This window comes from Paenibacillus sp. BC26, from assembly GCF_900116125.1.
In the GTDB taxonomy this organism is placed as follows: Bacteria; Bacillota; Bacilli; order Paenibacillales; family Paenibacillaceae; genus Paenibacillus_Z; species Paenibacillus_Z lignilyticus.
The window spans coordinates 461,371-519,041 of record NZ_FPAD01000005.1; the positions used below are offsets into that span (position 1 = coordinate 461,371).

The window sequence follows — 57,671 nt, forward strand, 5'->3', positions numbered from 1 at the left end:
GACATTACCGGTAAGCTTGCGGCGCTTGGCGCCGATATTCACCGTGTAGATCCGGTCGCGGCTGAGCCTGTGTATACGAAAGTACTCGAAGGCGTAGCTGCCGTTCTCGAGGAACCGGTTGTTGTGGCGGCCATGTCCGCGGAGCCGGTGAAGCGCGAGAAAGAAGCGCCGCGCTTGAAGGTTCAACCTACCTGGGCATAAGATACATTCCTAACACATAATCGTATAAGCTGCCTCGAACGTTCACTTGCGGACGTTCGAGGCGGCTTTTTTATTTTTGGGCAGAATTGCCCGTACTATCTCCCCTCCCCCTCGAAGGAAGCTGAGCGTGCTGAAATCGAACTCTCAACCTCGAAACCACGCCGAAAAGAAGCTGAGCGTTCCAAAAATAGACACTCAGCAAACAAACTAACCTAATACCCCGCGCGAAGGAAGCTGAGCGATCTGAAATTGAACTCTCAACCTCGAAACCACGCCGAAAAGAAACTGAGCGTTCCAAAAATGGACGCTCAGCAAACAAACTAACCCAATTCCCCTCGCGAATGAAGCTGAGCGTTCTGCAATCGAACTCTCAACCTCGAAACCACGCCGAAAAGAAGCTGAGCGTTCCAAAAATGGACGCTCAGCAAACAAACTAACCTAATACCCGCGCGAATGAAGCTGAGCGTGCGGAAATCGAACTCTCAACACACACCAAAACCACGCCGATCGCCTCACGAAATGCTGTAACGAATCGTACAGGTCTTATTTGCCCCAAAATAGCTTCAAAAAAATTCTAACGAATCGTAGAAGCCTTATTTGACGATTAATGGGCAATTCGGACCCGATTTCACCCAAATAAGGCCCGTACGATTCGTTAGAATTCCGGAGGCGAGAAATTCGACCGAATAAGACCTCTACGATTCGTTAGAGCTGAAACGGCAAGCCATTCCGCCCCATCGGCAGCCACTATTCTAGCACGTACGCGTGCGCGGACCCCCAATTCCTCTTCTTCGAAATGAAACAAAACGCTTCGCGGTTCGGAATCGTCAAACCAAAGCTCATCCCCACCCCCATCCGCATCCCCATTCGCACGCGCACCCTCACCCTCACCCGCACCCGCACCCGCACGCGCACCCGCACCCGCACGCGCACCCGCACCCGCACCCGCACCCGCACCCGCACCCGCACCCGAATCCCTCACCCCCGCAACAATCTCTTCTTCCTTTTCGGTACTATCCTACTTTTCCGGTTCATAGACTGTAGCAAATGTGAATTAAGAGAAATGAGATTAGCAGAACAGGAAGGAGCAGCAGATGGAACGTGTGAGATGGCGGACAGGCAGTCCGAGGAGCAGGTGGTTAAGAGGCTGGATGTTGTGGTTTACGTGGGGATTGCTGCTTGTCTTGCTGGTGAGAGGGGCTGTCTATCTCCTGGATGATAGGAATGCCGCTGCCAAGGGCGGCGAGCATAGCCTAACCGCAGAGCAGCAGCAACTGCTTGATGATGTGACGTACGAGCAGCCTGTAGAGGAGAGCGCGGAACCGACCGAGGCGGACAAGCAGCAGGTGAAGGAACAGCCGTCAGTGGAAGCTTCAACAGGGAACAAGAGCGGCAGTAAAGGGCTGAAGTCCCTTAGCGCCTATGACCGTATGTGGGTTAACGTCTACCTCACCAAGGAGAAACGGATTGAGAAAATGCCAATCGAGCTTTATGTGCGCGGCGTACTGGCCGGTGAGATGCCGATTGATTTTGAATTAGAGGCTTTGAAGGCGCAGGCAATAGCAGCCCGAACGTATATCTACAAACGGATGAAAGCGAACGACCACAGCGGGCTAAGCGGTGAAGCAGAGCGGGCTGATGTGGATGATACCGTCATGAACCAAGTATACGTGCCTCTGAATTCGCTTCTCTCGCGCTGGAGCGGAACAACTAAGGAGAAGAACCTCGGGAAGCTGAATGAGGCTGTAGAGCAAACGAAGGGGCAAATCGTGACGTATGAGGGCGAGCCGATCCAAGCGGCCTTCTTCTCCACGAGCAATGGTTATACAGAGAACGCTTCGGATTATTGGGATCTGGACCTGCCGTACTTGCGCAGCGTCGCCAGCCCGTGGGACAAGGCCATCTCTCCCAGCTATAAAGAAACGGTTACGATGACGTTGAACGATTTTAGCAAGAAGCTCGGCATTAAGAAAAGCGCGGTCCGGCAGATGCGGATTCTGGATACGACAGCGGGCAAACGCATTAAGACGGTTATGATCGGCAGGGAGATGTTAAGCGGCAGAGAGATTCGAGAGAAGCTCGGACTAGCCTCATCGCAATTCAATTGGACCATCCTCGATGATGAGATTCAAATCACGACTTTCGGCTATGGCCATGGGGTCGGAATGAGTCAATGGGGCGCGAACGGCATGGCGCAAAGCGGGGGAAAAGCGGCAGAGATTCTCGCACACTATTATTCGGGAACGCAGCTCACGACGGCGAAAGGCTTGGTAGACTAGCACAGCAGTCGCCCCTAGCTTCTCTAACAATCTCAAAAAATGTTAAACCCTCACGTATAAACTGCTAGGTTGTGGCAACAATGGCTAGTGAGGTGATCGAACAATGAGTGATAACAAATCAAAGTTCAATGAAGAAGCTCCCAAAAATGTAGTGGGAGGCACTGCCGTCAAACCATCTGCATGGAGAAAGCTGCTTGCGAAGAAGTGGGCAGCACCGTCAGCATTCCTAGCCGCGGCAGCAATTATCGTAACCTTAATGTGGCTCTATGGGGGAGCTGGGGAAACTAGTAACAAGCCAGCCAGCACCGACGTAGAAGTCTCGCAAGGTACGACGGATGGAATGACAGCGGACCAATTGCCGGCAGATGATGAAGCCGTTAATTCATCGGAGTCGGAACTGATGCAATGGCCTGTTGACCGCAGCCAGCTGGATGTTGTAGCGCCGTTCTATGATGCGAAAGCTTCCGGTGAAGAGCGTCAAGCCGCTTTGATTCAATCGGGCAACACGTTCGTAACGAACATGGGGATTGACTTCGCGAAGAACGACACGGCATTTGATGTAACGGCAGCACTGAGCGGCCGCGTCATCGTATCCGAGAAACACCCGCTTAACGGCAACATCGTCGAGATCAAGCATGCTGACGGAATCGTTACCGTCTACCACAGCTTGAGCGACGTGCAAGTCAAAGTGGGCGATGAAGTGAAACAAGGCACGGTCATTGCGAAAGCAGGCAGAAGCGAACTTGAGAAAGATCTTGGCGTCCACATGCACTTTGAAGTGCGCAAGGACGGCAAAGCGGTTAACCCAAATACGCTTATCACATCTGATTCCGCAAGCGCAACTGAGAACTAGAAGCCAGCGGAGTGCTTTATGAAGGCAGGATACCCTGCCTTCTTTTTTTATGTTCTTTTACGTCCTTTATAGCCCTTCAAAGCGGAAAAGCAGGCGTTTCTGAAAATAATTGCTGTTCTTTGGCTTGTCACGCTTGGACACAAAGAATATATACCCGTACCCCTCATATAATGTACCAAACTATCTCGAGTAGGGAGGCGGGAGCGTGCACGATTACATCAAAGAACGGACCATAAAAATCGGCCGTTGCATCGTCGAGACGAAGCACACGGTGCGGACGATCGCTAAAGAATTTGGCGTCTCCAAAAGCACAGTGCACAAGGATTTGACCGAGCGTTTACCGGAAATAAATCCCGATTTGGCAGACCAGGTCAAGCACATTCTGGAATACCACAAATCGATCCGGCACCTGAGGGGAGGAGAAGCAACCAAAATCAAGTACAAGAAGAGCTCAGGACGCAAGCGCGAGGTTCTTGCCGCAGCGAAATCGTAAGCGATTTTTTCTACAAAAATAGAGGAATTTCGTACATTTCAGCGAATACTATACAAGATGATCATTGCACCCGACTACTAAAGACGATTGTTTTGTATGGAGCATTCGTCATTCGCCGTGGAGGAATTAAGACCTTATGTTTAGCAAGGATATTGGGATTGATTTAGGAACAGCTAACGTGTCCATTCATGTAAGAGGGAGGGGCGTTGTACTTGATGAGCCTTCTGTCGTCGCGATTGAGAGCGAGACGAAGCGCGTGCTTGCGGTAGGTGAAGAAGCGCATCGGATGGTAGGACGGACCCCCGGTAACATAATCGCCATCAGACCGCTTAGAGACGGTGTTATCGCTGATTTTGAAATAACGGAAATCATGTTGAAGGCATTTATCGATCGCGTGGGCGGCCGTTCTTGGTACAGCCGCCCCCGTATCTTAATATGCGCTCCGACGAACATTACGTCGGTAGAGCAGAAGGCGATCCGCGAGGCTGCAGAGCGCAGCGGCGCTAAGGATGTTTTTCTCGAAGAGGAGCCTAAGGCAGCTGCGATTGGCGCAGGCATGGATATCTACCAGCCGAGCGGTAACATGGTTGTTGATATTGGCGGCGGCACAACGGACGTAGCCGTGCTTTCCATGGGCGACGTTGTGACCGCTTCTTCGATTAAAGTCGCAGGGGACAAGTTCGACGAAGCGATCATGAAGTACATCAAGAACAAGTACAAGCTCTTGATCGGCGAACGGACAAGCGAAGATATTAAGATCAAGATCGGTTCCGTCTACGACAATGGGTTCAGACAAGAGATCGACATTCGCGGGCGCGATATGGTTACAGGCTTGCCGCTGACCGTGACGATTTACTCGGAAGAAGTGCGCGAAGCGCTCTGGGAGCCGGTATCGTCTATTGTTTCTGCAGCTAAGTCTGTACTTGAACGGACTCCGCCGGAATTGTCGGCCGATATTATTGACCGCGGCGTTATCTTAACTGGTGGCGGCGCGCTGCTGGGCGGCCTTGATGCGCTGCTTGCGGAAGAGCTTAAAGTACCGGTTCTGATTGCCGAAGATCCCATGCACTGCGTTGTTAAAGGAACAGGCCTGCTGCTTGATCATTTAGACCGTGCACCGCGCAGAGATCACGGAAGACGCTAAGCGATAAACGGATGAATGGCTGCATGCGGGATGTTCGGGTAGGACGCCTTTAGGGGGGCGTGCCAAGGGACAAGCTTTTGTACAGATTAGTTCAAAAGTCATGCAATCGTTCTATTCATCGTAAGGATTGGATAACCGATATAAATCATAGATAACCGCAGATTGGTTTGCGTTTGAAGCCGAGGCTTCAAATGCAGCATTCTGCGCTTCCGATCCAGTACGTTGAGCGCTCAGGAGGTAGCTTCATGCTAAGAGGTCTGTATACAGCTGCATCAGGCATGATTTCGCAGCAGCACCGGCATGATACGGTAACGAATAATATTTCAAACTTAAATACTCCGGGTTATAAAGAGAAAAGTGCGGTGACGCACTCCTTTCCGGATATGCTGCTGCGCCTTTCCGGCGTTCAAGACGGCGGAGGCCGCGTAGTAGGCAAGCTGAACACCGGGGTGTTCGCGGAAGAAAGCTTGCAGATCAACCTGCAGGGCGATCTGATGCAGACGAACCAGTTCAGCGATTTTGCCATTGTATCGGACATTGAAGTGCCCGGCATGACGTTTGACGGTTCAGGCAAGGCGATGTCGGCGGACGGCAACTACGTGTTCCAACCGCAAGCCTTCTTCACCGTTCAGAATACGAATGGCGAAACGCGTTACACGCGTGACGGTCAGTTTAAGCTTGATGACGAAGGTTTCCTGACATTGCCGGATGGCTCCCGCGTACTTGGCGCTAATGAGCAGCCATTTCAGCTGCCCGCCGGGATGACGTTTAACAACCTGACGCTAACGAGCGACAATCAACTGGTCGATGTGGAAACCGGCGTAAGTGCCGGTCAACTGCTCATCTCCGTTGTGGATAACCCGAACAATCTTGTTCGCGAAGGCGACGGCAAGTTCAAGCTTGGCGACGAGAATGTAGGGGTTCGGACGATGGCCGCAGGCGATCGGATCGAGCTGAAACAAGGTTACGTAGAGCGTTCTAACGTGGACTCCGCGCAGTCGATGGTGGACTTGATGTCGGCGGCACGTGCTTATGAAGCGAATCAGAAGGTTATTCAATTTTATGATAAAAGCTTAGATAAAGCGGTCAACGAGATTGGCCGCGTATAACCGCTCGCAAGCAAGGCTTAACGAGGCACGGCAGAGGAGGCTACTGAATTGAACGGTTCGATGATTAATGCGATGGTGTCCATGAATGGGCTGCAGCAGAAGCTGGACTTGCTCGCCGACAATATTGCCAATGTGAATACTGTCGGCTATAAGCGCAAGACCGGCACATTCGAAGATTTGCTGACTACGCTGAAGAAGCAGCCCGAGGTGTTTGATCAGCCGGGACGTTTGACTCCGCTTGGTTTCAACCAAGGCTGGGGTTCGCGCCTGACGATGATTCAACCGGACTTCTCGCAAGGACCCATTCAACAAACGGACCAGCCCCTTGACGTGGCAATCGAAGGCAATGCTTTGTTCGAGGTTACGGTTAATGCCGAAGGCGATCTTGGTTATACTCGCGGTGGCTCGTTCCAGACCACGTTTACGCGGGACGGCGTCAATATCCTGACAACCAAAGAAGGATATCCGATCTCGTCCGTTGACGGCAATCCGATTGAAATCCCCGCAGAGATGAAGGAAGTCAGAATCGATCCGAACGGAAGCATCATTGGTACGCTGCCATCCGGCGAGATTGTTCAGATGGGACAGCTGAAGCTGGTTCAGGTGGACAAGCCTTCCCTCTTGTCGCAAGTTGCGGACAACTTATTCGCCATTGCGGATGGATTTCAGGTAGAAGATGTCATGCATGACGTGAACGCGAGCGCCGAAACTAAGATCGCGATCAAACAAGGTTTTCTGGAGCAATCTAATGTCGTCTTGTCCGACGAGATGACGGAATTGATTAGCGTGCAAAGAGCTTATCAGCTCAGCTCAAGGGCTTTATCCTCCAGCGATACGATGCTGGGCCTTGCAAACAATTTGCGCGCCTAGGAAATGAGTGAATGCGTATGGATGCAAAGAAAGAAACAGCGGCGGGTTTAGAAGGCGTTACTCAAATGGAACGTTCCGGTCTGATGAACCCTGCGCCTGCGGGCGAGAGGCAGCGTCAGAACGGGACGATGCAGTCTGAGCGTGACCCGGAAACCGCTAAAGGCAAAACATCAGCGCGCAAGAAACGCCATCCGGCTCTTCGGGCTTTACTATGGACGCTTCGCAAGAGCATCGTTCCCATTCTGTGCATCGCAGCCATACTCGGCGGCATGTACATGGGCTATACGATCATCGGCAAGCGGCCGGGAGACGACGTGTTCGATATTGCCACTTGGAAGCACATGTATGATCTGGTGTTTGCTGATTAATGGGAAGCCTGCTCTTTGGAGCGGGCTTTTTGGTTTCCGTTTGTATTGCAAGCCGCATAAATAAGCACCTCCCCGAATATCATCGGACTACCGTAGTAGTTGACGATGGGATTCGAAGGAGGTGCTTTTGTTTTACGTTTTATTTTACGATGACACGGATGCTGATGGATTTGCCGTCAAAGGTCGCTCGGACCATCGTGCTTCCTTTGGCGACAGCTGTAATGACGCCGGCTTCCACAGTGGCCACTTTATTGTTGCCAACCGTCCATACGGCACTCTTCGTTACATCCGTGATCCGGCCAACATCATACTCAGCCGTAACTTTAACCGTTTCTTTGCCTTCGGCCGCAAGCGTAAGGGACTTGGCCGACGAGGTCAGCTTCTTCACTTTAGCGACGACCGTAATGGCTACCTCGATCGATTTGCCTTGGTAAGTGCCTGTCAGCTTACCTGTACCCTCCGTCAATGCTTTCACCGTGCTTCCTTTAATAGAAGCAAGTGTTTCGGGATTCATGGTCCAGTTCATCTTGGAGCTCAAGGAAACCGATTTGCCGCTCTTATAAATACCTGTTACTTTAAGGCTCTTGGTGCGGGAGATATTCAGCGAAAGGCTGCTTGCATCCACGAACAGCTTCGTAATTTCCTCTTCAATCGTGACGCGAATCGTAGTTGATTTGCCAAGATACGAAGCCGTAAGGGTAACGCTCGAGGCTTGCAGACCTCTCATATTCGGCGCCTTCACGAGCAAGTTGGCTGAGGAGCTCTTCCACGTAACCAGGCTCGTCACATCTTCTTCTTCGCCGTTTTCATACATGAGCGTAATCACCGGCAGCTTCACTTCTTTGCCTAGGACAACGGAAGCGTTGGATTGATCGGGTGTCAGCATAAGCGGCTTCTCGTGCACGACCACAGTAACGGTGACCGTCTTGGATTGAATCGTACCTGTAAGTACGGCTGTACCGACCTTCTTCGCTGTCCACTTGCCATCCACTTTGTCCATAATGTCTTTATCGCTGCTCGTCCAAGCAACAAGGTTGGTGACGTCGATCGTTTCTTCGGCAATCGACTCGGCTGAAACTTTAGGCAGTGTAACGCTATCGTTTAGGAACGCGTCAACGGTCTCGGAAGCTGCTTTGAGACTGCTCACCGTCGGATAAACCGTGACCGATACTTGCTGGGAAAGACCCAAGTAAGTCGCTTTAATAACGGTTGTACCAATGCCCTTAGGGGTAACAACGCCGTCTTTAACCGTTGCTACGAAGAAGTTGGAGGACGTCCATGTCGCTTTGCTTGTTACGACCTCAGGTGTTCCCGTACCCTTCATAACGGTTACATTGAACGTTACCGGACTATCCTGCATGCTCAAATGCTGATCTTCCTTCGGGTTCAAACGCATAGCTTCATATGCTGGACGCACTACGACATTGATGCTGTTCGACACGCCCAGATGTGTAGCCGTAATCGTTGTAGATCCGCTTCCTACAGGCGTAACGATACCTTTGGATACAGTGGCAACGGCCGTATTGCCGGAAGTCCATTGTGCCGTATCCGTAACGGTTGCGGAATCTTCATCTTCCGTGGTGACTACGGCTGTTAGGGATTTGTTGCCGTCGCCAACATAGAATTCAAGCAGGTCATCCGGTGAAATCGTGAGTTTATCATAAGGAGAGGTTACGATTAGCTTAACCGTATCGCTTCTTCCTTTATATTTGGCTGTGATGGTGGTTTCGCCGGCATTAAGCAGCTTGATGTCGCCATCGTCTACTGTAGCCACATTGGGGTTTGAACTTGTCCACGTTGCGGAGTCGGTCACATCCTCATTCGCGCTACCGCTCTTAATCGCCGTCAGGGTATAGGAGACTGCATCGCCCAGATGGACATCTTCCGTGGCGCCGACATTAGTCCCGCCTTCCGCAATTGTTACGCTGTCGTAGCGATAATTAACGGTTATCGGCAGGGTGACTTTATAGCCTTTGTATGTTGCGCTGACCGTTGCAGTGCCCTTCGCCAAACCCGTAACAACGCCGGCGGACACTTTCAGAATTGCGGTATTGGAGGAGCTCCAAGTCGCATCCGTCGTAACGCTTTTTACAGAAGTTGCACCTTGTATAGTGGCATTCACTTCAAGTGAAATCGAGTCGTCATCGATATAAAGCACGGCGGGTGACGGAGCGTTCTCGAAGGCAAGTCCCGTTACGACTTCATCGGCGTAAGCGAGTCCTGCAAAGGAAGAGAAGCTCAGGACAATGGCAAGCATCATTGTAAGCCAGGCGCGTTGCCACAGGGGTGCTGCGTGTTTGTTCGTGCGCATGATTGTCTAAAACCTCCAAAGACTATAAATTTCCTATCCATTATAGTTAACGGCTTTGGAGGAGGGAAATTGAAGGTGTCAGATAGGTATTACCAAATTTAGTTCGCAGGTCATGGCCGAATTCGTTCAAAGAATCGGCAAGAATGAAGGATTGGAGCCGATCTCTGCATAGTTCGGACAGTTTTATTTTTTCCAGCGTAGAGGTATAATGGGTTAGAATCTTTGAAGCATCTTTTCCGCCATAAAGGTAAGGGGGCGTAAACGTTTGAATCTTCCTAATTTGCTCACGATGCTTCGTTTTGCTTTAATCCCCGTTTACGTGGCCGTATTTGCATCGGACTCTTCGAATCATATGAAATGGGCTTTTCTGATTGTCGTCATCGCGGGGCTTACCGATATTTTGGACGGCTATCTGGCGCGGAAATACGGGCAAGTGACTTCGGTGGGGGCGATGCTTGATCCGCTGGCGGATAAGATGATGATGATTACCGTCATTTTGTCGCTGCTCATTACCGAACATATTCCGTGGAGCGCGGGAGCGGCCATTTTTATCCGGGATGCGGGGATGATCGTCGGGTCGGCATTTTTTCATTTTCGGGGGAAGAAGACGGTTCCTGCCAATTGGATGGGGAAACTGACCACCATCCTGTATTACTTGGCCATCCTGTTTATCTTCTTTGAACTTCCATTTGCCAGAACTTATTTATGGGGTGTCATCGCGTTTTCATTTATAACGTCGTTTATTTACATTTTTCTATTCGTTGGCTTGAACAAGGACGAAGAGGAGCAGGGCAGTGCGGTGCAGAGCACGGGAGAAGAGACAGATAAGAAAGCTCCGCCCATGTAACGGTAAAAAGGAGATTGAGCTCGCCATGGCCGCGATGAACGGTCACAGCGTTCAATCCCCCTTATCTTAACCTCACGACTGCAGTTTCGTGATGGATGGCCTTATTTTGGCACAATACCTTGTAATTTATTACACCGACCTTGAAGGGAGCTTACATCATGTTAGATATTAGACAAATCCAAGAAATTATCCCGCACCGCCCGCCGTTTCTGCTCGTTGACCGCATTATTGAGCTGGAGGAAGGCAAGCGCGCCGTCGGCATTAAGAACGTGACGATGAATGAACCGTTCTTCACGGGACATTTTCCGCAATACCCGGTTATGCCGGGCGTCCTTATTGTGGAGGCGCTGGCGCAGGTCGGCTGTGTTGCGATTCTTAAAGTAGAAGCAAACCGCGGCAAAATCGGTTTCTTCGCAGGCATCGATAACTGCCGTTTCCGCGGACAAGTGGTTCCCGGCGATACCCTTACATTAGAAGTAGAGATCACAAGAATGAAGGGCATGATCGGCAAAGGACAAGCTGTCGCTAAAGTTGGCGATAAAGTCGTGGCGGAAGGCGAAATTATGTTTGCACTGAAGGATCCTGAATAAACTCGGCAGGATAGGGTTAATAAAGACAGGGCCTTGAGCTTGCTACATATATAAAATACTGGATGGAGAGAGGATGCTGGAGATGAACCATTCTACTGTAGAACGATACGAGGCTTGGCTGAGCGATCCGATGATTGATGCTGCTACGAAACAGGAGCTTGCCGCGCTAAGAGGCAACGAGAAAGAAATCGAAGATCGTTTCTACCGTGAGCTTGAGTTCGGAACAGGCGGACTGCGCGGCGTTATGGGCGCAGGGACAAACCGATTGAACAGCTACACTGTCGGCAAAGCTACGCAAGGACTGGCGAACTGGGTCCTTACCAAGAGCAGCACCCCTTCTGTCGTCATCGCATACGATTCCCGCAACAACTCTCCCGAGTTTGCGCTTGATGCCGCGCTTGTCTTGGCTGCGAACGGTGTGACGGCCCATGTGTTTCAAGCACTTCGTCCAACCCCTCAGCTCTCCTACGCCGTTCGTGCGCTTGGCGCAACAAGCGGTATTGTCATTACAGCGAGCCACAACCCACCTGAATATAACGGCTACAAGGCTTATGGCTCCGATGGCTGCCAGCTTGTTCCGCAAGATGCCGCCGAGGTGATTGGCGCGATCCAGCAAGTAACGGGCTTTGATCAAGTCCGCCGCATGAGCCGCGAAGAAGCGGAAGCGAAAGGCTTGCTCCACTGGCTGGGAGACGCGGAAGACCGCGATTATATTACTACTGTCGCAGCCGAGAGCTTGAACGGCAAGCTGCTTGCGGACGGACACGGCGCGGCGCTGACGGTTGTGTATACACCGCTTCATGGTGCAGGTAACATGCCCGTGCGCGAGGTGCTTAAGCAAGCCGGCCTTACGAATGTTCATATCGTGCCTGAGCAAGAGCAGCCTGACGGCTACTTCAGCACGGTGAAATCGCCGAATCCGGAAGAGCGTGAGGCGTTTAATCTCGCGATTAAGCTCGGACAAGAGGTAGGCGCGGACATTATTATCGGAACCGATCCGGATTGCGATCGGATGGGGGCGGTTGTACGTAATAATGAAGGCGAATACGTCGTGCTTACGGGTAACCAGTCCGGTGCGATTATGGTCAATTATTTGCTCAGCACGCGTAAGGAACGCGGCGATCTGCCGGCTAACGGCGTCGTGGTGAAGACGATCGTGACGAGCGAAATGGGTGCTGATATTGCGCTTTCCTATGGCGCGGAAGTCGTCAACACTTTGACCGGCTTCAAGTATATCGGCGAGAAAATGACGCAATATGAGAAAAGCGGAGAGCGTACCTTCCTATTCGGTTATGAGGAAAGCTACGGCTACTTGGCGGGCACTTATGCGCGCGATAAAGATGCGGTTATCGCTTCCATGCTAATTTGCGAAGCAGCTGCTTATTATAAGAGCAAAGGCAAAACGCTGTATGATGTCCTTGTTGAATTGTATGCGAAGTTCGGCAACTATTTGGAGCACCTGGAATCCCGCACGCTTAAAGGCGTTGACGGCGTTGCCCAAATCGGAGCGATCATGGAAGATTGGCGCAACAATCCGCCTGCCGAAATCGGCGGCGTAGCCGTGAATCAAATGCTCGATTATTTGCCGGGACTGGACGGCTTGCCGCCTGAGAACGTGCTGAAGTTTTTGCTTGCCGACGGTTCATGGTTCTGCCTGCGTCCTTCGGGCACGGAGCCGAAGATTAAAGTGTATTTTGCAGTACGCGGCAGCTCGCAAGACGAAGCGAAGGCAGCGATTCAGCGCCTGACGCAAGCTGTGATGGGGCGCGTGGACAACTAGACGGGTAATGGGATCGGAGCTTCCGTACGTGAATATTGCTGCGGAAACACAGACAGATAATCGTAGCGATAATTCCTACGGAGAATGTTAAGGAGTGGAAGATGTGCATACTGGTTGGCAACAATGGAATCGCAAAGCAACGTTTGTCCTTTGTGTATTGACGATATTAGGGTTGATTGCAGCACTGCCTATCGGCGCTACGCGCTGGAAGATGGAGAAGACCTCCGATAAGGTTCAGATGGTGTTCGATTACCGCGACTTGGTCCAAATCGCAGCCTATCAAGCCCATCCGAAGCAGTTCGTGAAGGACGAGCTGGTTAAGATGCATGCGGAAGGCATTACGGCGATGGCCGTGTTCGAGTCATCTCTGCAAGAGCTGGGCTGGGCCGGGCGCTTGTCGCTATATAATTCTTCCAGCGCAAGCGAGCTGCAAGGCAAAACGTCTACAGCCGATGAGAATTATACGTATGTGCTGTTCTCCAGTGCTAAGGATGAGGAAGTCCTTCGTCCGGTATTGGAATCGACTTATAAGCAATGGGGCATTACGACTTCCTCCTGGAGCTATGAAGGCCGTGGCGGCTTGATTCTGGAAACGCCGCTTGAGAATGCGATCCTGAAGCCGATGGTACCGGATCCGATCGCACTCGGCGAGATTCATGAGGCAGGCTTTACGATTGTACCGCGTTTGTCCGACCGTGTGCCGTTCGATGCCGCTTCGGTAGATGCGATGCTTGGCGGTTTCGAACAATTGGGCGTGTCGCGCATCCTGTTTGAAGGCGATGCCGTCAAAGGCTTCGCGGATAATGCCGAGCTGAAGAGCTTGAACCAGTTCGCGGAGCTGTTGAACAAGCATGACATCGGAATTGCGACCATCGAGAACTCTAAGCCTCAGAAGGGCATGAACACGCTCGGCTATTTGACTCATTATAATGTAGTAAGACTGTATTCGCTCTCCGATAATGACGCCGCTTCGATGAAGCCGGAAGAGATCGCGGATCGGTTCCAGCTTGCTGCGAAAGACCGCAGCATTCGCATGTTCTATCTGAACGGAGCGCCTTCGAGCAGTCCCGTGAAATCGATGATTACCGATCCGCTTGAGAATTTGTATCATGCGATGCAAGACAAGAACGGCGTATTGGCCAAAATGGACAAGCTTGGTTTTGCGGTAGACAGCCCGCAGCCGTTCGAGTACGAATCGCCGTCATGGCATAAACCGCTTAAAGCCGTCGTGGTGCTTGGCGCCATTGCTTTCATTACCCTGTTAATCAGCGCCTTCGTACCGGGCGTGGCGATTCCGGTGTTTGTGCTTGGCGTCATCGGCAGCGCAGGCTTGTACGTGCTTTCGAAGTCGATTCTCGAGCAAGGACTTGCGCTTGGCGCGGCAATCAGTGCGCCAACGCTGGCTTTGATCTGGGCGATCCGCCGCGTGCGGGCGCATACGGTCGGCAACCGCAGACCGATCGGCGGCGCAGCGGATGCTACCGCGACTCGCGTTGCGGGCGGAAGCGAACAGCAAGTCCGCTGGTTCTTCCCGGGCATTAGCGCAGGACGCCGCTTCTTGATGGCGATTACGATCTTCGCGACGACTTCGATTATCTCGATGAGCGGCATTCCGTTTATCGCGGGTCTCTTGAACAATATTACGTACAAGCTTGTACTGGAGCAGTTCCGCGGCGTCAGCCTGCTGCACTTGGCTCCGATCGCGCTCGTTGCGCTGTACTTGCTTCTGTACACGGGTGAATCCGTATTCGGCAATTTGCGCAAGCTGTTGAAGATGCAAATTACCGTTCTCTGGGTAGGGGTAGCAGGCGTGCTTGGCGTTATGGCCCTCTATTATCTGTCTCGTACGGGTAATGCCGGACAAGCTTCATCCCTGGAGCTGACGTTCCGTAATGTGCTGGAGACGACCTTCGGCGTTCGGCCGCGGACGAAAGAGTTTCTGCTCTCGCATCCGCTCTTCTTCTTCGGGATTTTCGTCGCGCTTCGCTATCGCGCAGCGTGGGTATTATTTATTGTAGGCGCCATCGGCCAGTTGTCTATGGTGGACACATTCGCGCATATTCATACACCGTTGCCGATTTCCATTATCCGTGATTTGCTTGGTCTCGTACTGGGCGCGCTGATTGGACTTGTGATTATCGGCGTGTGGCAGATTGGGGAAGGAGTTTGGAAACGATGGGCACCACGAATCGCACAACTGAAACAGGGCTTCAAGTCCGGCGTGTAGTCATCTCCGGCTATTATGGTTTCCGCAACAGCGGGGACGAAGCGGTGTTGAAATCGATTTTGTTCGCGCTGGACGAAGAGGGTGCGAGGCAGGGGCTTCGCATCGTGCCGATCGTGTTGTCCGGCGATCCCGCGGGGACGACTTCGATGTACGGCGTGGAAGCCGTCCATCGGATGCGCCTCGGGGAGATCGTTCGCGCCATTCGCGGCAGCGACGGTCTGATCAGCGGCGGCGGCAGCCTGCTGCAGGATGCGACAGGCGCCAAGACGATTCCTTATTATACGGGCATCCTCAAGCTGGCTCAGCTGCTTGGGAAACCCACATTCGTATACGCGCAAGGGATTGGCCCCGTGAATCGCCGGTGGATGGACCGGTTGATTCGCGGCGTCATGCGCCGCAGCGCGTATGTCTCTGTGCGGGACACCGAATCCGCCGCTTTGCTTGGGCGGATGGGGGTACCGCGTGAGCGGATCGACGTTGTACCCGATCCGGTCATGGCCCTGCCGCTGCCGGCGGCGATTGTCGCCGGCGCAGGCGGTGTTGGCGCAGACGCGGCGGAGGCAGCGGCGGGGATTTCGCCGCTGCCGGTGGTCGGCGTGTCCTTGCGCCACTGGCGCAAGGACGGCGCCGACCTGGCGCGCGTCGCCGCCGCGCTTGGCGCGCTGGCCCGCAGCCGGGCGGTGCGGCTGCGGTTCCTGCCGTTCCACACCCCATCAGACGCGGAAGCGTCGCGATGGGTGATGGAACAGCTCGGCGATCTCGGCGCGAGCGTGGCCGAGATTGCCGAGCCCGGCGACGACCCGCAGCTTATGCTGCTGGAGGTCAGCCGGTGTGACGCGCTGCTCGGCATGCGCCTGCATGCGCTTATCTACGCAGCGAATCAGGCCGTTCCGATGCTCGGCCTGTCGTATGATCCGAAGATCGATCAGTTCCTGAACCGGATCAATCTGACGCCAATCGGCACGACCGAAGCGCTTGATTCGGATGCTTTCGTATCGGCAATCGGCAAGCTGCTCGACGATCCGCAAGGATGGCGCACTGCTCATCACGACGCAATTGTACAATTAAAGGAAGAAGCGCGTGTGCCTGCGAAACAAATTGCAACATTTTTACGTTAATCAATATATGGATGCTCCCTCTCCCCAGCAAACAGGAAAGCTACTAATATGTAGATATATGGCCGAAAAATGTAGCGAATGCGCTGTGCGAGAAAGAAAATGTCGCAATAACTCGACCAAGCAAGCGATTTAAAGGGGAATTCCGTGAAAATTGCTTGAAAATGAGAGTGGAGTTTCTTTTTCAAACAGCGTATAATTCAATCCGGCGATAGCTATGAAAGGGAGATGGAAATGAGTCAGGTCGTACTCTACACAATCGGATTTATCATTTCATTATGTCTTGCACTTGCACTTACCCCGTTTGTCATTAAATTTGCTAACAAAATCGGGGCAATTGACAAGCCAAATCATCGTAAAGTACACACACGAATCATGCCGCGGCTTGGCGGTCTGGGTATATATGCTGCATTTGTCATTGCTTATTTTGCAGTGAAGCCTTTCATTCCGGAAGGTTTGCTGCGCAGCTACGACACGAACTTGATTAATGCGCTGCTCGTTGGCGGTACGATCATTGTCATCATAGGCGCACTGGACGACCGTTTCGAACTGTCTGCGAAAGTAAAACTGCTGGGCCAATTGATTGCGGCATGCGTTGTCGTACTCGGCTTCGGCGTTAAGATTGACCTGGTCAACATTCCGTTCGGCGAAGCCATGCAGCCGATTGCGGCTTGGATCAGTATCCCGCTTACGATCATCTGGATTGTAGGCGTGACGAATGCGATCAACCTGATTGACGGACTGGATGGCCTGGCAGCAGGCGTGTCCGGTATCGCGATCAGCAGCATTCTCGTAATGGCTGCGTTCATGGGTTCCGCACCGGTTATCTTGCTATGCGCATTGCTGCTTGGCGGCGTAATCGGATTCCTGGTCTACAATTTCCACCCGGCTAAGATCTTCATGGGTGACACCGGCTCGTTGTTCCTGGGCTTCGCGCTTGCAACATTATCGATGATGGGCTTCAAGCAGGTTACGATGGTTTCCTTCATTACACCGCTTCTCATCATTGGTGTGCCGTTATCGGATACGTTCTTCGCGATCGTACGCCGCTGGGTGAACAAGAAACCGATCTTCGCGCCGGACAAAGGTCATTTGCACCATTGCCTTCGTGAACTCGGCTTCAGCCATCGTCGCACGGTATTGATCATTTACGGAATCGCATCGGTCTTCGGAATCTGCGCAGTACTGCAATCCACGATCGTGCAATCGGATGCGGCAAATTGGATTACCTTCGGCGTCATTCTCGTACTCGTCTTCATTCTTCAAATTGGTGCGGAGCTTATCGGTATCGTCGATAAATCCCGCCGCCCGCTGATTAATTTCTTGCAGCGACTGGTGATGGGTACCCAGCAATCACGTTCGAAATAATGGATTTACAATAGTTTAAAGAAAAACTTCGTTCCCCACAGGGAGCGAAGTTTTTTGTTTTGTATGGGAACTTGCATGCTAGATTTCTGGTTCTCGTCTAAACTTTTGGAGGCTTAGCGCCGATAAAAAGGATACATCAAACTATGTGTATGGGATTGAAGTGGAGGAGGCTCACCGTGATCAGAAAATTAGTTACGTTGTTTATTATGTTGGCCTTAGTGATTCAATTAGTGCCTGCGAATCGCATGGAGACTGCTCATGCCGCGACAGGCAATTTTACGTTCCCAAGTGAAAGCGATCAAATCGGTTCCCCGAGAATCACGACGGAAGAGCGTATTACTCTTCAAGGGACACTTAATAATGTGGACCCAACATCGATCTCTTATGATGTCATCCAGATCATTGATCCTACGGATGAGAATAAAACAGGAAGCAAGCGCGAGAACCTAACCAGTAACGTTTCGGTGAACGGGTTCAGTTTGCAGATATTCAATATCCAACTGTTTCCCGGTCTCAACAAAATTACGTTTAAAGGCACTCAAGGTGGAGGAGAAGTAGCCAACTCCATTTACGTTGAATATCGGAACGGACCGATGCTTTATGATCTGACGGCGAGCCTGGACGGAAATAACTTCCCGGTCCTGGAGAATCAAACAACGGTTGTGCAATCGACAACTTCGCGGGGACGCAGCAGTGCGGATATCAGTATTACGGGTAAAGCACCTAATGCACAGCAAGTGACCATCATTGTGAACGGAAGCAGCAAGACCTATTCGGTCAACAGTGCCAACAATGATTCCTTCGCGGCGGCACCGATCACCCTGCAGAAGGGAAAGAACCAAGTTACCATTCGGATTAAGAACGGCACGCAGGTTATCGAGACTACGCGTGACATTGCCTTCTATAATGGAAGCGTCACTTTCTATGACGTGAACATCAATGAGATGGACAACGCTGCAACACCTCCGACACTGCAATCAGCTGCACTGGAATACAGCCCTAACTTCGTTATCACGAAGACGAATACGTTGCAACTGACGGGTAAAGTCATTGTGCCAAACAGTGTTTACCCAGAGTTGTATGGAACACCGCCGGTCATGACCGATCGGCCTCATCCGGATCCAACCTTGCCATTAACTTCAATGAAGGCAGAGTACAAGAAGGCAACAGATCCGCTGTATTCGCCTCTGCCGATTATTCCGGCCAATATCGTTATAGTTGGAAATCCTCAACCAACAGATAAGTTTTTTGTGTATCAATATACGATTGATCTGGGAGTGGCTTCAGCCTTCACATTCGATACGTTATATAATGTGAAGCTTACTGCTCGAAATGAAGAGAATGCACACTTGAACATCACACCGACGGAACAAAGTACAGACAACTTGTTCTTCTCCTTGCGCGATAAGAGTAAGCCGTTTGTCAGTCAAATTAACCATTTGGCCGGCTATAAGCCGACTAACTACCAAAGCATTGAAGGAACGCCGCTCGAAGGGAAAAACATTTATGGATTGCCGGTAGGTATCGAAGTGCTGATTGGCAACCCGAGTGGAACGAATAATGTAGCCGTAACGAGAGTTTCGGATTTGTACGGGCATAATTCGGTTCCGGTACTCAAGCCGGCTCCGGCAGCGGGGCAAACCCTGAATTCCAATGAGTATGCGATTCGCGAAGAGTCCTTGGTCACGCGGACAGTGAATGGTTCGCCGCAGGTCTTCCAACGCGTGATCCTCGAATTTTACAGAATGCCATTCGAAGGCACTCAGACAATTACGGTACAGGTTGGCGGCGCAACGGGGGATTCGAAGTCCTCGAAATTCACGCTGCTATACGGACCTTACGCAAACTTCAATACCATTTTCGATGGCATGACGGTTAGCGATGATTCCACTTCGGCAGATCGCGTTACGGATATCATTAAGACCAAATTAGGAAAATTCCGTGGCTCCTTGCAAAATATTAATAATACGTCCGAAATTAGATACGATAACAGTGTGGGACCGAGAACGGTGTACTTCTACATTAATAACGTATCGTTCCCGTTGAAACCGGTCGGTACCGATGTGACGCAATTTGAACTTGACCCGTCAGCACTGGTTCCTGCAACGCCTGATATTTATACGAAAGCACTTGATGCCATGTTTAATGGAGAAAATGAGCTCAAGTTCGTTTTCCAAAGTTCGAAGAGTTATTATGAGAAAATCGTTAAAGTGAATAAGGTGCCGACGAACTTGCCCGTCATTCCTGCTCAAACGACAGGCGTCTTCCCATTCACGTACGAAGATGCTATTCCGAACCCGAAACCGATTCTGAATGATCCGAATTTCACGAAGACCGGTTCGATTTATACGACGACTCAGGCTTTCATGAATGTTTTTGGTACGTTCGACTTCATTGACTTGGGGGAAAACGCCGTAACCGTCGGCAATAAAATGACGACGCTAATGGCACCGGAAGCAAGCGGACACGTTCCGGCCAGCGATTATATCCTTAGAATTACGAGCACTTCGCTTGCGGCTCCTATCACATGGAAGCTTAGTGATCCGTTCCAGATTGTGAATGGCGATACGCCGGTCGGTATTTACCCGACGAACGGGAATATTAACGGAGACCTTGTTGTCCGTTACGACTTGAAGACACAATCCTTCCAGTTCCTGCTGCGGAAGCAAGAGCTGAATGCCGATGGAAGCTCTAGCGTATTCCTGTTCAATGTGTATAACAGTGGTCTTACAGGACCGAAGGCGACTTACCGCTTAGAAGTAGATCCTAGCGTGCTGCCATACAAGATCCTTCGTCCGTACCTGCCGGCAGAAGGAATCGTGAATAAGAACTTCGTCGAAGTGATTATCAATGCCAAAGGTGCAGACAAAGTTACGATTAATAAACAGGTTGCAGATAAATATGCTTATGATGCCGATAACACACCGGGGAACGGCATTGAATACCCGAATGCTTTTAAAGCGACGGTTTCGGGATTAAAGCCTGGAGTCAACAAGATCAATTTCTCAATCGAAAGTGCTTCAGACAGCGTAAACAACTATTTTGAGATTACGTACACGCCAACGAACATTCCGGGTGCGCAATTCATGGATGAGATGAAGAGCTCCAATAAAGTGTTCGATGGTGCGGTTTCATTGACATTCCCGAAAGGTACTTCACTGATTCGTCGTGATTATAACGTACCGGCTAATCTGAAGAGCCAAGTATTTACCGGCCATAAACTGCTGTTTGCCATTGCAAACCCTGAGGATGGCGTTGTGGATCGTCGTGAATATGATAATCCACCGGCGGACTTTGACCTGATCATGCAGAACTTCGGTACAAGGTTTAAAGTGTCGTTCCCGACTCGATTTGTGAAATCCAGTCCGGTTTATTGGATTGATGCAGGTTTAGCCGACGATACGACTACGCCGAACTATGATCCGCTCAAGATGGGCGTGGATCCTTATCAATATCCAGGCGCTATTGGACCAGGTGATACAAAGATTCCAACTTATGATGAACGTCCGGATGACCGCGAGCTTGTTGCTTCCAAACGCGGATCGCTCACACTTTCCTTCGATCCAAGCATTCGGAATACGGCGGGAACGATCGTTACGGTGTACCGTTACGATGTGAAGAACAAGTTCTGGGTGAATCTTGGCGGGGTAGTGGATACGAAGAAGAATACGATTACGGTTCCATTCGATCAGTTCGGCTATTATGTTGTAGCCAAGATGGGGTATTCCTTCTCCGACGTGACCAACCATCCGTATGCACGTAACTATATTGAAACGATTTATTCGAAAGGCGTCATGAATGCAGCTAACTTCGATGATTTCGGCGCGGATATGTACACAACTCGCGGTGAATTCACCAGCATGATTGTCAAAGCGCTTAACATTCCGCTCAACTATGAGCTGAGTAAGCCTCACTTTGACGATGTGCCGCCAATCATCAATCAAGACGCACTTTGGGATTATAGTACGATTGAGACTGCAGCTCGCGAAGGTATCATTCGCGGTACGCAGCCGCGCGCATTTGAACCAACGGCAAATCTATCACGCGGAGATGCTGCCGTGTTCCTTGCAAGAGCATTAAACTTGAAGCTTGAGACGGATGCTGATAAAATTGATAAGGCACTACAGAAGACCTTCAAGGACTACACGGAAATTGACTACTACGCTAAAGCTTCCGTGCTGGCGATTGCCAAGAAGGGATACATCAAAGGATCACCGGTAGACCCGGCAGATCCGAAGAAAGGCTACACGTTCGAACCGAAGTCGAGCCTTCTTCGTTCCGACGCGGCTATCATAATCGGCAAGATGCTAGCTGATCTCAAGCGACTTCCTAAACTAAACTAAGTTGGATATGGTTGTGCTGCCCGGGATATTTCCGGGCAGCTTTCATTTTGTTACAAGTACTTCAAACGATTGCTAGAGTTATCTTTACATGGGAAATGTTATCTATCGACGAATATAGGACATTCGGCTTATAATAAACAACGTGGTAGACAAGTTGTTCTAGTTCATGTGGCATATCGACAAATTCGATAAAATAGCGGTAGAGAAGAAGTTTTTAAAAATTTTCAAAAAAACTTTTCCTCACATCGCAACTTTTTCGAAACCTGTGCGTTTAATTACATGAACCAGGCAACAGGAAAGCTGATCAGCCGTAGCGGAGTACTTGGAACTAATTCTCAAATTGCTCTTTACGCTAGAAATAGGCCATTGTATAATGTTATAGTGGTGTTCAGACTCTACCAGATTTTTCTTGTCAACTTTTGTTTACAAGATTCTGCGACAGGTTCCTACAAGGAACACTTCCAGCAGACATTATTTATAAGAAATCTGCTCAACTCGTGAAAGGGGGTGAATCGGCCAATGAGACAAACGAGCAATCTATATTCTAAACAAAACTCTAAAGAAACTAAGCATTATATAGGAGGAGACAAAAAGGTTATGAAAAAAAGTTTATCCCTACTCGTAGCAGCAGCTATGACTCTATCTACAGCATCGGTGGCATTTGCTGCTGACGGCGCAACTACAACTGAATTGTCCACACAAGCGAAATTTGACGCACTTAAAGCAGCAGGCGTATTCAGCGGTTTCCCTGACGGTTCTGCTGGTCTTGACAAAGAAATGACTCGCGCTGAGTTCGCGAAAGTACTTACGAAGTTGAGCGAGCTTGCAGAAAACTCTGCAGCTAACGTTTACTCCGACGTAGCAAAAACTCACTGGGCAGCTGGATTTATCGGCGCTGCATCTGAAGCTGGTCTACTTAACGGTCTTGGCGCTGGCAAGTTCGGTCCATCCGGTAAAGTAACTATCGAGCAAATCGCTAAAGTTGCTGACTTGGTAGCAGGCGTTGAGCCTTCTGACAAAGAAGTAACTGGTAAAGTATCTGCTTGGGCTAAAGGTTTCGTAGCAGCAGCTATCGAAGCTGGCTTGCTTCCTGAGCTTCCTTCCTACCAAGTGAACGCTACTCGCGGTCAACTAGTAGACGTAGCTTACGATCTTGCTCAACCAGTTGAAAAAGATCTTAAAGCAGTAGAAGCTAAACAATCCGGCGCTAAAAAAGTAACAGTTAAGTTCAACAGAGAAGCAGTAGCTGCTGAGAAAACAGCTTTGACTTACGAGTTGAAAAACGGTCTTACAACTTACCCTGTAACTGCAACTTTCGCAGCTGACAACAAGTCGGTTGATCTTGCAGTAGCTTACCTGCCAGCTGGTGACTATACAGTTACTGTTAAAGGTAGCGATGCTATCAATGTTAAAGTTGAAGACGAAGCAGCTAAGAAAGTAGATATCACTGTTACTGCTCTTCAACAAGTAACTAACCAAGATCTGGGCGTTAAAGTTTACAACCAGTTCAATGAAGAGATGACTGGCGTATCTGCGCAAGTTACTTCTTATAACGTAACTAAAACTAAACAACTTGCTAACGGCACAACTCTTAACCTGAAAGACGGCAATGATGCAGCAGCAATCAATGACGTAATCAGCGTAACAGCAATCGTTCCATCCGCTGGTCTTTCCGTAAACAAACAACTGAAAGTAATCAACGGTAGCGCTGCAACTTCCATCAAATTGGATCAAGTACAACCAATCACGGGCGACGCTCGCGTCGTTGTTAAAAACGGTTATGTACTTCCACTGACACTTCTTGATGCAGCTGGACAAAAAGTTAAATTGCCAGTAGGCGACATCGACCTGAAAAACGGTGGCGCAGCTGGTGGCGCAAGCAAAGATCACGCTGGTCTAGTGTTCTACGTGAGCGACAACACAATCATTGACACGCTGACTGTTGATGCTGATGGCGTAATCAAATTCAACACTAAGAAAGCCGGCACTGTTTATGTAACTGTAACTAACGGCGCTGCTGCAGTAAGTGCACAAACTTCGATCCTAGTTAACGACGTAGCGAAAGTGAAAACTTTCGAACTGGGCAACTCCGGTAAACTGATCGTTAAAGGCGAAAAAGCAGTTCTTCCTTTCACAGCTGTTGACACTTACGGTGCTGTAATCGCAGCTAAAGACATCAACTTGTCAAACGTTAAGTTCAATGCTTTCGGTAGCGAAGTTGTACCAGTGAAAAACGCAAAAGGCGAGCTCGAGTTCACTTTCACGCAAACTGGCACTACTACAATTTACGTATATGTTGACGGCGTTCTTCAAACTAAGAGCGTAGGCATCAGCGTAGCTGACGTTGCTGTTTACAAAGCAGTACACAGCGTTGATGTAGCTACAACAATTGAAGATCAAGCACAAGTTACACTTAACCAAGACAACATCTTGTTGGTTGACAACTATGGTCGTACTGCAAACGTTGCTGCGGATAAGTTCACAGTAACTAGCGGCAGCACAGATGTTGTTGCATACGATGCAGCTACTGATAAGTTGATTGCTAAAAAACCGGGAACAGCTGAAATCACAGTTGAAGCTTCTACAAATGCAGGTATCACTGCTAAGAAGTTCACAGTAACAGTTGTTGCTAACAGCGACATCAAATCTTACGCGGTTGATACAATCGGCACACTCTACGGTAACTCCGACGAAGCGAAAACTGTTAACCACAAACAAGGTGTAGCTCTTGTTGGTAAAACTGCAGGTGGCGCAACTGTAGCACTTGTTTCGAACGCTCCAGATTTCGTAACAAGCTCTGATGAGTCCATCCTTAAAGTTGTTGACAGCAAAACTGTAGTTGGTAAAAAAGCTGGTAAAGCTACAGTAGCAGCTTACCTGAACGGCAGCAAAGTTGCTGAGCGTGAAGTAACTGTAACTGAAGATGCTCCAATTGTAAAAACAGTTGAACTGAGCGCAGACGAGTACTCCGTATCTCTTGCTGGCGTTAAGACTGTAACTCCAGGTGTAACTGTTAAAGACCAATACGGTATTGCAATTACTGCTCCAGGTCGCATCCTAGTGTCCGACACTTCGATCGCAACTGTAAATGCTACAACTGGCGTAGTAACAGGCGTTAAAGTTGGTACAACTACAATCACTTATGTTGCTTCCAACGGTACAACTGATACTGCAGTAATCGTAGTTAACCCTTAATAATTAGTATTCCCTAAGAACAGGCGAGGTTATCCTCGCCTGTTTTTTATTTTTTAATAACATATCGTTGCTTGCCAATACGAAACAAAATGTACTATTGCTGCGTCTAATTAAGTATAGAATGCAGGAGGGATGAAAGTGGCTCAGAAATGGATGAAGATCGGCATCATGACCTTAGCAAGTGCACTACTAATTCAAGGTACAACTACGAGCTTATTAAATACTAATGTTGCATCTGCAGCAAGCAGCGGCACGAATTTAATCTCAAGCAAGGTTGTAAAACTAAATGCATCGGCTTATCTAACGATTAGGGATGTACATTTCCTTATGCAGGGAAAAGGAAAGGTTCTTGTATATTCAGTAAGCATAACGAACAATGGGAATTCATCGCTTGATCTAATGGATTATTGGCTTCGTGTGAAAACAAAAACAGGAAAATCCTTTAAATCAACGCTCATTGAATCGGATAAAGACAAGAAAGAAGTTGCTGCAAAGACAACGCAGTATCTTACCTATTACACGGTGGTCGATAATCAAACGAAATTATCGGATCTTGCTTTCCAAGTAGTTAAATGGGATTTCTCTGCTGCAAATTACGAGAAAGTATTAGGAAATATTCAATATCCGGCCAATGCTACGGATAAAGTAACACCCTACCAAGCGGCAACAATGCTATATGATAATAGTAAAGTTAGAAGTGCGATCAAGCAGGCTTACATAACAAAGGATGCCAACAATGCCTATTTGGTCATGAATGTACTGCTGGAGAATGTTGGTTTCCAATCTAGCGACCTTTCGAAAATGAATTTCTTCATTCAAACGGAAAGCCTCTCGGTTTATAACGTTACCGCTTCGGGATTGGATCAAACGTCAATCCAACCGAAAGAACGTAAAATCGTTACTCTTCATGCCACGATTCCACTGGCAGTAGCAGGCAAAGCACTGTCGCTAGTTGTGGCACAAAATGATGAAGCCAGCAAAGTGCAGCTTCCTGTAGGTGTTTTTGCGCTTCCAGTAACAAAACCGTTAGTGGCTGCTCCAGTTGGCAAACCACGGATGGTGTATGTAGCGGGAACTCCGGTTAACACGCTAAGCGGTCAAGCTTTTATTTCTCAAGGCTCCAACAGCAAAGATATTTCGCTGGACTTTTCGATGACTAACAACGGTTCTTCTTCCGTTGCCGCACCAAACTTTGATTACTTTATCGTAACCTCGTCCGGCACAAGCTATCCGCTCAGTTATGCACGGGAAGAGAATGCAACGCTGCTTCCTAGCATCGATAAAACGATATCGCTTAGCGGCCAAATTCCTACGAATGTGAATCTAAATTCGGCACTGCTCGTTGTAAAATCGCAAGCAACAGAAAAAGAAAAGGCTTATATCGTAGGAACGTACGCGCTTCAATCTACATCGCAGCAAGGTACGCTTGGCGGCTCTTTCAATTATGAGGATTTCTCGATTAAATTGAATACGGTTCAGCGCACGCCAAACAACGATAATGACGTACTAATCGCAAACTTGACGGTGACAAACAAAAGCACGGCAAGTCAACAAGTGCCCAATTTGGGTGGCTATTTTATGGTGAATGGCGTAAAGGTGGGTACCGAACAAAAAGCGGTCGCACTGGATGATGCCATTACGATCGCTCCTGGAGCATCCGCTAACTTTGTCGTTTACACCGAGATTCCTTATACTACGACCATCGATAAAATTACGTTTGTCAGCACGGAGCCGATGCAAGACAAAGCAGGCAAGCAGCTGTATCAATTCTCATCTCAAGGTCTGAGCGAGATTCCGGCTAAGCTGGTAAAAGATCCTCTGAAAATTACTAGTCTTGGCAAACGATCGACAGTTTCGGTGGCTCGGACAGCTATATTTGCCGGTACAACGAAAAATAATTTCTATGCGGAATTGGAAGTAACCAATAATGAGCTGCGGACGGCGCAAATCGCTCAGCTTGGCGGTTATATTGTCGATAAAAACGGTGTTGTTGTTCCAGTCCAATTCACATCGGTTAAAGACAAGCTTTCGCCTAGCGGAAAAGCATTGCTTAGCGTATGGGCTTCTGTATCGAAAAAATTCGATACGACTTCATACAAGTTTGTTTTAGGGCAAGCGGTACCACAAAGCACAAGTGGCAACACTGGCGGCTCGGCTGGTTCTGGTGAATCCGAAGAAGCTAAAACCATACTCGTCAATATGGTCTCGTATCCGTTGAGCGGAACGGCAGGGGCTGTAACGTCAGCGAACTTAGGAGAGATTAACTTCTCAGGTTACAAGCTTGGGCTGCATTACATCAATGCGTTCCTGAATGTCCAAGGCGAATTCGATGTTGCGGGGTTGAAAATGACGATGGACTATAGTCTATCGAAATCAACTGATTACGAAGTCATTGCGGGCGACCATAAAATCGAATTTGAGTTTGTCAACCAAGATAACCAACAGTTGACGTTCTCTAAACAGTACTCGCTCAATGCGGCAGCTGAAGGCGGAGAACAGTTAAAAGAAGCAACGTCTACGCCGTTGAGTCTAATCTTCAATGACTCCGAAATTCAAAACAAAATTACTCGTTACGATAATTATAAGCTTAACGTGTATGATGTATTTGAGAATACGAGGTTATTGATAGCAAGTAAAGACCTAAAATGGTTTATCACAACTCCTTAACATTTTTATCTCGGTGAGAGCCAGATCTGTATCTGGCTCTTTCTATTATGAAATGGTAGAAGTTATGAAAAATTTCAAGTATGCTAGATGAATACTGTTTGTAAGGAGGTTTATTTCTTGCGATTTAAAAGTCTTAAACTTGTATTGTCTATTCTTGTAATCGGATTTGCCGTGTGGTTTGGAACTAAATGGACAAGTGAAGCTGAAACAACAGATACCCCAGGCTCCGCCAACGACCCGGTCGTAACGAAAAGCTACATTGATAAACAAGTAGCTGAGCTCGTGAAGGCGGAACTGGCCAAACAAGGCGGGGGCGTAGACGACAAGAAGCTGCAGGAGATGTTCGATGCGTTCCGTGAAGAAATGGCACAGAGCGGTGGTTCATCATCTAAAGTAGAAGTCGTGACTGTGCCGGTTGGTAAGCGGCTTGTGGCCAAGGATGGTGCCGAATTTATCGTTCGCGCAGGCAAAGCGATGGCCTATAGTTCGGATGCGAATGGGATTTCTGATCTTACGGATGGTGTAGACATTAAGAGTGGTAAGCCTGTTCCTAATAATCACTTCATTCTGTTTCCGCGCGGTGGTCGTGGCGTGACGGCGCAGGTTGGGCAGAAGGCTGCTTTAACGGTACTTGTCCGTGGCGAATATGAGATGCAAGTGCAGCAATAGTTATTTTTACCCGATCTGACAACAAGTTATCCGCTTTGAACGGTGCCTTCCGGAACAAACTATAAGCATCCCATCAGGAGGTGCTTATCATGTCGAGAAGTAATCGCAAAGTTGTTCCGGAATGTGCACAGGCGCTCAATCAAATGAAGTATGAAATTGCAGCCGAGCTTGGACTTATGTCAGGCGGATCTGCTGCCGGTGCCGGCGATACGGAATTTGCTACAGAGCTTGGCGGTACTGGCAGTTCAGGCGGTCATGTCAATTGGTCACAGCTTGCGACAAGAGATGCAGGATCTGTAGGCGGGAACATGACAAGGCTGCTCGTCCAACGTGCAGAGCAGGTTCTCAAAGGGCTATCGTAGTTAGCAGGCTATTGCCATTGACACAAAGCGACAGTTTCGGTATCATACTGTTTTAGAGAGTATTCATGAGACCTTTTCCGATTTCAACATCGGAAAAGGTTCATTTTTTGGAATCGAAACGTTGGGCATTAGATAGAACCCATTTTCGGGTATTCATTTTCTTATAGAGTCCCAGCATTTTGTGCATGTTATTCATCATACTTAGAATTTTGAAAGCTGTAGGAGGTTGAGATTAGATGTCACTTAAAGGACGTCACTTGTTCACATCGGAATCCGTTACAGAAGGCCATCCCGATAAGATATGTGATCAAATTTCAGATGCGGTATTGGATGCTTTTCTTGAGGTTGACCCGTATGCGCGCGTAGCGTGCGAAGTTTCGGTAGCAACCGGTTTGGTGCTTGTTATCGGCGAAATCAGCAGTAAAGCGGATTATGTCGATATTCCTGCAATCGTTCGTCGTACTATTAAGGATATCGGCTACACGCGCGCGAAATTCGGCTTCGATTACAGCACTTGTGCGGTTCTTACATCGCTTAATGAGCAATCGGCTGACATCGCGCAAGGCGTTAACGCTGCGCTTGAAACACGTGAAGGCGTAGAGAACGTTCACCAAGAAAACCCAGATATCGGTGCGGGCGACCAAGGTTTGATGTTCGGTTTTGCTTCGAACGAAACACCTGAGCTTATGCCGCTTCCAATCGCGCTTGCTCACCGCATTTCGCGTCAATTGTCGGAAGTACGTAAGAACGGTACGCTGGATTACCTCCGTCCGGATGGTAAAACGCAAGTAACGATCGAATACGTAGACGGCAAGCCGGTACGTGTAGATGCGATTGTTGTTTCGACACAACATGCGGAAGAAGTGACTTTGGAGCAAATCCAAGCCGACATCCGTAAACATGTTATCGCTCCTGTCGTTCCTACAGAATGGCTCGACGAAGAAACAAAATACTTCATTAACCCAACAGGCCGTTTCGTAATCGGCGGTCCTCAAGGCGATGCTGGTCTTACAGGTCGTAAAATCATCGTGGATACGTACGGCGGTTACGCTCGTCACGGCGGCGGTGCTTTCTCCGGTAAGGATCCTACAAAAGTTGACCGTTCCGCAGCTTATGCAGCGCGTTATGTAGCGAAAAACATCGTTGCAGCAGGCCTTGCTGATAAATGCGAAATTCAACTTGCTTACGCAATCGGCGTAGCAAACCCGGTTTCCATCAACGTTGACACGTATGGCACAGGTAAAGTCGATGAGGAAGTTCTTGTTGAAGTGATCAAGAACAACTTCGATCTTCGTCCTGCAGGCATCATCAAGATGCTTGACCTTCGTCGTCCAATCTACGGTAAAACAGCTGCTTACGGTCACTTTGGCCGTACAGACATTGATGTTCCGTGGGAACGCGTTGACAAAGCAGATTTGCTGAAAGCAGACGCTCTTCGCTAATCATTGAACCTATAAACGAAACCGCTCCTGACAAGGAGCGGTTTTTTTGTGCAACTTTTAACTTTATCTTCATTTCAGGCCCCTCCGAGCCGAAAAATATAGTACATGTGTCTTAATTAGGGAGTGGGGAATATTGGTCCGAAATCGTAGATGGATATCAAGCATAGTAGCAGCATTGTTGGTGGTGCAATTCTTCGTGGGCGGATTTGCTTTTCAGCCTTCGCAGGTATCGGCCGCCGCAAGCGGTCCGGTTATTTCCAGCTTCTCGCCATCGGTCCAAAGTGCGAATGTACCGGTGAATACCAATTTGATATTGGCTTTCGACGAGAACGTGAAGAAAGGAACCGGCTCTGCCACGATTCAAATTCGCAGGCAGCTCGATAATCAGCTGTTCGAGTCGTATACGGTTGCAATCGACAGTAAGGTTTCTATAGGCAGCGGAACGAGTCGAAATATCGTCACGATCTCGCCAAGCACGAATTTTGCGCTGAATACAAGCTACTATGTCACGATCGATGCGGGGGCATTCGCGAACGATGCGAATACGAATTTTGCAGGGCTGAACAGTGCCGTAGGCTGGGTGTTCACAACGGTATCGGCAATCGACACAACGGCGCCGACCTTATCGACAACGCCAAATGTAGATCCTCTGACACCGGCTAATGGGACAACGGCTGGAGTAGGTACCTCATTGACGATGGTATTCAGTGAACCGGTGTATGCGGCTAGCGGCAATATTACAGTTACCAATGTTAATCAGCCGGCTGATACGCAATCCATTAGTGTAAACTCCATCAATGTAACGGGGAGCGGCAGTGCCGGTAAGACCATTGTCGCGAGTTTGCCAAGCAGCTTGCAGGGGAATAGCACTTATGAGGTTCTTGTACCGAGTGGCGCTTTTCAAGATGCTGCAGGAAACAACTTCAGCGGAATATCGACGACAAGATGGAGATTTACAACCAATGCTCCGCCGATTGGAACTGCGGTTCTATCGCCGGCAGATAATGCTTTTGCCGTGGGCGTAGCATCGAACTTCACGCTTTCCTTCCCAGGGACGGTTAGAGTGAACAGCGGAACGATCAGTATCAACAAAATTTCGGATAACAGCACGGTGCAGTCGATTAATGTCACTTCTTCAGCTGTATCTGTCGTTGCGAACGGCGCCGGATCAACGGTCAGCATTAATCCACCGAATGACCTAGCGGCGAATACAGGCTTCTATATTCTGATCGATGCCGGAGCATTTGTAGATGCAACAGATTCATCGAAGCAATATCAAGGCATGCAGGATGCGACCTCCTGGAATTTCTACACGGATCCGGGCAATGATACGACGCCTCCGACCATGCTTGCAGAACGGAAACCGCTTAACGCGCAATCCACAACATCCATCAATCTGGAGATGAACTTCAGTGAGCCGGTCTATCCGGGCACAGGTAACATCACGGTTCGCACCTATCCATCGGGCTCCGTGTTTGCGTCGATTCCGGTTACTTCGTCCAAGGTTAGCGGCGGGGGCGGGACCAAGATCACCGTAACGGATAACAGTAAAACCTACGTCAACAATCAAAGCTACTATGTTGAAATTGGGGGACAAGCATTCTCGGATGCGAAAGGGAACTATTTTACAGGCTTATCGGGCTCAAGCGCTTGGCGCTTCACGGTTACCCAAGACGGTGTGGCGCCTACAATCGTGACGCAAACGCCTGCCAATACGGCGCTTGATGTCCCGGTGCTTGGCATGAAGCTGGAAGCATTGTTCAGCGAACCGATTCTGCTAGGCGCTGATTCACCCGCGATTGTAATCAGACCGATTACTACCGGCTCCGCGGTCGCAACAACGTATGCGATTGATCCGAACAATAATCGGAATCTCTTAATTACGCTTAGCAGCGCGATGCTGCCTACTACGGACTATTATGTAGAGATGGCAGCAGGTGCCGTAACGGACCTTGCCGGCAATCCGTTTGACGGGATCCTCAATCAATATCAGTGGACCTTCAAAACATCTTCAGGAGCGGCAGGCGCTCCAATCGTCACAAGAGCCGATCTGGTAGGAAGCAACAAGATCGCGATCACTTACAACGAGAATCTAAGCACCAGCACAGATTCGATACCGGTTCCGGCCAATTTCTATGTGACCGTGAATGGTGCAGGACGGGCGGTAACAGCTGTGCAAATAAGCGGTCAAGTCGTGACGCTCACGCTGCAGAGTGCTGCATCCTATGGACAAGTGATTCGAGTATCTTACTCAGCCGGCTCCAAACCGATCAAAGATTTGACGGGAACGGCTGCAGCTAATTTCTCGAATTTGGCTGTTTCAAATGTGCCGGACTCCGTAGCGCCAAGACTACTGAGCGGAACAATTTCCGGCAACCTGATCCTATTGACCATGAGTGAAGAAATGGCGTCCATCAATCAGAATGCGTATTCGCAATTCACGGTTCTCATCGATGGCGCGTACCGAACGGTGACGCAAATTAGCGGCAGCGGAAATACGGTGTTTCTGAATTTTAGCGGGAATTCGGCTTCGATCGGCCAGTCGGTTACATTGTCTTATTCCGCAGGCTCTTATCCGCTGCGCGATCTATCGAACAATGCGCTTGCTTCCTTCAGCAGCTTCTATATCCAGAACGGACAGGATGCGAAAGCACCGCTGCTGCAAACCATAACCTCGTCTGGCTATACCATTACGTTGAACTATGACGAGGGACTTAACGGTGCGCTGATTCCTAACCCTTCATCGTTCTATGTGACGGTGAACGGAACAATGAGAACAGTCTCCTATGTGACCGTGAACGGGACGCAAGTTATCTTGAGTCTGCCAGTCTCAACGATTACCAGCGATGTCATATTGGTCACTTACTTAGGCGGGACGCCGGCGATTACGGACCTTGGAGGCATTCAGGCTCAGGCGTTTAGCGCCGTGCAGGCGAATGCAAGCGGAACGACAACGCTTGGACTCAATGGGATCGTGGCAAAAGGCAGTGAAGTAACGGTTACCTTCTCCAATGCGCTGAATACATCCTACGTGCCTTCAACGTCGCAATTCAGCGTAAAGGTGAATAATGTGTCTCGTCCGGTTTCTTCAGCCGTCATAAAAGGGGCGGCTGTCGTACTCTCGCTGTACACGCCGATCAGTGTCGGCGACGCGGTTAAGGCAAGCTACAGCAATGTCGGAACTTCCGTTCGTTCAACGACCGGTGCGATAGCGGCTTCGTTCACGGATTCCAATGTGGCGAATCAGACAACATGGGATGATGCCACGAGCGGCGACTTCAAGTCTGCGGTAGGCGGAGGCTTGGAAATCAAAGTATCCAGTGCAACGACGGCTTCGGCGGTTTCGCCTGCGGGAAATACAGTGAACAAGTTTATCCTGTCTTCCGAGAAGGTGGTACAAGCATATAACGCGGTTCGGAAAGCCGGAGGCACGATGCCTCGCGTGGTCTTCACGGTGCCGGACTCCGAGAAAGCGGCAGTAGTTGCCCTTCCGCTTGGAACGTTGGAAGATACGAAGAAAGCGACGTCCAATGCATCCTTCGCGATTGTATATAAGAATGTAACGTATGAATTCCCGCTCAGTGCGCTCAATTACGCACAGCTTGGACAGATGATGAATGCGGCAAGCGCAGTCGGGCAGTTGAATGTGTCCATCGACACCAATGCCGGAACGCTGGGATCAACGCTAACCTCTCAGTTGAACGGTTCTAATGCGCAAATACTCATCAATCCGATCAGCTTCGAGATGTCGGTTTCCAGCAACGGTCAAACGAAAAACGTGGAATCGCTGAGCAACTATGTGACGAGATCCATTACTACCGGAGCCGTATTGGATGGCAAAGCCGTATCGGTTGCATGGCTGGATCCCCAAACCAACAAGCTTTCCTATGTACCGACTCGGGTTACTCGCGCAAACGGACAGTCCGTCATTTCGTTTAAACGTAAAGGCAATAGTGTGTACGCAGTAGTACAGGGGGCAGCCGGGTATACCGATTTGAGCAATCATTGGGCACGCGCTGATATTCTATTACTAGCGAAGAAGTACATTGTCGAGGGCAATACGCTCACGACGTTCGCACCGAAGAAAGCTATTACACGCGGAGAGTTTGCGATGTTCATAGCGAAAGGACTCGGCCTTGCCGGTGACCGTACGGCAGCAGGTAAGTTCAAAGATGTGAATACATCTACGGCGCTGGCCGCCTACATTGGGGCGGCGAGTTCGGCCGGAATCGTGAAAGGGATGGCAGACGGCTCATTCAAGCCGAATAATCCGATTACACGCGAAGAGATGGCATCCATGATGGTGCGTGCAGCAAGTGCGGCAGGCGTCTCCATCGTACCGAAGCAAACGACGGCGAACCTGCTTAAGAAGTACACGGATCGCGGCAAGATCGGTACTTGGGCACAGACGGACATCGCTAAAGCAGTCGATTCCGGCATCATTAGCGGATTAACGGCCACTACCTTCGGAGCCAAAAATAAAGCGACAAGAGCAGAGGCTGCAGTCATGCTGAAACGGTTGCTCAGCTACTTGGCATTTATCGATATTTAAGAGAAATTGGGCTATCCTGTCGAATGGACACGGATAGCTTTTTTTTGTCGGTCGAATGATGTTGATAGGAGTCTTCTATCGCACGTAACTTTTCTACTAGTTTCATAGTCTAACCATCATAGGACATTTATGTGATGGGAGAGTTGCAAGAGTAATGCGCAAACTAGTAGAGAAGAAGAAGTCCTCACAGGCCGGAAAACAATTGATAACCCTGACGCTGGGCGCAGCGCTGCTCGTTCAGCCGATTTCCACAATAGCATGGCCATCAACGGCCGCAGCAGCAAGCGATACAGAGGCCGTACCACAAACCACAACGACCCAGACGCAGCAACAGCAGCAACAGCAGCAATTAGTTCGTATGTCAGAAGAGATGATTACTTCCGGCGCCAAGCGCGTCGACTATACATGGACAAGCAAGCCGGGGGAAGGCGCAGTGCTGTCCCGTGTGCATGTCATTGAGATCGATCTGACCAATCCCTATGTAAAACTGGATGTCATGAACGGCAAACCCGGCTCGGTTACGAGCGTGAGCTCGGTTGGCAATATGGTGAGCAAGACCGGCGCAGTTGCCGGTATTAATGGCGATTACTTTAACACGGCCAATGGCAAAGGGAATCCGATCGGCGCTGAAGTGAGCGGAGGCTTGTTGTCTGTTAGTCCGTCGAAGCTGACGGGGATGTACGCTTTTGCCGTGACGGCGGATCGCAAACCAATCATTGATTCCTATGGATTCGAAGGCAGCGTAACAGCCGGAGATGGTTCGACATTCACGCTATCCGGTATTAATAAGGCGGCATACCGTACGGAACCGGATAATGCTTTCAGCCATGCCAATGCGATGTACATTTATACGAGTGCATGGACGCAGTCCCGTCCGGACGTAGCGGATAGCTCTACGACTCCGACAGAGGTGCTTGTTCAGAATGGCATCGTCACGCAATTCGTTGATAACGGCATGATTCAAGGCACCGTACCTGCGGACGGCTATATTCTTCGGACACATGGCAAAGCAGCTCAATATGCGCGGGAGCATCTTCAAGTCGGACAACCGGTAAACGCGTCCTATAATCTTATTGCCCAATCTACGGGACAGAAGATCGACCCGAACTCCTTGCAAATGCTGATTGGCGGTCACACCATTCTGGTTGATAACGGCGCAGCGGCGACGTATACAAGAAATCCAAGCAGTATCAGTCCAAACACAGACCGTGCACGTACGGCAGTAGGCTATTCCAAAGACGGTACGAAAGTTATGCTCATTACGGTCGAAGACAGCGGCAGCAGTCAAGGCGTGACCTTGCCGGAGCTGCAGCAGTTAATGGTACAGCTCTCCGTATGGCGCGGCGTTAACCTCGACGGCGGCGGTTCCACGACGATGGTCGCGCGTCCGCTTGGCGACACAAGCACGCAGCTGGCATTCCCTACGGAATATGGCGATACACAGCGTCAGGTGGCAAATGGCCTTGGCGTATTCTCTTTGGCGCCGAAGGGGCAGTTGAAAGGAATTAAAGCAAGCGGCAGCAGCGTGTTGTTCCTGGGACAGCCGGCCGCTTACTCGATGAAAGCCTATGACACCTATTACAATCCGGTAGACCCGGGCTCGCTGACTCCGGTATGGAAGACCGCGGATGCACTGGGTACCTTTAACGGCAGCACGTTTACGGCAACGAAAGTAGGCAAGTCGTCCATCACCGTCAAATCCGGCGAGATCAGCGATAAGCTGGATATTGAAGTTGTCGGCGGAGATTCGATCGCATCCATGACTGTGGATGCAAGTTCACTGGTGCTTGAGAGCGGTAAATCGCTGACCGTACCGGTACATGTAACATTGAAAGACGGTCGCCAGCTGACCGTGCCGGCATCCTCGCTGAAGTGGGAACTGCGCGGCTTCACAGGCGCCTGGAGCGGGAATACGTTAACGATCGGAACGGTAAATCCGTCCGCATCAGCAGGCTATTTGATCGCCCGTTATGACGGTTTCTCCGCGATGACGGCGTTGGTAGCAGGAACCGACAAAAAATTTGATGATTTCGAAGGGAAGACCTACCCAATTTCGTTCCAAGGTACGAATGGTGTAGTGGGAACTTCCACGGTTGTCTCGGGACTTACCGGCGGCAATGCAACGAATGTCCTGCAATTGCAGTATGATTTTACCGGAGGCAGCGGTACTAAGGCGGCCTACGCCGTGCTTAACGGCACCGGACGCAAAGTGGAAGGCAATCCCTCGGCAATGACGGTAGATGTCATGGGCGATGGAAGCTTGAACTGGGTGCGAGCTGAATTCGTGGATAGCAAAGGCGCGGCTCACTTAGTGACGCTTGCCAAGCAAGTAGACTGGATCGGCTGGAAGCAGATTAAAGTCAATTTGCCTGCTGACCAAATGGCGTATCCGGTGACGCTCAAACGTCTCTATGTGGCCTCCCTTGAGGATGGTCAGGATGAGCGGGCGCTCACAGGTACACTGGCTTGGGATAACCTGGCGTTCCAATATCCGGCGGTAATTCCGGAACCCAAACATGTGAAGATCGAACTAAAAGTTGGTTCTAAATCGGCGAAGATTGACAGTCAGCCCTATAAGATGGATGTAGCACCGCTTCTGTTAGACGGTACGACATATTTGCCGCTTCGCTTCGTAACAGAGGCAATGGGCGCACAAATCGGTTGGGAGGCTGCGCTTAAACGAGTTTCCGTTCTTCGCGGCGATAAGCTGCTGGAAATGTGGGTAGGGAAAAGCGATTTCCTGTTAACAGGTGTCCGGAAACAGTCCGAAGTAGCTCCGATTATGAGAAGCGGTCGTACATTAGTCCCGATCAGGCTCGTCTCTGAGCAATTGGGCCTACGCGTAAATTGGGACGGAAAATTGGGTACGATTACCGTTGAATGAGATGGTCGCCTACTATCGGTTATGTGATATGATAGTTTTAGTATAACTTGAAGAAAGTGGGCCGAGACATCTTGGATTATCGCATAAACGACATCGATCGCGTGATCAAGAACGCGGTCTCAGTGATGGAGGACAGCAAATATCAAATTTTTGAAATTTGCGAGTCGGCGCGCAAGGAAATGTTCTCTCTCGGTCAGGAATTGAACCAAGTACTCGCTGAAGCTGCGGCTATTATCGATAAGGTAGATAAGCTAGAGCTGGATTACCGCAGAGCGCGTATCCGTTTGACGGAGGTAAGCCGCGACTTTGTCCGCTATAAAGAAGAGGATATCAAGACGGCTTACGAGAAAGCGACGCAGCTGCAGCTGGAGCTCATGGTGTTCCGTGAGAAAGAGACGTATTTGAAAGCTCGCAGGGATGACCTGCAGAAGCGCGTGCGCAATGTTGAGAAATCAATCGAACGCGCAGAGTCGATCGCTTCGCAGATCAATGTTGTGCTGGAATATCTCTCGGGTGATTTGAACCAAGTGACTCGCATTCTGGAGTCGGCGAAGAACAGGCAGCAAATCGGACTCAAAATTATATTGGCCCAAGAAGAAGAGCGCAAACGGATCGCCAGAGAGATTCATGACGGACCGGCTCAGTCTTTGGCGAATATAGTGCTTAGGACGGAAATTGCGGAAAGAATGCTTGTGAAGCAGGAATTTCAAATCGTTCAGGAAGAATTAATAGATTTGAAGAGTCAGGTGCGATCCGGAATCGAGGAAATTCGCAAAATCATTTTCAATTTAAGACCTATGGCCTTGGATGATTTAGGACTTGTACCTACGCTGCGTAAATATATTCAGGATTATGAAGAGAAAAGCAAAATTCGGACGATGTTCGAAACGATCGGTAAAGAGGTCCGGCTGCCATCCGCAATGGAGGCCGGCATTTACCGGATGGTTCAAGAAGCGTTCAGCAATGCCTTCAAGCACGCCAATCCTACCTTTGTCATCTTAGAGATAACCTACCAAGCTCAAATGGTTAAAATTGTCGTCAAAGATAACGGTGTCGGCTTCCATGTGGATCAAATCGAATCCCGTGCTAAGAACAGCGTCCATTTCGGACTGATCGGGATGCGTGAACGCGTGGAGCTGCTAGAGGGAAGGATGGAGATCGAATCCACGATCGACCACGGCACGAAAGTAACCATTCATATACCTATTAACGGTGAACAGAGAAAGGAGTAGAATGACGATGGATGCAAGGAATGTAAGCGTTAAACGGAAGATAAAAGTGCTGATCGCCGATGATCATCAATTATTCCGTGAGGGTCTTAAGCGGATCCTCAATATGGAAGATGATTTGGAAGTAATCGGGGAATGCAATGACGGCATTCAAGTATTGGAATTCTGCAACCAGAACAAGCCGGAAGTCGTCCTAATGGATATTAATATGCCGATCGAGAACGGGGTCGTTGCGACAGAGCGTCTGCGTGACATTTTCCCGGAGGTCAAAGTCATTATTCTATCGATTCATGATGACGAGAGCTACGTGTTCGAAACGCTGCGTAAAGGTGCAAGCGGTTATCTGCTGAAGGATATGGAAGCGGAGGCGCTTGCGAACGCGATTCGTTCCGTCGTAAACGGATATGCCTACATACACCCGAAGGTAACGGGCAAGCTGATTAACCAGCTTCGCCGCATGACCTACCTCGATGAAATCGGCGCAACCTCGGGAGCAGCCGCAACTCGCGAAGCCGGCGTGAAGTTCATCCCAAGCGAGAACAACCCGTTGACGCGTCGCGAGGCCGAGGTGCTTCGCTTGATGGCTGAAGGGAAGAGCAACAAGATGATTGGCGAGTTCCTCTTTATCAGTGAGAAAACGGTCAAAAATCATGTCAGCAGCATCCTGCAGAAGATGGAAGTGGATGATCGGACGCAAGCGGTTATCAACTCGATTAAATTCGGTTGGGTAACGCTGTAACGTATACATAAGAACCGGAGAAGCTTCTGCTTGATGCAGGAGCTTTTTTTTTGTTGAGAAGGTGCAGGGGTAGGCAGGGTTGAAATCGTCTAACTAAGAGAGAGGGGAGGGAGAGAGATTCGAGACGAGGCGTTGATTGTTCAAATTCAGAATGGGGATCGCGAGGCATACGCAGAGTTGGTTGCCCGCTATCGGGATGAATTGTATCGGCTGATCTGGAGTGTAGTGCGTGATCGGCGCGATGCGGAGGATACGCTGCAGGAGACCTTCGTGCGGATCTACCTCGCCCTCCCGGATTATCGGGGTGACGGCTTCAAAGCCTGGGCATCGCGAACAGCCGTTAATCTCGCGATAGATTGCCGCAGACGCAACACCCGCAAAGAGGCGCTGCTGCAGCGCGCCGGTCATGAGGCTTTGTCGCAAGGGGAAGCGAGGCAAGCGATTGGGGTTAGGCCGAAGGGGAATCTTTCATCTGCTCAACATGGGGCAAGCTCGTGTGCAGAGGCTGCGGCGGGGCATGCGCCGCCTGCGGAACTTGAAGCGCTGAAGCGTGATCGCAAAAGGCGTGTTCGCGCGTTGGTAAGCACGCTCCCCGAGGGATATCGGCGCGTAGTGCGGTCTTACTTCTTGGAAGACAGACCGTACAAAGAGATCGCCGAACACGAGCAGCTGCAAGTGAAAAGCGTGGAGTCTAAGCTGTATAGGGCTAGACAATGGATGCGCAAGCATTGGAAGGAGGAGGATTTGGAATGAAGCATCAGGATGAGGTTTACTGGCGGAGGTATGCCGAGGATACGCTCCCTGCAGAGGAACGTTTGGAAGCCGAGGAACATCTGTCCGTCTGCGGCAGCTGCCTTGAACTGTATATGGAGCTGCTCATCAGCGTAGATGAGGTCGAGTCACTGGACAGCATGTCAGCGGAGGCGGTTACGGAACGAATTATGTCCGCAATCGCAGCGGTGGATGTAGACCAAACACCTCCTCCTCCGAAGGTGGATACGGTGCGCAGGAATCCGGTCAAGCGAAGCAGCCGCAAACAAACGATGATTCATTATTTGATCGCGGTATGCGTCATGCTGGTTCTCATGTCTACCGGCGTGTTTCAGCGCATAGCCGAGCAGCCGCAGCAGTGGGAAGAGCATCAAATCAGTAAGAAGGAATCGGTTTCCGTCTCCATCATGGAGCGGACCGCGGCGGTTATCGAGGCAATGGTCGAGAAGCCGAATAAATAATACGAAGAAGAAGGCGAGATGATGGTATGGTTAAAAGTCCAGTGGCGACGCTGTTTTTGGGCTTTGTGCCGGGAATAGGGCATATGAAGGCAGGACGTTTCGGACGGGGACTGATCTATTTGTTATTGGTCATTTTCTGTTTCCTGTTCGCGGCCATTGCAGGGGCAGGCGCCAACGAAGAAGGCTTTATGGTCATGTTTTTGTTTTTTGCATTCTTAATCTGGGCGATCAGCGTGCTGGACTTGATCATCTATTTGATTCGAAACAGCGCCGCAAGGGCGGTTCATATTCCGGCGCCGGTATCTGGACAATCGACATACGGTCCACATCAAAGGCTGGAGACGTCGACAAGCGAAATGGCGTACACCGCCATTGGCGCTCCGTACCAGGAGTCTACCGGTCAGTCGAGCGAGCGGTTTTATACGATTCTGTTGTCGTTTATTCCGGGGCTGGGTCATCTGCAGCTAGGGCTGATGCAGCGCGGACTTAATCTAATGATCGGGTTTTTCGGCTTGCTGGCTATGATTATTTTCGTGGCGGTGCTTGCCGATCAGCCGGGCTTTCTGACATTCCTGCTGGTGCTTCCGATCATTTGGCTGTTCGGGATGTTCGATGCCATTCGTCATGTAGGTCTGAAGCAGTCCGGCGAGACGCTGCAGGATCGTTCCATTCTCGATGATTGGGAGGATCACCGTCAAGGCGGCAAGCGCAGCCGGTGGTTGTCGACGGTATTGTCGATTTTGCCGGGAGCGGGACATATGTATCTCGGTTTGCAAAAAAGAGGGCTGCAGCTTATGGCCGGCTTCCTGCTCTCGATCTATCTGCTCGACGTGCTTCAGTTGTCCTTATTCCTCTTCATGGTGCCGCTGTTATGGTGCTTCTCTTTCTTCGATGCGCTGCAGCAGCAGTCGCGCTTGAATAACGGAGAGGGCCAATTGGAGGATGTACCGATCGTCGATTGGCTCATTCACAGGCAGAAATGGCTTGGCATCGCTCTGGTAGCGCTAGGACTTTACTATACGGCGGATCGGCTGCTGCTTGATTATGTGCAGCGCGTATGGGGAGATTGGCAGCTAACGTCGGACATTCGCTATTATTTCAAAACCGTCATAACGGCACTGCTGCTTATCGGAGCGGGCGTTAAACTTCTATCCGGCAGCAAGCAGAAGGCGGTGAAACCGGAATGAGACAATGGCGTGTTGGTACGTGGTCAATGGGGACGGCACTTATCGCAATGGGCGTGCTGCTCGTAGCGGTTCAATTCGGCGGAATCAGCTGGCTGGATCAAGGGATGATTTGGTGGCCGATGCTGTTTGTGCTGGTTGGTCTCGAGATCATCATCTACTTATGGCGCAGTAAGACCGAGCAACCGGTGCTCCGTTATGATTTGTTCAGCATTATTGTGGTAGCGGTTCTAGGCGGAAGCTGTCTGCTGTTCACGACGGTTAATGCTACGGGATTGATGGATGAGATACGCGGCTCGATCGGTGCAAAAGAAGTTCGTGTCAAAGCGGAGCAAGTGTCGGAAAAGATCGGGACCGCCGTGAAGCGGATCGTCGTGCAGGATGAACATTACTGGAACGGCTCGTTGATGATTGATGCTGATACCAGCGGTTCTGGTCAGGTGCAGGCTTTTGGCGCCTGCCGTTACGAAGTGGGAAGCGGGGACAAGGCTCCTGCCTCTGTTGAATTGGTGGAGACTCACCTGGTCGGCGATGCTCTGTATGTAACGCTAAAGCAGCCGGAGGCGCGGAGATCCTTCATGGCTTCGACGCCATCCTGTCAGCTGACGGTGGTGCTGCCGAGCAATAAGAAGGTAGAGCTTGAGAATGGACTGCAGCGGTTTATGGGCGGGGATCGGAAGCTGCCTGTGGGTTGGGGAATGAAGGAGTAGGGCGCATGAGAGTGGGAGCTTAGGTGCGAAAGCGTGAAAGTGCGTAAGGGAGTAAAAGCGGAAGAGCCTAAGTTAGTAAAAGTGAGATAGGGATGGGGCAGGCGCAGGGACGCATGCCCCTTTTTTGCGACTTGTCCGTGAATGTCCGTCACCCATGGGCGGTTTACGGCATATGATGTCACAAAAAAGGAGGTGGCTGCCTTGATTCCAGTCTTGTTATGGATCTTCGGTTGTTACGCCTTGGCTGCGGCTGCCGTACATGCCGTATCCGCACTTACCTGGAGACGGGAACGTCATATTAAGCATTACGTTCTGATCGCCGGTAATGAACAACTGCAGATGGAATGGTATATGCGCTCGCTTCGGCGTTTTTCTCATTTTACTGGCACAGAAGTGAAAGTGACTGTCGTGGACCGCGGCTCAGAGGATGAAACGATGAGTATTGCTCGGTGTTTCGCCAAGCGCGGCATGAATGTCCATTTTCACTCCTCTGCCTCGCCAGATGAGCAAGGCCGCTTGCCGGAGACGCTGAGCCGCCCCGCATCGGTTAAAGCCCCTGAAGTGTCGAGCGTGAAAGATGGGAAACATGCTGGTGCAAAGGGCGAGAGAAATTCTAGTGCAAAGAATGAGAAGCGCCAAGTCGAACAGAATGAGAAACACTTAAGTGCGAAGGATGAGAAGCAGCTGGGTGGGCATGGCGATAAACACTCAAGTTCGAAGGATGAGAAGCAGCTCGGTGGGCATAGTGATAAACAATCAAATTCGAAGGATGTAGGAGATAGCCTTGCGAAATGGCATCGCTTTCGCACGAAGCTGCGGATATCAGGACGTCGGCATCCGGATGGCCGCATTAAGAAGCACAGCAAGCCTGAGCCGACAAACTTGCTTTGGATGCTTCAAGCCGAAGGCGTGGTCTCCGTGAAGGACCATGCGGTGTTGATTGACCTAAGAGATCCTGCGGATCTTTCTAAGCTTCCGTTCTGAATGCTGTGATGCAGATGATAATAAAAGCGGCTGTGCCGGGCAAAAGTGAATTGCGAAGATAGCAGAGTGCCATGTATAATCTATTCAACTGAATATAAACGAGTGAAGCACACCCGTATGATCTGCCTATGAGGCGGATTGGGGTGTGCTTTTTTGTTGTGCTGAAGGTTTGTAAGGAAGGCGTATTGGAGTGGTGAGTTATTGATTTCAAGGGAAAGGGAGGCAAGACAAATTTGAAAGTTCATTTGTATGTGGTTGGGAACGGGGAAAGAACAATGGCGATGTGGTCAATCGCCCGGGAGGTGGATATGGCGTACTGGCTGGTGGATGGGTATCGGGAAGAGGCGGAGCGGGTGGTGGGTGGATGGGTTGGAGAGAGTGGAGGGACTGGAGGGACTGGATGGGCTGGAGAGACTGGAGAGACTGGAGGGACTGGAAAGACTGGAAAGACCGGTAAGACTGGAAAGTGGAAAATGGAAAGAGCGAGTGGGGAAGGTGATGTGGAGGACAGAAGCAAAAGCAATGGTGGATATAAGGTGGTTGTTTGGTCTGAACAATTGCCGCTTGGTTTGGCGGCAAGGGTAGTGGAACGCTGGCCTGGCGGAGCGGGGCAGAGGGAGATGCGCGAGGTGCTGACGCGCCTTGTTCATGAAGCATGGGCATATGATGTCCGACTGGGCCTGCCGGCCAGTGGACGCGAGGATGCACATGCTTATGCGGTTAGCGCCTCCGAGCCGTGCGGGGAGGCACAGGGGCTTGCGGCGCAGGCTTGTCGCGCCGCTGCGCTAGTGCAGGGACGAGCGCTGCTCAGCAGCGAAGCGCTCGCCCTGCTCGGGGCCGCGGGTGCGGCCGGGCTGGCCGGCGCAGTGGCGGTGCCTTGGAGCGCGGCAGCTCCCGCGCTCCAGTTGGCCGCGCTGCTCGGCCAGCTGCGCCTGGGCGGCGCAGTCGCCCCGCAGCCGCAGCCACGGCTGCTGCGGTGGCGGGAGGCGCTTGGCGCCAGGCCGCGCCCGCGGCTCCGCTGCCGGCGATGCGGCAGCGGCACGGCGCGCATGCGCCGAACCGCATGCGCCGCGTGCGGCCGCGCATGCGCGTACTGCGAGGCATGCCTCACGATGGGCCGCAGCCGCGAATGCGGCCTGCTCATCCACGGCATGCCGAGCAGCTCGGCAGCGAGCACGCTCGCGACTGGCGCCTCACCCGCGTCTAGCGCCACCGCGGCATCCGCCGTGTTCACCGCCTCACCCGCGCTAAGCGCACCCGTGGCCTCACTCGCGCCTAGCGCCACCGCGGCATCCGCCGTGTTCACCGCCTCACCCGCGCCAAGCGCACCCGTGGCCTCCCCTATGCCTATCGTCTCCGCCTCCCCCGCCACCGTCGCCCCATCCTGGGGCCTCAGCCCCGCACAAAAGGCGGCCGCCGAAGCTGCCCTGAACTTCATGGCGGCGAGCCATCCCCGCCAATCCGCGCCGCGCAGATTCCTGCTGTGGGCAGTCACCGGAGCGGGCAAAACGGAAATGATCTTCCCGCTCATCGAGGCTTGCCTGCACCGCCGAGGCCGCGCACTCATAGCGACACCGCGAAGAGACGTCGTGCTGGAGCTGGATCCGCGTATCCGCAAAGCGTTTCCGGCAGCGACGGTAGTAACGCTATACGGAGGCAGTGAGCAGTGCTGGGAGCAAGGTGAAATTACGCTGGCTACAACGCATCAATTATTTCGTTTTCACCAAGGGTTCGATCTCGTTGTAATTGATGAAATCGATGCCTTTCCTTTTCACAATGACGCTATGCTGCACTTCGCCGCGGACAATGTTTGCAAGCCGGATGGCGTAAACATCCTGCTATCCGCTACGCCTCCGGCAGAGCTCAGAAGGGCAGCGAAGCTGGGCAGACTGGAGCATGTGCGCGTACCGGTTCGGTTCCACCGACATCCGCTTCCGGTGCCGATTCAATGCCAAATTCCGGCCGTGCGCAACATCCTGGGCAAGCGCACCCTGCCACGTCATCTTCTAAAGACGCTCGGGCAGTCCATCAACCGAGGTGCTCAGCTCTTTGTATTTGCCCAGCAAATTCGGGATGTTGAACCGCTGGTTGAGCGGCTCCGACTCGCTTTTCCCACAATTGTAGTGGAGGGTACTTCCTCCAAGGATCCGGCTCGCGCTGACAAAGTAACCCGATTCCGCGATCGCAGCATCCGCTTGCTCGTAACAACGACGATTCTCGAACGGGGAGTAACGGTTCCCAAGAGCGATGTTTTTATCCTCGATGCGGATGGCAAACTCTTCGACGATGCGTCTCTCATTCAGATGGCGGGCAGAGCCGGACGTTCCAAGGATGACCCGGCCGGACGGGTTTATTTCTACGGCTCGTCACGTACGCGCGCACAGCAATCCGCCATTCGCCAAATCAAAAGCATGAATCGAATCGCCCGCCGAAGCGGATATCTTTTATAACTGGACATACCGTACCTGTACCTGCGACGTTCATCCCAGAAAGGCGTGACATACCATACTCACAACTCCTCTTTCAACGATCTGGCGTAAATTTCATCACCTATTCCAAAATACATCCCAGAGCACCACGACAATGCTCTCACCTAAATCCCCAGCCTGCGTCATTTGCGGGATGCTAGGCGATCGGTCGCCGAGACATGCCGAATTCCCGGAGCTGTGCAGGCATTGTTTTGTTCAGATTCCTTGGATTACACGCATTTATTGTGCAGTTTGCGGCAGGCCGGAAGGGTGCCCGGATTGCACCCGACGCCAAGAAGCAGCATTCATTTGCAATCGTTCAGCGGTACATTACGATCCTGTCATTCGGCAGTGGCTAGCTCTCTACAAATACCGCGGTCATGAAGGGCTGGCTCCCATATTAGGGAAAATGTTGATTCCTGCCTATCGCGGCATGATCGCACAACAGTCTGCCGGCAGCCAAACCGCATTCCGTTTCGATGCCGTTATCCCGGTCCCGGTAAGCGACGAACGGCTGCAGGAGCGGGGCTTTAATCAAGCTGAACGACTTGCTTCCTACCTTGCAGAACATGAACATCTAACGGTATATGATATTTTGCAGCGTACCAGGCACAGCGATAAGCAAAGCTTCAAAACTAGACTTGCGAGACTGCGAGATACCAAACAGCTTTTTGCCGCGGACCTAGATGCTACTGCGGAGATGCTTGATACACTAAATCTCAACGCTCTACACCAACCTCTAATCAAGCTGCTGGTAATAGATGACATTTACACCACCGGCAGTACGGCGAACTCCTGCGCATTGGCGTTAACAGAAGGGATAGAGCAGCTCGCACCTCAAATAAATGCTCAAATATTCATTCTCACACTGGCTCGTTCCTAGCAGATTCGCCTCTATGTTTTGCCTATCAAATATTTAATGAATTTTGTCTGCTTTTGAGTTAATATGGAGTCACAAGTGGCTAGACTCGAAGGGAGCAGTGAAAGATGGATCTTGGAAATTGTCCTCGCTGCGGGAAACTGTATGCTAAGAACTTCCGCGATGTTTGTCCGAATTGCATCAAGCAGATAGATAATGAATATACGGTTTGCTCAGATTATCTGCGTAAGAATAAAGGCACGACCATCAACGAACTTTCAGACGCGACGAGTGTATCTATAAAACAAATCACGAAGTTTATTCGCGAGGGTAGAATTTCGCTGGTGGGTGCTCCGAATTTGATGTATCCGTGCGAGATGTGCGGCATACTCATTCGAGAGAATAACAAATGCGACAGCTGTAGAGCCAAGCTGCTGAAGGAAGTCAGCAAAGCCAAACATGAAATTGCCAGCAGATCCGAAGAAGAGGTCGTGAAAGCGCCAACCTCCGCAGCCTCAGCTTATCGCAACTTAGAGCGTGGCTGAGACTGGTAATTTAGCCGAGTTTTTATAATCTCTAAATATTTATACCCATTTGCCGATAATACTCTTATACAGAGTTATCGGCTTTTTTAATTGTTGGAGGGATTATGATGAAGATAAATCAATCGCACCGGATCAATGCAGTCAATCCGTACCAGAAGCAAAGCGAGCAGCAGGCAAATGCGCTTGATCGTAAACGGAAAACGGATAAAGTGCAAATATCCGCCGAAGCACAGGAGATGCTCTCTTCCAGTCGTGTCCATGACACGGACCGCGCTAAGCTGATTGATGATCTTAAACAATCCGTAAGCACCGGAAGCTATCATGTGGAATCGGGCAAAATCGCAGAGAAGCTGCTTCCTTTTCTTAAAAACTAACAACAAGACAGGTGAATCCTTGTGATCGTGGAGACAATTATCGCAACGCTTGAGCAGCAGGCAGGCGTATACCGAGAGCTGCTGGCCTTGGCCAATGAGAAGACGCCGTATCTTGTCCACAATCAAGTGGAGAAGCTAAACGCTATTCTTCAGAAAGAACGGAAGCTGCTGAAGACGGCTGAGGAGTTGGAGCAGCAGCGGATGAGGTTTTCCGGACAATACTTCTCGGGTATTGGAATGCTTCGTTACAAAGGCGGTAAAATCAGCGAGATGATACGGACGGTCACAGCATCTCAAGATAAGAAGAAACTCACTGAACTTCATGAAGAACTTACCGCGCTGCTTGATGAACTGCAGAAGGTCAGCCAGCTGAACCAGCAGCTCATCGAACAGTCGCTTAAGTTCATTGATTATTCCATAGATTTGCTGGTCGAGGATCCGAACGGCGATGTTACGTACCAGCATCCGCTTAGTCCCGGATACGGCAATCCCCGCAACGGCTTATTTGATACAAGAGGATAGGGAGGCAACCCTGTAATGAGTTCTACATTCCATGGCATTGAAACAGCTAAGCGGAGTTTGTTCACGCAGACAGCTGCATTAAATACAACCGGTCATAATATCTCGAATGCCAATACGGCGGGGTACTCCAGACAAGTAGTGAATATGCAAGCTTCCAGACCAATGGAATACCCGGGCATTAGCAGATCCAACGTACCCGGACAATTGGGAACAGGCGTAGAGTTCTCATCCATTACTCGCGTTCGTCAGTCCTTCCTGGATGATCAATTCCGGAACGAGAACAAGTCTCTGGGAAACTGGGAGATCCAAGCGGACACGCTCAACAAGCTGCAAAGTATTGTAAACGAGCCTTCGGATTCCGGTATTCGTACCGTGCTCGACAACTTCTGGAAGTCGTGGTCAGATCTGAGTAAAGATCCGGAGAATGTGACAGGTCGGAAGATTGTGCGCGAGAGTGCGATCGCATTAACCGATGCCTTCAATCAAACGAGCAAACAGTTAAGAGATTTAAGCACTGATTTGTCCAATAATATTCAGGTTAAAGTCAATGAAATCAACTCCATCGTGACAACGATATCTAATTTGAATACAGAAATTTCACGGGTTGAAGGATTAGGCAATGACGCTAACGATCTAAGAGACCAGCGGGATCTCCTAACCGACAACTTGTCCAAAATCGTAAATATTAACGTGGTGAATACAGGTGCAGGCTACGATATCTCGATCGGAGGCATGAACCTGACAACAGGCGGAACCGCTACACCGACCACTGTGGATGCGCTCACGGCAGCTTTTGGCACAGGTGATGGATCCGGCGACTTGAATAGCGGCGAAGTATTTGGGATGTTCGTGGCGAAAAATAAGTATGTGGCGGATTATCAGAATCAACTGAACGTGCTGGCGAACAGTATTGCAAACGGTGAGATTACCATTACCATTCCGGCGGGCTCGATGCTTCCTGACGGAACGACATTGAAGACGCCGGATGGAAACAGTTTGACATTCGCGGGCACGAATCGCTTGTTGACACAGGATACTACGGTAATCGTTAATGGACTTAACGGTCTTCATAAATTAGGGTACACCTTTGACACCCCTGCCAAGACAGGTGATGATTTCTTTACCTCTGCATCAGGCGACATTACGGCTGATAGTATCCGCTTGAATCCTACAATTGCTGCTGATGCCAGCTTAATCGCAACATCGCTGCGGACTACCGGAACCGGAGGTAGTGAGATTGCAGTTAAAGGTAACAACACGCTTGCCGTACTCTTATCGAATATCAAAGATTCTAAGTTTTCATTTACGACAACAGACGGCGGCGTAACAACCGGAAGCATCGATGATTATTTTAGAGCCATTGTCGGGCAGCTTGGGGTTCAAGGACAAGAGGCGCAGCGGCAGCTTAACAATCAGCAAGTGCTTGCTGAGCAAGTAGACTCCAGCCGGCAAGCGGTCAGCGGTGTTTCGATCGATGAAGAAATGTCTAATATGATTAAGTTTCAGCATGCCTATGGCGCGGCAGCTCGGTTCATGACAGCCTATGATGAGATTTTAGAGAAGCTCATTAACGGTACGGGTACGGTAGGACGGTAATATCTAAGATAGGTGGGGATGAAGTTGTCTTTAAGAATTACGCAAAGCATGATGCATTCGCAGCTGCTTAGAAACGTGAATAATAACTTAAACCGTATGGACAAGCATCAGAATATGCTTTCCACAGGTCGTAAGATAAATGCTCCATCCGATGATCCGGTCGGTATTACCTATGCCCTGCGATATCGCAGCGAGCTTTCGGCCAATGAACAGTATCAGAAGAATATTGACACGGCCAAGTCTTTCGTCGATCATACGGATACGGTCCTATCCCAACTGACCGATATTATGCAGCGCGCCAATGAACTGACTGTTCAAGGTGCCAATGGTGCGAATCCTCAATCTGCATTGGACGCAATTGCGGAAGAGATGGGCCAGCTCTACCAACAAGCGGTTTCTCTTGGCAATGACAGGCTGAACGGCAAAGCGATTTTCAACGGACAATTTACGGACAAGGATCCTTACACAGTAGCTGGTGCTCAAACAGAGCAAGCGGATACACAAGCCATTATGTATCAATTCGCGGCCGGTGTTACGATACCGATTAATGTGACGGGCGATGCGGTGTTTGGTGCAGCTAATCCGCAACCGCCGGCGGATCCTACTACGCCGGATAATCTTTTCACGGTACTAGGCGGTCTCCAAACGGCATTCTCTGCCGGGGATCAGAAGCAAGTGCAGAACTTATTAGGACAATTAGGCAGCCGAATGGACAAAATTTTGAACGTCCGTGCAGAGGTTGGCGCAAGATCGAACCGGATTGATTTGATGGATGCTCGTATTAAGGATCTCGACGTGAACCTGACAGAGCTAGATTCCAAAATCGAAGATGCGGATATGGCTGAGATTATTACGAAGCTGCAGGAAGATCAGAACGTGTATCAAGCTTCCTTGTCCATCGGAGCGAAAATCATCCAGCCTAGTTTATTGGATTATATAAGATAATCCGATCGGGGGATTGCAATGGAATTTCAATTTCCGCGCTTATCGATTCATCAAACCTATGCTCAGATCGGTATTCAAACGAACAATGCCAGCTTAGAAATGCAATCTCCGCCCGGAGACTTGTCTATCGAACAGCCACCGGCTATAGTAGACATTCAATCACCGCGAGGTGAGCTGGAAGTGGATTCTACCGCGGCCTTTACGGCCTTGGGTGCAGGACCTCATTTGGATTGGATGAACTCGATCTACAGCCAGTACAAGAACGTCGCACTCCAAGCCATTGCGAAGATCGTAGAAGATGGTAATCGGATGGCGCAAATCTCGAATCCGAACAATGCTTTCGCTGAGCTTGCGCGCGAGGCATTTCATCATCAGAATCGGATTGTTTACACCGGAGAGGCTTCCATCGATAATGTAAGAGTACGTTATACAGCCCATGCGCCAATTATCAACATAGAAGCTCAGAAGCCGATTATTGAGTACACACCGCGTAAACCGGAGACTCAGTACCATCCGGGTTCGGTAGAAGTGTACTTAAGGCAAAGAAACTCGGTTGAATTCAGCGTGGGTGAATACGACAAATATATATAATAAATTGAAATGCTATAGCGCAAGCTATAGCATTATCTGTTAGAGGAAGGTGTTATTCATGCTCGATTTCTTACAAGGCAGAACGTTTCAATTAAACGGAAGCATTCTAGGCTTCGAGGAATGCAACGAATTCTCGATTAAAGCAGTGGAAGAGAACTCGCATTTTGCATACTTGCAAAGCCTGGAGCATGATTATATTTCATTTTTAGTGATCTCACCATTTACTGCCGATCAGGATTACTCGTTTGAGATCGAAGAGAAGGACAAAAAGCTCCTTGAAATCGAAGCTCCTGAAGATGTCTGTGTGCTAACGATCGTGACGACTACAGATCCATTCACGGATTCGACCATTAATTTACTCGCGCCAATTCTATTGAATATGAAGAACGGACAAGGCAAGCAAAGCGTTCTCCCCCCATCTAGCAGATACAGCACCAAGGAACCTCTCTTCAAAGTCGTTCAATTGGAAAGCGGTGAACAATCATGCTAATATTGAGCCGAAAAAAAGGACAGTCGATCCTCTTAAATAATGATATTGAAATCGTCATATCATCGATCGATGGGGACCAGGTTAAAGTGGGGATTAAAGCGCCAAGCGACGTGAACATCCTTCGTAAAGAAGTGTATGATGCCGTGCAAGAGAGCAATAAACAAGCGCTGCAGAAGCAGCTGAACTTAGCGGATCTGAAGAGTTTTCAACTTCCAAACCATGGTGACAAAAAACCCAATGCCTAGATGGCATTGGGTTTTTTGTTGGAATAACCGAGGATCGCCGAATAAATTCCGTAAATTTTTGTCGTTTTTTTGGTTTTTTGAGGATTCTGCTATAAAGAATCACAAAGTGACCGTCGATATATTCATTAGTCGCTGTTTCGCAGCATGGCGGCCGACCTGATTGCGGAACAGACATAAGGTCTCCACAAGGATGTGGAGAACAACCCAACTTCAAGGAGGAAGAAAAAATGAGAATTAATCACAACATCACAGCTCTAAACACACACCGTCAACTGGGTGCAAACAGCCAAGCAACAGCTAAAAACATCGAGAAATTGTCTTCCGGTCTTCGCATCAACCGTGCAGGTGACGATGCAGCTGGTCTAGCAATCTCCGAAAAAATGCGTGGTCAAATCCGTGGTTTGGACATGGCTGCTAAGAACTCCCAAGATGGTATCTCCCTTATCCAAACAGCTGAAGGCGCTTTGAACGAAACTCACAGCATCCTTCAACGTATGCGCGAACTTGCTAACCAATCCGCTAACGGCACCAACACTGATGCTGACCGCGGCGCGCTTCAAGATGAGATGAACCAACTGACTTCCGAGATCAACCGCGTAGGTAACACTACTGAGTTCAATACTCAAAAGTTGCTTCAAGGTGATGGCAAAACAAACCTTAATTCTACTGGTGTAGTAACTGCTGGTGCATTTTCTGGCGGAACTAACAAAGTCACTACTGAAGCTACACAAACAGTTACTTTTACAGCGGCAGCTGCTGCCGGTAATAGCGCTGCATTTGTATTGAATGGACAAACCCTGACAGCAACATGGGCTGCGTCTGGTACTGGTGGAAATACTGACAACACAGCATATAATGTTACCTCCAATGCTGCAACAATCAATATTGACGGTACTCAGACTACTACTGAAAATGCAACTGGAATAGCTGAAGCACTTCAAAAAATGATTGATAAAAATGATGCATTAAAAGGCAATTATAAAGTAACTACTACTGGTGCTACAGTAACAGTTACTGCAGTTAAAGGTGGAGCTTTTGAAGGTGCTGCAGGGGTTATCGGTGCAACTACACTGACTGGTGTAACTGGTACAGGTAATACTGCTAATACAGGTGTTACTACAAATGCAGTCCAAGCAACGAAAACGTTGGATTTCTCTACTATTGACACAGTAGCTAAAGCTAAAGCATTAGTAGGTACTGGCTTGACTATCAATGGTCAACAAATTGAATTCTACAATGCAAACGATGGCGCCTACACAGGTTCTGCAAAAGGTATTGACATCAGTGATGCAATTGAAGCGGCTGCAGGAGCAAACGATACTGCGTTGGCCAAAGCAATTGCTGAACAAGCGAAAATCGATGGCGTAACCTTGACACAAGGTACTGGTGGTGCTGACAATACTGTAATTGTTAAAGCAGTAGTTGCAGGTACTGACGGTAACTCCCTTGAGGTTGCTGATGGCGGAATCCAAAAAGAATTCAAAACTTCTTTCCAAATCGGTGCTAACACTGGCCAATCCATGAGCCTTGAAGTTAATGATATGCGTTCCAAAGCACTGGGTATCACAGCTAAAGCTGGCGATGCTGGTTTCACAAAAACAAACAGCGTTACTAACGGTACGGATGATGTGAAAAATGAAGCTGCTCTTAACATCTCCACTAAAGACGATGCTGCTAAAGCAATCGCAGTTCTTGATAAAGCAACTGCTTCTGTTTCCAGCGAGCGTTCCAAGCTTGGTGCGGTTCAAAACCGTCTTGAGCACACAATCAACAACTTGGGAACAGCTTCCGAGAACCTGACTGCAGCTGAATCCCGTATCCGCGATGTTGATATGGCGAAAGAAATGATGGAGCAAACTAAGAACAACATCCTTGCACAAGCTGCACAAGCTATGCTTGCTCAAGCTAACCAACAACCACAAGGCGTTCTTCAATTGCTTCGTTAATCTTAACGAACAACCAAGAGATCCTAGATTTTCTAGGATCTCTTTTGTTTTGTATCTGTTCGCCAAAAAAGGCTTCTCTCTTGAGAAGCTCTTTTTGCTAAACAGATACATTTTTTCACTAGGCTATACAGGTTTGCTCTTCAGACACCGATATAAGAAGTAATATACCATCGGGGGGAAAGCGTTATGAATACGAATTTGCCAATCAGCAATTCTGTGCCCATAAGCAGTCCTATAACTAATACTGCCAGTGATCGGCAAGTCGTGTCAGATCAGCAGCCGAGTGCTGCGCCTACACTTCAAAATGCAAGGGAATTAAAGCAAGCGGAGAACACCGGTGTAAAGGTGCCGCTTGGCGAAGAAATGTTGATTAAAGCAATTGAGAAAGCGAACAAAGCGGTTATGGGTGTGGCGACTTCTTGTGAATTTTCTATCCACGAGAAAACAAAGCAGATCATGGTGAAAGTCGTCGAGAAGGATACGGGTAGACTCATTCGTGAAGTACCGCCAGAGAAAATATTAAATATGGTAGCGGCAATGTGCGAGAACGCCGGAATTTGGATCGATGAGCGGAGATAGCAGCGTCAGAAGGAGGACTGTAACGAAATGGTAATGAGGCTTAATGGAATGGCATCAGGCATGGATATCGACACCATCGTCAAGCAACTCATGACGGCTGGGAAGGTGCCGGCTGATAAACTGAAGCAGCAGAAGCAAACCGTGGAATGGCAACGCGACGCCTACAAGGATTTAAACAAGAAGTTGCTTGATTTCCGCAATAATAAAGTTTTCAATTTTAAAGCCGATCGTACACTTGGTGCTAAGTTGACAACGATCAGCGGTGATAATCAAGTGTTTACGGCTACCGCTAGAGCAGATGCGCCTATTGGTACAACATCGATTAAAGTCATGTCGCTTGCAACTTCAGCTAAGATGACAGGTACAGATATCCGTAAAGCTCCAGCTGTACCAACGGACCCTGCGTTCGATGCATCCAAAACGCTTGAAGATCAGAAAGCATTACTGGGTACGACTCCTGCTGTAGGAACCGGAACGGACTATTCCTTCAAAATAAATGGGACTCAGATCGATGTAGATACGAGTGTGGACTCGCTCAATGATGTGCTCTCTCGTATTAACAAGACGACGAGTGTAAATGCTTTTTACGATTCGTTCACAGGTCAAATTGGTTTTACGACTAAGGCGACTGGGACTAATGCGGATATTAAAATCACGGATGATACAGGCGGTTTTGCTGCTAATATTCTTAAATTGCCAGCAACGGTTGCAGTTGGCGATAAAGCTCAGAACGCTAAGTTGGAGATTAACGGAATCGCCACTGAACGCGAGAGCAACTCGTTCACCGTCAACAACATGGATATCGTCCTTAAGCAGAAGAGTGTATTTACAGGCGTAGCAGGGCAAGAAGCTGATCCTACCAAATATGTGGCTACTTCCATAGGTGTATCTACAGATACGACCAAGATAGTAGATTCCATTAAAACGTTCATCGCCGACTACAATGATGTACTGAAGACCTTGCAGGACAAAGTCGGTGAGAAGAAGAATCGCGACTTCCAGCCGCTGACTGAAGAGCAGAGAGCCGATATGAAAGAAGACGATATTAAGCTCTGGGAAACGAAAGCCAAGACAGGGCTGCTGCATAATGACAGCATATTCACTTCGACGATTGCTTCTTTGCGGACGGTCACGTCAACGGTTGTAAACACCGGAAATGCTAACTACACTACCCTGAGTTCCATTGGCATTGGATCAACCAATTATCTGGATAACGGTAAGTTGTCTATATTAGATGAAGAGAAGCTCAAGACAGCCATTGAGACGGATCCGGACGCGGTACTGGCGCTATTCTCTGCTACCGGCAATGGTGATGCGGACGAGTCGGATGTCGGGATTGTTCAGAAGATGTATGGTAACCTGAAAGGAACGCTTGAGAATCTCTCTAGCAAAGCAGGTACATCTTTATTCTCTGATGAGGTCCTGAAGTCAGATAGCATTATGGGCAAGCAGCTATCCAAGCTAAATGAACAAATTGCAGCATGGAACCGCCGTTTAGTGACAATGGAGGACAATTATTACAAGAAATTTACCGCGATGGAGACAGCGATCAGTAAGTTGAATTCCCAGTCGTCGAGTCTGATGAGCTCTATTGGGGGCTAATAATAGGAGGAACCGTTGATGCTGCAAGCACAGAAGAATAGATATCTCGACAACTCCGTCCAAACTGCTTCACCTGCACAATTGCTGATTATGCTTTATGATGGCGCCATTCGATTCTCGAAGGCTGCCATTCTGGCAATTAATGAAGGTAAGAATGAGGACGCCCATCGTAATCTTGTGAAGGTTCAAGATATCGTTGCGGAGTTCGAAATTACGTTGGATCGTAATTCAGAGTTGGCCGACGGCCTACTGAAGCTTTACGATTATTTCAAAACCCGTCTAAGAGAAGCAAACCTGAAGAAAGACGTAGTTCCTGTCGAAGAAGTGCTCGGCTATTTAACCGAACTTCGCGAAACCTGGATAGCCGCAGCCAAACCGGTGGCGAGCGTTCAGAGGAGCTCATAATTGGAATGGAAGCCATAAAACAATTAGAGCAGTTGACGTTGCAGCTTGTAGCCGACATCCATGGAGCGACTGTTGAACAGATCGAAGACTTCCTGGAGCTGAGAGGGAGCATCATAGAAGCGATTCAAGCTCAGTTTGCGCTCCGTCCGGCTGACAGCACCAATCAGGAGCAGGTGAATCGGATTCTTAGTTTCGACTCGCGCATTCTGGGACGTATGGAAGAGCTTAAGCACGAAGCGACCCAGGGTATGGACAAATTCAACCGTGCCCGCGTTCAGCGGGACGCCTACGGTGGCGGAGGGGCATACGGTACAGACAACAGTATGTTCTTCGACGAGAGGAACTAGGATTACAATAAAATATCGTTGAATATTAATGAAATGCACCCGCGTGGGTGCTTTTTTTGTGGATGGCGAAAAAATTAAACCAATAAAATCAATAATGTATTCGCTTACAAAAACTTATTGACAATATTGTGAAGTGGGTGTTATATTCGATTTGTGGGCCACGCCTAGTGATCTCGCAGCTATTTGAAGATGAAGGGAATGTTCTCAATGCAAGGTAAAGTTAAATGGTTTAACGCAGAAAAAGGTTACGGTTTCATCGAGACAGAACAAGGCGGCGACGTATTCGTACATTTCTCCGCAATCCAATCCGAAGGTTTCAAAACACTTGAAGAAGGCCAATCCGTAGAATTCGACATCGTCGAAGGCGCGCGTGGTCCTCAAGCTGCAAACGTTACTAAACTGTAATCATA

At 49.7% G+C, this 57,671-nt stretch carries 47 protein-coding genes (1 of these 47 running past the window's edge); 45 read left to right on the forward strand and 2 right to left on the reverse strand.

Annotated features, from left to right (window positions below):
• Nucleotides 1–201, forward strand: the final stretch of a protein-coding gene (gene murA, locus BM412_RS28035; RefSeq protein WP_091224986.1) for a UDP-N-acetylglucosamine 1-carboxyvinyltransferase. 1,203 nt of this gene lie to the left of the window's left edge; the window shows 201 of its 1,404 coding nt (coding positions 1,204–1,404); its start codon lies off the left edge, out of view; it ends in the stop codon at nt 199–201.
• Nucleotides 202–856: 655 nt separating this feature from the next.
• On the opposite strand, the gene BM412_RS32275 is transcribed toward murA, so the two are convergent.
• Nucleotides 857–1,183, reverse strand: a complete 327-nt coding sequence (locus tag BM412_RS32275; protein ID WP_177246129.1) for a hypothetical protein — start codon at nt 1,181–1,183, stop codon at nt 857–859.
• 112 nt (nt 1,184–1,295) lie between these two features.
• On the opposite strand from BM412_RS32275, the gene spoIID reads away from it, so the two are divergent.
• The 7 genes from spoIID to BM412_RS28075 all read left to right on the forward strand — a co-directional run bounded on the left by spoIID (nt 1,296) and on the right by BM412_RS28075 (nt 7,317).
• Complete coding sequence (spoIID, locus tag BM412_RS28045; protein WP_091224988.1) at nt 1,296–2,480, forward strand: stage II sporulation protein D; 1,185 nt, start codon at nt 1,296–1,298, stop codon at nt 2,478–2,480.
• 103 nt (nt 2,481–2,583) lie between these two features.
• Complete coding sequence (locus BM412_RS28050) at nt 2,584–3,333, forward strand: M23 family metallopeptidase (protein ID WP_091224989.1); 750 nt, start codon at nt 2,584–2,586, stop codon at nt 3,331–3,333.
• Between the two features lie 205 nt (nt 3,334–3,538).
• Nucleotides 3,539–3,826, forward strand: a complete 288-nt coding sequence (gene spoIIID, locus BM412_RS28055; RefSeq protein ID WP_090575384.1) for a sporulation transcriptional regulator SpoIIID — start codon at nt 3,539–3,541, stop codon at nt 3,824–3,826.
• A 136-nt stretch (nt 3,827–3,962) separates the two neighbouring features.
• Complete coding sequence (mreB, locus tag BM412_RS28060; RefSeq protein WP_091224990.1) at nt 3,963–4,970, forward strand: rod shape-determining protein MreB; 1,008 nt, start codon at nt 3,963–3,965, stop codon at nt 4,968–4,970.
• A 245-nt stretch (nt 4,971–5,215) separates the two neighbouring features.
• Nucleotides 5,216–6,079 (forward strand): flagellar hook-basal body protein, encoded by an 864-nt coding sequence (locus BM412_RS28065; RefSeq protein WP_091224991.1) that lies wholly within the window; start codon nt 5,216–5,218, stop codon nt 6,077–6,079.
• A 48-nt stretch (nt 6,080–6,127) separates the two neighbouring features.
• Complete coding sequence (locus tag BM412_RS28070; RefSeq protein WP_091224992.1) at nt 6,128–6,949, forward strand: flagellar hook-basal body protein; 822 nt, start codon at nt 6,128–6,130, stop codon at nt 6,947–6,949.
• Nucleotides 6,950–6,966: 17 nt separating this feature from the next.
• The gene (locus tag BM412_RS28075; protein WP_177246130.1) at nt 6,967–7,317 is read left to right on the forward strand and encodes a DNA-directed RNA polymerase subunit beta; all 351 of its coding nucleotides are present in this window, start codon (nt 6,967–6,969) and stop codon (nt 7,315–7,317) included.
• Nucleotides 7,318–7,456: 139 nt separating this feature from the next.
• On the opposite strand, the gene BM412_RS28080 is transcribed toward BM412_RS28075, so the two are convergent.
• Nucleotides 7,457–9,628, reverse strand: coding sequence for a hypothetical protein (locus tag BM412_RS28080; protein WP_091224994.1), 2,172 nt, complete (start codon nt 9,626–9,628; stop codon nt 7,457–7,459).
• A 265-nt stretch (nt 9,629–9,893) separates the two neighbouring features.
• Here BM412_RS28080 and BM412_RS28085 point away from each other — a divergent pair, with 265 nt between their 5' ends.
• From BM412_RS28085 to BM412_RS28275, 37 genes are all read left to right on the forward strand, one after another.
• Complete coding sequence (locus BM412_RS28085; protein ID WP_091224995.1) at nt 9,894–10,475, forward strand: CDP-alcohol phosphatidyltransferase family protein; 582 nt, start codon at nt 9,894–9,896, stop codon at nt 10,473–10,475.
• Nucleotides 10,476–10,633: 158 nt separating this feature from the next.
• Nucleotides 10,634–11,065: a 3-hydroxyacyl-ACP dehydratase FabZ gene (gene fabZ, locus BM412_RS28090; protein WP_090982305.1), complete on the forward strand. Its 432-nt coding sequence runs from the start codon at nt 10,634–10,636 to the stop codon at nt 11,063–11,065.
• A 73-nt stretch (nt 11,066–11,138) separates the two neighbouring features.
• Nucleotides 11,139–12,845 (forward strand): phospho-sugar mutase, encoded by a 1,707-nt coding sequence (locus BM412_RS28095; RefSeq protein WP_091224996.1) that lies wholly within the window; start codon nt 11,139–11,141, stop codon nt 12,843–12,845.
• 103 nt (nt 12,846–12,948) lie between these two features.
• On the forward strand, nt 12,949–15,072 hold the full coding sequence (locus tag BM412_RS28100) for a DUF5693 family protein (RefSeq protein ID WP_091225088.1): 2,124 nt from the start codon (nt 12,949–12,951) through the stop codon (nt 15,070–15,072).
• Complete coding sequence (csaB, locus tag BM412_RS28105; protein ID WP_091224997.1) at nt 15,021–16,190, forward strand: polysaccharide pyruvyl transferase CsaB; 1,170 nt, start codon at nt 15,021–15,023, stop codon at nt 16,188–16,190. Before BM412_RS28100 ends, csaB begins: the two co-directional genes overlap by 52 nt.
• A 231-nt stretch (nt 16,191–16,421) precedes the next feature.
• Nucleotides 16,422–17,555, forward strand: coding sequence for a glycosyltransferase family 4 protein (locus BM412_RS28110; protein WP_091224998.1), 1,134 nt, complete (start codon nt 16,422–16,424; stop codon nt 17,553–17,555).
• A 176-nt stretch (nt 17,556–17,731) separates the two neighbouring features.
• Complete coding sequence (locus BM412_RS28115; protein ID WP_177246131.1) at nt 17,732–21,898, forward strand: S-layer homology domain-containing protein; 4,167 nt, start codon at nt 17,732–17,734, stop codon at nt 21,896–21,898.
• Between the two features lie 519 nt (nt 21,899–22,417).
• Nucleotides 22,418–25,093: an S-layer homology domain-containing protein gene (locus BM412_RS28120; RefSeq protein ID WP_091225000.1), complete on the forward strand. Its 2,676-nt coding sequence runs from the start codon at nt 22,418–22,420 to the stop codon at nt 25,091–25,093.
• Between the two features lie 138 nt (nt 25,094–25,231).
• Entirely contained in the window at nt 25,232–27,760 is a 2,529-nt protein-coding gene (locus tag BM412_RS28125) for a hypothetical protein (RefSeq protein WP_091225001.1), read from the forward strand.
• 117 nt (nt 27,761–27,877) lie between these two features.
• Nucleotides 27,878–28,429 (forward strand): hypothetical protein, encoded by a 552-nt coding sequence (locus tag BM412_RS28130; protein WP_091225002.1) that lies wholly within the window; start codon nt 27,878–27,880, stop codon nt 28,427–28,429.
• 89 nt (nt 28,430–28,518) lie between these two features.
• Nucleotides 28,519–28,791 carry an alpha/beta-type small acid-soluble spore protein gene (locus BM412_RS28135; RefSeq protein ID WP_091225003.1) on the forward strand — a complete coding sequence of 91 codons (273 nt, stop codon included), beginning with the start codon at nt 28,519–28,521 and terminating at the stop codon, nt 28,789–28,791.
• A gap of 236 nt (nt 28,792–29,027) precedes the next feature.
• Nucleotides 29,028–30,233 (forward strand): methionine adenosyltransferase, encoded by a 1,206-nt coding sequence (metK, locus tag BM412_RS28140; RefSeq protein ID WP_091225004.1) that lies wholly within the window; start codon nt 29,028–29,030, stop codon nt 30,231–30,233.
• 181 nt (nt 30,234–30,414) lie between these two features.
• Nucleotides 30,415–34,785 (forward strand): Ig-like domain-containing protein, encoded by a 4,371-nt coding sequence (locus tag BM412_RS28145; protein ID WP_256256633.1) that lies wholly within the window; start codon nt 30,415–30,417, stop codon nt 34,783–34,785.
• A gap of 154 nt (nt 34,786–34,939) precedes the next feature.
• The gene (locus BM412_RS28150) at nt 34,940–37,669 is read left to right on the forward strand and encodes a stalk domain-containing protein (RefSeq protein WP_091225006.1); all 2,730 of its coding nucleotides are present in this window, start codon (nt 34,940–34,942) and stop codon (nt 37,667–37,669) included.
• 71 nt (nt 37,670–37,740) lie between these two features.
• Complete coding sequence (locus BM412_RS28155) at nt 37,741–38,901, forward strand: sensor histidine kinase (protein WP_091225007.1); 1,161 nt, start codon at nt 37,741–37,743, stop codon at nt 38,899–38,901.
• A 7-nt stretch (nt 38,902–38,908) separates the two neighbouring features.
• The gene (locus BM412_RS28160) at nt 38,909–39,637 is read left to right on the forward strand and encodes a response regulator (RefSeq protein ID WP_091225008.1); all 729 of its coding nucleotides are present in this window, start codon (nt 38,909–38,911) and stop codon (nt 39,635–39,637) included.
• A gap of 132 nt (nt 39,638–39,769) precedes the next feature.
• Nucleotides 39,770–40,390, forward strand: coding sequence for an RNA polymerase sigma factor (locus BM412_RS28165; RefSeq protein WP_177246132.1), 621 nt, complete (start codon nt 39,770–39,772; stop codon nt 40,388–40,390).
• The gene (locus tag BM412_RS28170) at nt 40,387–40,869 is read left to right on the forward strand and encodes an anti-sigma factor family protein (protein ID WP_091225010.1); all 483 of its coding nucleotides are present in this window, start codon (nt 40,387–40,389) and stop codon (nt 40,867–40,869) included. The genes BM412_RS28165 and BM412_RS28170 overlap by 4 nt, the downstream gene beginning before the upstream one ends.
• 26 nt (nt 40,870–40,895) lie before the next feature.
• Nucleotides 40,896–42,056, forward strand: coding sequence for a hypothetical protein (locus BM412_RS28175; protein ID WP_091225011.1), 1,161 nt, complete (start codon nt 40,896–40,898; stop codon nt 42,054–42,056).
• Entirely contained in the window at nt 42,053–42,763 is a 711-nt protein-coding gene (locus tag BM412_RS28180) for a LiaI-LiaF-like domain-containing protein (protein ID WP_091225012.1), read from the forward strand. Before BM412_RS28175 ends, BM412_RS28180 begins: the two co-directional genes overlap by 4 nt.
• A gap of 201 nt (nt 42,764–42,964) precedes the next feature.
• Nucleotides 42,965–43,747 (forward strand): hypothetical protein, encoded by a 783-nt coding sequence (locus BM412_RS28185; RefSeq protein ID WP_091225013.1) that lies wholly within the window; start codon nt 42,965–42,967, stop codon nt 43,745–43,747.
• A gap of 473 nt (nt 43,748–44,220) precedes the next feature.
• Nucleotides 44,221–46,197 (forward strand): helicase-related protein, encoded by a 1,977-nt coding sequence (locus BM412_RS28195; RefSeq protein WP_256256625.1) that lies wholly within the window; start codon nt 44,221–44,223, stop codon nt 46,195–46,197.
• Between the two features lie 427 nt (nt 46,198–46,624).
• Nucleotides 46,625–47,098, forward strand: coding sequence for a ComF family protein (locus BM412_RS28205; RefSeq protein ID WP_091225017.1), 474 nt, complete (start codon nt 46,625–46,627; stop codon nt 47,096–47,098).
• Nucleotides 47,099–47,202: 104 nt separating this feature from the next.
• Entirely contained in the window at nt 47,203–47,619 is a 417-nt protein-coding gene (locus BM412_RS28210; RefSeq protein WP_091225018.1) for a TIGR03826 family flagellar region protein, read from the forward strand.
• A 107-nt stretch (nt 47,620–47,726) separates the two neighbouring features.
• Entirely contained in the window at nt 47,727–47,993 is a 267-nt protein-coding gene (flgM, locus tag BM412_RS28215; protein WP_091225019.1) for a flagellar biosynthesis anti-sigma factor FlgM, read from the forward strand.
• A 21-nt stretch (nt 47,994–48,014) separates the two neighbouring features.
• Nucleotides 48,015–48,515 (forward strand): flagellar protein FlgN, encoded by a 501-nt coding sequence (locus BM412_RS28220; protein WP_177246133.1) that lies wholly within the window; start codon nt 48,015–48,017, stop codon nt 48,513–48,515.
• A 15-nt stretch (nt 48,516–48,530) separates the two neighbouring features.
• Complete coding sequence (gene flgK / locus BM412_RS28225) at nt 48,531–50,111, forward strand: flagellar hook-associated protein FlgK (protein ID WP_091225021.1); 1,581 nt, start codon at nt 48,531–48,533, stop codon at nt 50,109–50,111.
• A gap of 24 nt (nt 50,112–50,135) precedes the next feature.
• Nucleotides 50,136–51,056, forward strand: a complete 921-nt coding sequence (gene flgL, locus BM412_RS28230; RefSeq protein ID WP_177246134.1) for a flagellar hook-associated protein FlgL — start codon at nt 50,136–50,138, stop codon at nt 51,054–51,056.
• Between the two features lie 18 nt (nt 51,057–51,074).
• The gene (locus BM412_RS28235; protein ID WP_091225023.1) at nt 51,075–51,647 is read left to right on the forward strand and encodes a DUF6470 family protein; all 573 of its coding nucleotides are present in this window, start codon (nt 51,075–51,077) and stop codon (nt 51,645–51,647) included.
• 58 nt (nt 51,648–51,705) lie between these two features.
• On the forward strand, nt 51,706–52,137 hold the full coding sequence (gene fliW, locus BM412_RS28240) for a flagellar assembly protein FliW (protein WP_091225024.1): 432 nt from the start codon (nt 51,706–51,708) through the stop codon (nt 52,135–52,137).
• Nucleotides 52,131–52,382 (forward strand): carbon storage regulator CsrA, encoded by a 252-nt coding sequence (gene csrA / locus BM412_RS28245; protein ID WP_091225025.1) that lies wholly within the window; start codon nt 52,131–52,133, stop codon nt 52,380–52,382. The genes fliW and csrA overlap by 7 nt, the downstream gene beginning before the upstream one ends.
• A 227-nt stretch (nt 52,383–52,609) precedes the next feature.
• Complete coding sequence (locus tag BM412_RS28250; protein WP_091225026.1) at nt 52,610–54,328, forward strand: flagellin N-terminal helical domain-containing protein; 1,719 nt, start codon at nt 52,610–52,612, stop codon at nt 54,326–54,328.
• Nucleotides 54,329–54,514: 186 nt separating this feature from the next.
• A complete protein-coding gene (locus tag BM412_RS28255; RefSeq protein WP_091225027.1) occupies nt 54,515–54,907 on the forward strand; it encodes a flagellar protein FlaG in 393 nt (130 codons plus the stop codon).
• Nucleotides 54,908–54,934: 27 nt separating this feature from the next.
• Nucleotides 54,935–56,509, forward strand: coding sequence for a flagellar filament capping protein FliD (gene fliD / locus BM412_RS28260; protein WP_091225028.1), 1,575 nt, complete (start codon nt 54,935–54,937; stop codon nt 56,507–56,509).
• An 18-nt stretch (nt 56,510–56,527) separates the two neighbouring features.
• Nucleotides 56,528–56,914, forward strand: a complete 387-nt coding sequence (gene fliS, locus BM412_RS28265) for a flagellar export chaperone FliS (RefSeq protein ID WP_091225029.1) — start codon at nt 56,528–56,530, stop codon at nt 56,912–56,914.
• A 5-nt stretch (nt 56,915–56,919) separates the two neighbouring features.
• Entirely contained in the window at nt 56,920–57,261 is a 342-nt protein-coding gene (locus tag BM412_RS28270; RefSeq protein WP_091225030.1) for a flagellar protein FliT, read from the forward strand.
• Nucleotides 57,262–57,468: 207 nt separating this feature from the next.
• On the forward strand, nt 57,469–57,666 hold the full coding sequence (locus BM412_RS28275) for a cold shock domain-containing protein (RefSeq protein ID WP_090575545.1): 198 nt from the start codon (nt 57,469–57,471) through the stop codon (nt 57,664–57,666).
• The last annotated feature ends 5 nt before the right edge of the window (nt 57,667–57,671 follow it).

Bases quoted from the DNA above. Each gene is read 5' to 3' on its own strand.
- BM412_RS28180 (WP_091225012.1), top strand. From the start codon at position 42,053: ATGAGACAATGGCGTGTTGGTACGTGGTCAATGGGGACGGCACTTATC.
- BM412_RS28270 (WP_091225030.1), top strand. From the start codon at position 56,920: ATGGAAGCCATAAAACAATTAGAGCAGTTGACGTTGCAGCTTGTAGCC.
- BM412_RS28080 (WP_091224994.1), bottom strand. From the start codon at position 9,628: ATGCGCACGAACAAACACGCAGCACCCCTGTGGCAACGCGCCTGGCTT.
- BM412_RS28235 (WP_091225023.1), top strand. From the start codon at position 51,075: ATGGAATTTCAATTTCCGCGCTTATCGATTCATCAAACCTATGCTCAG.
- BM412_RS28275 (WP_090575545.1), top strand. From the start codon at position 57,469: ATGCAAGGTAAAGTTAAATGGTTTAACGCAGAAAAAGGTTACGGTTTC.
- BM412_RS28150 (WP_091225006.1), top strand. From the start codon at position 34,940: ATGCGCAAACTAGTAGAGAAGAAGAAGTCCTCACAGGCCGGAAAACAA.
- BM412_RS28210 (WP_091225018.1), top strand. From the start codon at position 47,203: ATGGATCTTGGAAATTGTCCTCGCTGCGGGAAACTGTATGCTAAGAAC.
- fliD (WP_091225028.1), top strand. From the start codon at position 54,935: ATGGTAATGAGGCTTAATGGAATGGCATCAGGCATGGATATCGACACC.
- BM412_RS28110 (WP_091224998.1), top strand. From the start codon at position 16,422: ATGAGTCAGGTCGTACTCTACACAATCGGATTTATCATTTCATTATGT.
- csrA (WP_091225025.1), top strand. From the start codon at position 52,131: ATGCTAATATTGAGCCGAAAAAAAGGACAGTCGATCCTCTTAAATAAT.
- BM412_RS28170 (WP_091225010.1), top strand. From the start codon at position 40,387: ATGAAGCATCAGGATGAGGTTTACTGGCGGAGGTATGCCGAGGATACG.
- BM412_RS28095 (WP_091224996.1), top strand. From the start codon at position 11,139: ATGCTGGAGATGAACCATTCTACTGTAGAACGATACGAGGCTTGGCTG.
- BM412_RS28120 (WP_091225000.1), top strand. From the start codon at position 22,418: ATGAGACAAACGAGCAATCTATATTCTAAACAAAACTCTAAAGAAACT.
- BM412_RS28255 (WP_091225027.1), top strand. From the start codon at position 54,515: ATGAATACGAATTTGCCAATCAGCAATTCTGTGCCCATAAGCAGTCCT.
- flgM (WP_091225019.1), top strand. From the start codon at position 47,727: ATGAAGATAAATCAATCGCACCGGATCAATGCAGTCAATCCGTACCAG.
- BM412_RS28075 (WP_177246130.1), top strand. From the start codon at position 6,967: ATGGATGCAAAGAAAGAAACAGCGGCGGGTTTAGAAGGCGTTACTCAA.
- BM412_RS28195 (WP_256256625.1), top strand. From the start codon at position 44,221: ATGGAAAGAGCGAGTGGGGAAGGTGATGTGGAGGACAGAAGCAAAAGC.
- BM412_RS28175 (WP_091225011.1), top strand. From the start codon at position 40,896: ATGGTTAAAAGTCCAGTGGCGACGCTGTTTTTGGGCTTTGTGCCGGGA.
- BM412_RS28205 (WP_091225017.1), top strand. From the start codon at position 46,625: ATGTTGATTCCTGCCTATCGCGGCATGATCGCACAACAGTCTGCCGGC.
- spoIID (WP_091224988.1), top strand. From the start codon at position 1,296: ATGGAACGTGTGAGATGGCGGACAGGCAGTCCGAGGAGCAGGTGGTTA.
- BM412_RS28050 (WP_091224989.1), top strand. From the start codon at position 2,584: ATGAGTGATAACAAATCAAAGTTCAATGAAGAAGCTCCCAAAAATGTA.
- csaB (WP_091224997.1), top strand. From the start codon at position 15,021: ATGGGCACCACGAATCGCACAACTGAAACAGGGCTTCAAGTCCGGCGT.
- flgK (WP_091225021.1), top strand. From the start codon at position 48,531: ATGAGTTCTACATTCCATGGCATTGAAACAGCTAAGCGGAGTTTGTTC.
- BM412_RS28065 (WP_091224991.1), top strand. From the start codon at position 5,216: ATGCTAAGAGGTCTGTATACAGCTGCATCAGGCATGATTTCGCAGCAG.
- BM412_RS28160 (WP_091225008.1), top strand. From the start codon at position 38,909: ATGGATGCAAGGAATGTAAGCGTTAAACGGAAGATAAAAGTGCTGATC.
- fliW (WP_091225024.1), top strand. From the start codon at position 51,706: ATGCTCGATTTCTTACAAGGCAGAACGTTTCAATTAAACGGAAGCATT.
- fabZ (WP_090982305.1), top strand. From the start codon at position 10,634: ATGTTAGATATTAGACAAATCCAAGAAATTATCCCGCACCGCCCGCCG.
- BM412_RS28135 (WP_091225003.1), top strand. From the start codon at position 28,519: ATGTCGAGAAGTAATCGCAAAGTTGTTCCGGAATGTGCACAGGCGCTC.
- metK (WP_091225004.1), top strand. From the start codon at position 29,028: ATGTCACTTAAAGGACGTCACTTGTTCACATCGGAATCCGTTACAGAA.
- mreB (WP_091224990.1), top strand. From the start codon at position 3,963: ATGTTTAGCAAGGATATTGGGATTGATTTAGGAACAGCTAACGTGTCC.
- fliS (WP_091225029.1), top strand. From the start codon at position 56,528: ATGCTGCAAGCACAGAAGAATAGATATCTCGACAACTCCGTCCAAACT.
- BM412_RS28250 (WP_091225026.1), top strand. From the start codon at position 52,610: ATGAGAATTAATCACAACATCACAGCTCTAAACACACACCGTCAACTG.